Annotated in this window: 40 protein-coding genes and 2 pseudogenes (2 of these 42 only partly in view); 23 read left to right on the top strand and 19 right to left on the bottom strand. The window is 73.2% G+C overall.

What is annotated here, in order from left to right:
* The 6 genes from kdpB to katG all read left to right on the top strand — a co-directional run.
* A protein-coding gene (kdpB, locus tag R4Z62_RS01885) for a potassium-transporting ATPase subunit KdpB (protein WP_491518952.1) crosses the window boundary here: on the top strand, positions 1–1,392 show its 3' portion. The gene continues 711 nt to the left of window position 1, outside the view; only the last 1,392 of its 2,103 coding nucleotides appear in the window; its start codon lies off the left edge, out of view; it ends in the stop codon at positions 1,390–1,392.
* 5 nt (positions 1,393–1,397) lie between these two features.
* Positions 1,398–2,066 (top strand): potassium-transporting ATPase subunit C, encoded by a 669-nt coding sequence (locus R4Z62_RS01880; RefSeq protein WP_064531096.1) that lies wholly within the window; start codon positions 1,398–1,400, stop codon positions 2,064–2,066.
* A 185-nt stretch (positions 2,067–2,251) separates the two neighbouring features.
* Positions 2,252–3,901, top strand: a complete 1,650-nt coding sequence (gene pgm, locus R4Z62_RS01875; RefSeq protein ID WP_491518951.1) for a phosphoglucomutase (alpha-D-glucose-1,6-bisphosphate-dependent) — start codon at positions 2,252–2,254, stop codon at positions 3,899–3,901.
* 146 nt (positions 3,902–4,047) lie between these two features.
* Positions 4,048–4,968, top strand: a complete 921-nt coding sequence (locus tag R4Z62_RS01870; protein WP_491518950.1) for an ion transporter — start codon at positions 4,048–4,050, stop codon at positions 4,966–4,968.
* Positions 4,969–5,001: 33 nt separating this feature from the next.
* The gene (locus R4Z62_RS01865; RefSeq protein WP_064531093.1) at positions 5,002–5,439 is read left to right on the top strand and encodes a Fur family transcriptional regulator; all 438 of its coding nucleotides are present in this window, start codon (positions 5,002–5,004) and stop codon (positions 5,437–5,439) included.
* Between the two features lie 32 nt (positions 5,440–5,471).
* Positions 5,472–7,706 (top strand): catalase/peroxidase HPI, encoded by a 2,235-nt coding sequence (gene katG, locus R4Z62_RS01860; protein ID WP_355480718.1) that lies wholly within the window; start codon positions 5,472–5,474, stop codon positions 7,704–7,706.
* A 125-nt stretch (positions 7,707–7,831) separates the two neighbouring features.
* On the opposite strand, the gene R4Z62_RS01855 is transcribed toward katG, so the two are convergent.
* From R4Z62_RS01855 to R4Z62_RS01825, 7 genes are all read right to left on the bottom strand, one after another.
* A complete protein-coding gene (locus R4Z62_RS01855) occupies positions 7,832–8,059 on the bottom strand; it encodes a hypothetical protein (protein ID WP_064531091.1) in 228 nt (75 codons plus the stop codon).
* A gap of 30 nt (positions 8,060–8,089) precedes the next feature.
* Positions 8,090–8,446 carry a PRC-barrel domain-containing protein gene (locus R4Z62_RS01850; protein WP_064531090.1) on the bottom strand — a complete coding sequence of 119 codons (357 nt, stop codon included), beginning with the start codon at positions 8,444–8,446 and terminating at the stop codon, positions 8,090–8,092.
* Between the two features lie 159 nt (positions 8,447–8,605).
* Positions 8,606–10,834, bottom strand: a complete 2,229-nt coding sequence (locus tag R4Z62_RS01845; RefSeq protein ID WP_491518949.1) for an RICIN domain-containing protein — start codon at positions 10,832–10,834, stop codon at positions 8,606–8,608.
* A gap of 123 nt (positions 10,835–10,957) precedes the next feature.
* Entirely contained in the window at positions 10,958–12,799 is a 1,842-nt protein-coding gene (locus tag R4Z62_RS01840) for a glycoside hydrolase family 35 protein (RefSeq protein WP_491518948.1), read from the bottom strand.
* On the bottom strand, positions 12,796–13,671 hold the full coding sequence (locus R4Z62_RS01835; RefSeq protein WP_064531089.1) for a carbohydrate ABC transporter permease: 876 nt from the start codon (positions 13,669–13,671) through the stop codon (positions 12,796–12,798). The genes R4Z62_RS01840 and R4Z62_RS01835 overlap by 4 nt, the downstream gene beginning before the upstream one ends.
* Positions 13,668–14,660, bottom strand: a complete 993-nt coding sequence (locus tag R4Z62_RS01830) for a carbohydrate ABC transporter permease (protein ID WP_107440568.1) — start codon at positions 14,658–14,660, stop codon at positions 13,668–13,670. The genes R4Z62_RS01835 and R4Z62_RS01830 overlap by 4 nt, the downstream gene beginning before the upstream one ends.
* Positions 14,657–15,955: an ABC transporter substrate-binding protein gene (locus R4Z62_RS01825; RefSeq protein ID WP_491518947.1), complete on the bottom strand. Its 1,299-nt coding sequence runs from the start codon at positions 15,953–15,955 to the stop codon at positions 14,657–14,659. The genes R4Z62_RS01830 and R4Z62_RS01825 overlap by 4 nt, the downstream gene beginning before the upstream one ends.
* A 228-nt stretch (positions 15,956–16,183) precedes the next feature.
* Here R4Z62_RS01825 and R4Z62_RS01820 point away from each other — a divergent pair, with 228 nt between their 5' ends.
* Positions 16,184–17,233 (top strand): LacI family DNA-binding transcriptional regulator, encoded by a 1,050-nt coding sequence (locus tag R4Z62_RS01820; RefSeq protein WP_381744735.1) that lies wholly within the window; start codon positions 16,184–16,186, stop codon positions 17,231–17,233.
* Positions 17,234–17,246: 13 nt separating this feature from the next.
* On the opposite strand, the gene R4Z62_RS01815 is transcribed toward R4Z62_RS01820, so the two are convergent.
* Positions 17,247–20,333, bottom strand: coding sequence for an NPCBM/NEW2 domain-containing protein (locus tag R4Z62_RS01815; protein WP_491518946.1), 3,087 nt, complete (start codon positions 20,331–20,333; stop codon positions 17,247–17,249).
* A gap of 211 nt (positions 20,334–20,544) precedes the next feature.
* Here R4Z62_RS01815 and R4Z62_RS01810 point away from each other — a divergent pair, with 211 nt between their 5' ends.
* Positions 20,545–21,477, top strand: a complete 933-nt coding sequence (locus R4Z62_RS01810; protein ID WP_491518945.1) for an aminoglycoside phosphotransferase family protein — start codon at positions 20,545–20,547, stop codon at positions 21,475–21,477.
* A 100-nt stretch (positions 21,478–21,577) separates the two neighbouring features.
* Here R4Z62_RS01810 and R4Z62_RS01805 read toward each other — a convergent pair.
* Positions 21,578–23,302 (bottom strand): annotated as a pseudogene (locus R4Z62_RS01805) (MFS transporter).
* A 140-nt stretch (positions 23,303–23,442) separates the two neighbouring features.
* Entirely contained in the window at positions 23,443–23,901 is a 459-nt protein-coding gene (locus R4Z62_RS01800) for a MarR family winged helix-turn-helix transcriptional regulator (RefSeq protein WP_491518944.1), read from the bottom strand.
* Positions 23,902–24,012: 111 nt separating this feature from the next.
* Here R4Z62_RS01800 and R4Z62_RS01795 point away from each other — a divergent pair, with 111 nt between their 5' ends.
* The 8 genes and pseudogenes from R4Z62_RS01795 (at position 24,013) to R4Z62_RS01760 (ending at position 32,569) form a co-directional block, all read left to right on the top strand.
* A complete protein-coding gene (locus tag R4Z62_RS01795) occupies positions 24,013–25,347 on the top strand; it encodes an ATP-binding protein (RefSeq protein WP_491518943.1) in 1,335 nt (444 codons plus the stop codon).
* A gap of 28 nt (positions 25,348–25,375) precedes the next feature.
* Positions 25,376–26,488, top strand: coding sequence for a tetratricopeptide repeat protein (locus R4Z62_RS01790; protein ID WP_491518942.1), 1,113 nt, complete (start codon positions 25,376–25,378; stop codon positions 26,486–26,488).
* A 298-nt stretch (positions 26,489–26,786) separates the two neighbouring features.
* The gene (locus tag R4Z62_RS01785; protein WP_491518941.1) at positions 26,787–27,683 is read left to right on the top strand and encodes a polyphosphate polymerase domain-containing protein; all 897 of its coding nucleotides are present in this window, start codon (positions 26,787–26,789) and stop codon (positions 27,681–27,683) included.
* Positions 27,680–28,357: a DUF4956 domain-containing protein gene (locus tag R4Z62_RS01780; RefSeq protein WP_381744743.1), complete on the top strand. Its 678-nt coding sequence runs from the start codon at positions 27,680–27,682 to the stop codon at positions 28,355–28,357. The genes R4Z62_RS01785 and R4Z62_RS01780 overlap by 4 nt, the downstream gene beginning before the upstream one ends.
* A complete protein-coding gene (locus R4Z62_RS01775; protein WP_491518940.1) occupies positions 28,357–30,063 on the top strand; it encodes a CotH kinase family protein in 1,707 nt (568 codons plus the stop codon). The genes R4Z62_RS01780 and R4Z62_RS01775 overlap by 1 nt, the downstream gene beginning before the upstream one ends.
* A 181-nt stretch (positions 30,064–30,244) precedes the next feature.
* Complete coding sequence (locus R4Z62_RS01770; protein ID WP_491518939.1) at positions 30,245–30,997, top strand: response regulator transcription factor; 753 nt, start codon at positions 30,245–30,247, stop codon at positions 30,995–30,997.
* 437 nt (positions 30,998–31,434) lie between these two features.
* Positions 31,435–32,316 (top strand): annotated as a pseudogene (locus tag R4Z62_RS01765) (sensor histidine kinase); the annotation flags it as partial.
* Positions 32,213–32,569, top strand: a complete 357-nt coding sequence (locus R4Z62_RS01760; protein ID WP_491521821.1) for an ATP-binding protein — start codon at positions 32,213–32,215, stop codon at positions 32,567–32,569. The pseudogene R4Z62_RS01765 and the gene R4Z62_RS01760, both read left to right, overlap by 104 nt.
* Positions 32,570–32,644: 75 nt before the next feature.
* Here R4Z62_RS01760 and R4Z62_RS01755 read toward each other — a convergent pair whose 3' ends face one another.
* Complete coding sequence (locus R4Z62_RS01755; protein WP_491518938.1) at positions 32,645–33,652, bottom strand: bile acid:sodium symporter family protein; 1,008 nt, start codon at positions 33,650–33,652, stop codon at positions 32,645–32,647.
* Positions 33,653–34,002: 350 nt separating this feature from the next.
* On the opposite strand from R4Z62_RS01755, the gene R4Z62_RS01750 reads away from it, so the two are divergent.
* Positions 34,003–37,950, top strand: a complete 3,948-nt coding sequence (locus R4Z62_RS01750) for a glycoside hydrolase family 2 TIM barrel-domain containing protein (RefSeq protein ID WP_491518937.1) — start codon at positions 34,003–34,005, stop codon at positions 37,948–37,950.
* On the opposite strand, the gene R4Z62_RS01745 is transcribed toward R4Z62_RS01750, so the two are convergent.
* The 6 genes from R4Z62_RS01745 to R4Z62_RS01720 all read right to left on the bottom strand — a co-directional run bounded on the left by R4Z62_RS01745 (position 37,940) and on the right by R4Z62_RS01720 (position 45,215).
* Positions 37,940–39,262 carry an MFS transporter gene (locus R4Z62_RS01745; RefSeq protein ID WP_491518936.1) on the bottom strand — a complete coding sequence of 441 codons (1,323 nt, stop codon included), beginning with the start codon at positions 39,260–39,262 and terminating at the stop codon, positions 37,940–37,942. The two genes, R4Z62_RS01750 and R4Z62_RS01745, sit on opposite strands and share 11 nt — an antisense overlap.
* Positions 39,259–39,792 (bottom strand): GNAT family N-acetyltransferase, encoded by a 534-nt coding sequence (locus R4Z62_RS01740; protein WP_382847191.1) that lies wholly within the window; start codon positions 39,790–39,792, stop codon positions 39,259–39,261. Before R4Z62_RS01740 ends, R4Z62_RS01745 begins: the two co-directional genes overlap by 4 nt.
* A 1-nt stretch (position 39,793) precedes the next feature.
* A complete protein-coding gene (locus R4Z62_RS01735; RefSeq protein ID WP_491518935.1) occupies positions 39,794–41,059 on the bottom strand; it encodes a type III PLP-dependent enzyme in 1,266 nt (421 codons plus the stop codon).
* Entirely contained in the window at positions 41,056–42,402 is a 1,347-nt protein-coding gene (locus tag R4Z62_RS01730) for a DUF6271 family protein (RefSeq protein WP_491518934.1), read from the bottom strand. Before R4Z62_RS01730 ends, R4Z62_RS01735 begins: the two co-directional genes overlap by 4 nt.
* Positions 42,399–43,430, bottom strand: coding sequence for a phytanoyl-CoA dioxygenase family protein (locus R4Z62_RS01725; RefSeq protein ID WP_355480745.1), 1,032 nt, complete (start codon positions 43,428–43,430; stop codon positions 42,399–42,401). The genes R4Z62_RS01730 and R4Z62_RS01725 overlap by 4 nt, the downstream gene beginning before the upstream one ends.
* Before the next feature lie 294 nt (positions 43,431–43,724).
* Positions 43,725–45,215 carry a glycoside hydrolase family 3 protein gene (locus tag R4Z62_RS01720; protein WP_491518933.1) on the bottom strand — a complete coding sequence of 497 codons (1,491 nt, stop codon included), beginning with the start codon at positions 45,213–45,215 and terminating at the stop codon, positions 43,725–43,727.
* Positions 45,216–46,492: 1,277 nt separating this feature from the next.
* Between R4Z62_RS01720 and R4Z62_RS01715 the strand changes: the two genes are divergently transcribed.
* From R4Z62_RS01715 to R4Z62_RS01700, 4 genes are all read left to right on the top strand, one after another.
* Entirely contained in the window at positions 46,493–47,779 is a 1,287-nt protein-coding gene (locus R4Z62_RS01715) for an AAA family ATPase (RefSeq protein ID WP_382847186.1), read from the top strand.
* A gap of 409 nt (positions 47,780–48,188) precedes the next feature.
* Positions 48,189–48,860 carry a hypothetical protein gene (locus R4Z62_RS01710; protein ID WP_491518932.1) on the top strand — a complete coding sequence of 224 codons (672 nt, stop codon included), beginning with the start codon at positions 48,189–48,191 and terminating at the stop codon, positions 48,858–48,860.
* Between the two features lie 316 nt (positions 48,861–49,176).
* Positions 49,177–50,457: an MFS transporter gene (locus tag R4Z62_RS01705; RefSeq protein ID WP_491518931.1), complete on the top strand. Its 1,281-nt coding sequence runs from the start codon at positions 49,177–49,179 to the stop codon at positions 50,455–50,457.
* A 136-nt stretch (positions 50,458–50,593) separates the two neighbouring features.
* A complete protein-coding gene (locus tag R4Z62_RS01700; protein ID WP_491518930.1) occupies positions 50,594–52,552 on the top strand; it encodes a bifunctional metallophosphatase/5'-nucleotidase in 1,959 nt (652 codons plus the stop codon).
* 84 nt (positions 52,553–52,636) lie between these two features.
* On the opposite strand, the gene R4Z62_RS01695 is transcribed toward R4Z62_RS01700, so the two are convergent.
* Both R4Z62_RS01695 and R4Z62_RS01690 read right to left on the bottom strand, forming a co-directional pair.
* A complete protein-coding gene (locus R4Z62_RS01695) occupies positions 52,637–54,202 on the bottom strand; it encodes an MFS transporter (RefSeq protein WP_107440762.1) in 1,566 nt (521 codons plus the stop codon).
* A gap of 101 nt (positions 54,203–54,303) precedes the next feature.
* The gene (locus R4Z62_RS01690) at positions 54,304–55,011 is read right to left on the bottom strand and encodes a TetR/AcrR family transcriptional regulator (protein WP_491518929.1); all 708 of its coding nucleotides are present in this window, start codon (positions 55,009–55,011) and stop codon (positions 54,304–54,306) included.
* A 228-nt stretch (positions 55,012–55,239) separates the two neighbouring features.
* On the opposite strand from R4Z62_RS01690, the gene R4Z62_RS01685 reads away from it, so the two are divergent.
* Entirely contained in the window at positions 55,240–56,682 is a 1,443-nt protein-coding gene (locus tag R4Z62_RS01685) for an MFS transporter (protein ID WP_064531069.1), read from the top strand.
* A gap of 90 nt (positions 56,683–56,772) precedes the next feature.
* On the top strand, positions 56,773–57,671 hold the 5' portion of the coding sequence (locus R4Z62_RS01680) for an FGGY family carbohydrate kinase (protein WP_491518928.1). 646 nt of this gene lie beyond the right edge of the window; the window shows 899 of its 1,545 coding nt (coding positions 1–899); the start codon lies at positions 56,773–56,775; the stop codon falls past the right edge of the window.

Here is a 57,671-nt window from a genome sequence, read left to right as displayed (position 1 = left end):
GCTTCGCTCACCATCGTGTTCCTGCTGGCCTGTGCCACCCTGCCGCCCTTCGCTCACTACGCGGGCACCCACCTCACGCTCGTGGTGCTGGTGGCGCTCCTGGTCTGCCTGATCCCGACCACGATCGGCGCGCTGCTGTCGGCCATCGGCATCGCGGGCATGGACCGGCTGGTGCAGCGCAATGTGCTGGCCATGTCCGGCCGGGCGGTCGAGGCCGCGGGCGACGTCTCCACGCTGCTGCTGGACAAGACCGGCACCATCACCCTGGGCAACCGGCAGGCGGCCGCGTTCGTGCCGGTGCGCGGCACCACCGAGGCCGAACTCGCCGACGCCGCCCAGCTCTCCTCGCTGGCCGACGAGACGCCCGAGGGCCGCTCCGTCGTCGTCCTGGCCAAGGAGCGGTACGGGCTCAGGGAGCGCCACCAGGGCGAACTGGCCGGCGCCGAGTGGGTCGCGTTCACCGCGCAGACCCGGATGTCCGGGGTGGACGTCGACGGCCGCAGCATCCGCAAGGGCGCGGCCGGCTCGGTCGCCGCCTGGGTCACCGGGCGCGGCGGCACGGTGGCCGAGGACGCCGACACGATCGTCGCGGGCATCTCCGAGGCGGGCGGCACCCCGCTGCTGGTCGCCGTCGAGGACGGGCGCGGAGCCCGGGTGCTGGGCGTCGTCCACCTCAAGGACGTCGTCAAGGACGGCATGCGGGAACGATTCTCCGAGCTGCGCCGCATGGGCATCAGGACCGTCATGATCACCGGCGACAACCCGCTGACCGCCAAGGCGATCGCCGAGGAGGCGGGCGTCGACGACTTCCTCGCCGAGGCCACCCCCGAGGACAAGATGGCCCTCATCAAGCGGGAGCAGGCGGGCGGCAAGCTGGTCGCGATGACCGGCGACGGCACCAACGACGCACCGGCCCTCGCCCAGGCGGACGTCGGCGTGGCGATGAACACCGGCACGTCGGCCGCCAAGGAGGCCGGCAACATGGTCGACCTCGACTCCAACCCGACCAAGCTCATCGAGATCGTGGAGATCGGCAAGCAGCTCCTGATCACCCGGGGCGCGCTCACCACCTTCTCCATCGCCAACGACGTGGCGAAGTACTTCGCGATCATCCCGGCGCTGTTCGCCGCGGTCTACCCGGGCCTGGACAAGCTCAACGTCATGCAGCTGTCCTCGCCCAGCTCGGCGATCCTTTCCGCCGTCGTCTTCAACGCACTGATCATCGTCGCGCTGGTGCCGCTCGCCCTCAAGGGTGTGCGCTACCGGCCGATGAGTGCCGACCGGATGCTCCGCCGCAACCTCGGCCTCTACGGCATCGGCGGGCTGATCGCCCCCTTCGTCGGCATCAAGCTGATCGACCTGCTCCTGTCCCTCATTCCCGGAATCGGCTGACGGCCATGAACAACACCCTCCCGAACACCGCCCGGCTGCTGGGCGCGGGCCTGCGCGCGCTGCTCGTGCTGACGCTGGTCACCGGCGTCCTCTATCCGCTCCTGGTCACCGGCATCGCCCAGGGGCTGTTCCCGGGCAAGGCCAACGGCTCCGAGGTCAGCTCGGGCGGCAGGGTCGTCGGCTCCGCCCTCATCGGCCAGTCCTACGACCTCCCGCTCAAGAAGGGGCAGCGGACACCGGCCGCCGACCTGAAGTGGTTCCAGGGCCGGCCCGCCAACGGGCTGGCCACCAACACCCTGAACACCCGCTACAAGCTGCTGGTGTCCGGCGCCACCAACCTCGCCGCCGACAACAAGACCCTCGTCGACCAGGTACGGGAGGCCCAGGCGGCCGTCGTCAAGGACAACTCGGTGCCCGGCCACCCCGTCTCGCCCGCCGACGTCCCGGCCGACGCGGTCACCTCCTCCGGCTCCGGTCTCGACCCCGACATCTCCCCGCAGTACGCGCGGATCCAGGTGTACCGGGTCGCCGAGCGCAACGGCCTGCCGCCCGCCCGGGTGCAGCGGCTGGTCGCCGACCACACCGAGGGCCGCACCCTGGGCTTCATGGGCGAACCCCGGGTGAACGTCCTCGAACTCAACATCGCCCTGTCCCGGCTGGTGGCACGGCGCTGAACGACCGGCGGGGGCCGGGTGCGCCGCCCCCGCCCCTCCCGCACCCGGGTCCCGCTCCTCGGACTCGGGTGCGTCGGCCGGTCGCGAGCGGGGGAAGATGGAGATCGCGAGTGGACACAGGGCCGTCGACCACCAAAACACCTGGAACCCCAGGCACCGGACACCGAGGACGAGGAGTGGCAGTCATGCAGCAGGAACGAGCGGGCGCACCGGGCGGGCCGGCCGGACCGGACGACCTGATCGACGTGGCCCGCCTGGTGACCGCGTACTACGCGCTGCACCCGGACCCGGCCGAGCCGGGCCAGCGGGTGGCGTTCGGCACCTCGGGACACCGCGGCTCCTCCCTCGCGGCGGCCTTCAACGAGGACCACATCGCCGCGACCAGCCAGGCGATCTGCGAGTACCGCGCGGCCCAGGGCACGGACGGCCCGCTCTTCCTGGGCGCCGACACCCACGCCCTGTCCGAGCCCGCCCGGGTCACCGCCCTGGAGGTGTTCGCGGCGGGCGGCGTCACCGTGCTCATCGACGCGGCCGACGGCTACACGCCCACCCCGGCCGTCTCGCACGCCATCCTCACCCACAACCGCGGCCGCTCCTCGGGCCTCGCGGACGGCGTCGTCGTCACCCCCTCGCACAACCCGCCCGCCGACGGCGGCTTCAAGTACAACCCGCCCAGCGGCGGCCCGGCCGGCTCCGAGGCCACCTCCTGGATCCAGGACCGCGCCAACGAGATCATCGCGGGCGGCCTGAAGGACGTACGGCGCATCCCGTACACCCGGGCGCTCGCCGCGGAGACCACCGGCCGCCACGACTTCCTCGGCGCCTATGTCTCGGACCTGCCGAGCGTGCTGGACCTGGACGCGATCCGCGGCGCGGGGGTGCGGATCGGCGCCGACCCGCTGGGCGGCGCCTCGGTGGCGTACTGGGGGCGGATCGCCGAGCACCACCGGCTCGACCTGACCGTGGTCAATCCGCTCACCGACCCCACCTGGCGGTTCATGACGCTGGACTGGGACGGCAAGATCCGCATGGACTGCTCCTCGCCGTACGCCATGGCCTCGCTCATCGGACAGCGCGACCGGTTCCAGATCGCCACCGGCAACGACGCCGACGCCGACCGGCACGGCATCGTCACCCCGGACGCCGGTCTGATGAACCCCAACCACTACCTGGCCACGGCCATCTCCTACCTGTACGCCCACCGCACCGAGTGGCCGTCGGGGGCGGGCGTGGGCAAGACGCTGGTGTCCTCCGGCATGATCGACCGGGTCGCCGCCGATCTGGGCCGGCCCCTGGTGGAGGTGCCCGTCGGCTTCAAGTGGTTCGTGGACGGACTGGCCGACGGCTCGCTCGGCTTCGGCGGCGAGGAGTCGGCCGGGGCGTCCTTCCTGCGCCGCGACGGCTCGGTGTGGACCACCGACAAGGACGGCATCATCCTGGCCCTGCTCGCCTCCGAGATCACCGCCGTCACCGGCCGGACGCCCTCCCAGCACTACGCCGCCCTCACCGAGCGCTTCGGCGAGCCCGCCTACGCCCGGATCGACGCCCCGGCGAGCCGCGAGGAGAAGGCGCGCCTGGCCAGGCTGTCCCCGGCCCAGGTCGCCGCCGACACCCTCGCGGGCGAGCCGGTCACCGCCGTGCTCACCGAGGCGCCCGGCAACGGCGCCGCCATCGGCGGCATCAAGGTGGCCACCGAGAACGCCTGGTTCGCGGCCCGCCCGTCCGGCACCGAGGACGTGTACAAGATCTACGCGGAGTCCTTCCGGGGCGCCGACCACCTCGGCCGGGTCCAGGACGAGGCCAAGCAGGTCGTCCTGGCGGCGCTCGGCGGCTGAACCGCGCGCCGCGTCCCCGGCCGGTGCCCCGCGGGTGCGGGCGCCGGCCGGGAGCGGACCCGGCCCGCCCGTGATCATCTACAGTGCTGTAGAAGATCATCACGGGTCCCGCAGGCGACCCCTGCGCGAAGGAGCGACGGCGTCAGATGCCGCAGCAGCACCCCCGGGAGACCGTCACCGCACCGGACACCGCCCGCACCCGGCTGGCACACCGCTGCCGCGACCTCACCGAGGCCCGGTGGTTCGCCCTCGCCGTCTTCGCCGTCATCCTCCTCAACGCCGCCCTGCTGGGCGTCGAGACCTACCCCGGACTCGCCGCACGGTGGCACCACGGGTTACGCCTGGCCGAACACGCCTGCCTGGCGGTGTTCACCGCCGAGATCCTGCTGCGCCTGGCCGCCCACGCCGACCGGCCGCGGGACTTCCTCAAGGACGCGTGGAACCTCTTCGACCTCGCCGTGGTGCTCTGCGCCTTCCTGCCCCTGGTCCGCGAGAACGCCACCGTGCTGCGGCTGCTGCGCCTGGCCCGCGTGCTGCGCACCGCCCGCTTCCTGCCCCAACTGCGCGTCGTGCTGGTCGCGGTGGCCCGCAGCCTGCCCGGCACCCTCAGCTTCCTGCTCGTCGGGACCCTCCTGCTGTACGTCTACGCCATGGTCGGCTGGGTCCTCTTCGGCCACGCCGACCCGCAGCACTACGGCTCCCTCGGCCGCGCCGCCCTCACCCTCTTCCTGCTGATGACCCTGGACGGCATCGGCGACGCGGTGCACGCCGGCCTGGAGGTGTCGCGCTGGAGCCTGCTCTACTACGCCTCCTATGTGCTGCTCGCCTCCTTCGTCCTGGTCAACGTCCTCATCGGCGTGGTCCTGACCTCCCTGGACGAGGCCCGGGAGATGGAACGGGACGACCCGCCCGCGCCCCCGCGTGTCCCCGCACCCGCCGAGGACCGGCACGACCTGCTGGAACGGATCGGTGCGGCCCGGCGGGCCCTGGACGACCTGGAGCGCGGTCTCGCCGCCGCCCCGCCGACTCCCGCCGCCCGACCGGATCTTGACCGTTCGTTTTCTTGAACGGTTCGTCTTTGCGGCGGTAGGTTCTGCGCCATGACGGCAGCCCGGCCCCCGACCACCGCCGAAGAGCTGCGCGGTGCCGGCCTGCGTGTGACGGCCGCCCGCGTCGCCCTCCTGGAGACCGTGCGCGCCGGTGACCACCTCGCGGCGGAGGCCGTCGCCGCCGGGGTGCGCGCCCGCGTCGGCCACATCTCCCTCCAGGCCGTGTACGAGGCGCTGCACGCCCTCACCGAGGCCGGACTCGTACGCCGTATCGCCCCCGCCGGAGGCCCGGCCCGCTACGAGGGCCGCGTCGGGGACAACCACCACCACGCCGTGTGCCGCTCGTGCGGTGCCGTCGCCGACGTGGACTGCGCGACGGGGCGCGCGCCCTGCCTCACCGCGTCCGCGGGCCACGGCTTCACCGTCGACGAGGCCGAGGTCGTCTACTGGGGCCGCTGCCCGGCCTGTTCCGGCGCGCCCCGCACCTGAGCACCGTGATCCGCCAGCCCGGAAGGATTCCCATGTCCGAGAACCACGAGGCCATCGTCACCGATCCGAAGACTCAGGACACCGGTGACGGCTGCCCGGTCGCGCACGGGCGCGCCCCGCACCCCACGCAGGGCGGCGGAAACCGCCAGTGGTGGCCGGAGCGGCTCAACCTGAAGATCCTCGCCAAGAACCCCGCCGTGGCCAACCCGCTCGGCGCGGACTTCGACTACGCCGAGGCGTTCGGCAGCCTCGACCTGGCGGCCGTCAAACGCGACCTCGCCGAGGTGCTCACCACCTCCCAGGACTGGTGGCCCGCCGACTTCGGGCACTACGGCCCGCTGATCATCCGCATGGCCTGGCACAGCGCGGGCACCTACCGCATCAGCGACGGCCGCGGCGGCGCGGGCGCCGGGCAGCAGCGCTTCGCCCCGCTCAACAGCTGGCCGGACAACGCCAACCTCGACAAGGCCCGCCGCCTGCTGTGGCCGGTCAAGAAGAAGTACGGCCGCAACCTCTCCTGGGCCGACCTGCTGATCCTCGCGGGGAACGTCGCCCTGGAGACCATGGGCTTCGAGACGTTCGGCTACGCGGGCGGCCGCGCGGACGTCTGGGAGGCCGAGGAGGACGTCTACTGGGGCCCCGAGACCACCTGGCTCGGCGACCGGCGCTACACCGGCGACCGCGAGCTGGAGAACCCGCTCGGCGCCGTGCAGATGGGACTCATCTACGTCAACCCCGAGGGCCCGAACGGCAATCCGGACCCGATCGCCGCGGCCCGCGACATCCGCGAGACCTTCCGCCGGATGGCGATGAACGACGAGGAGACCGTCGCCCTCATCGCGGGCGGCCACACCTTCGGCAAGACGCACGGCGCGGGACCGGCCCACCACGTCGGACCCGACCCGGAGGCCGCCGGCCTGGAGGACCAGGGCCTCGGCTGGAAGAACACCTTCGGCACCGGCAAGGGCGGCGACGCCATCACCAGCGGACTGGAGGTGACCTGGACGGCCACCCCGACGACCTGGGACAACAGCTTCTTCGAGACCCTGTTCGGCTACGAGTGGGAGCTGTTCGAGTCCCCCGCGGGCGCCCAGCAGTGGCGGCCGAAGGACGGCGCGGGCGCCGGTACGGTCCCCGACGCGCACGACCCGTCCAGGCGGCACGCCCCCACGATGCTGACCACCGACCTCTCGCTGCGCTTCGACCCGGTCTACGAGCCGATCTCGCGGCGCTTCCTGGAGCACCCCGACGAGTTCGCCGACGCCTTCGCGCGGGCCTGGTTCAAGCTGACCCACCGCGACATGGGCCCGGTCTCCCGCTACCTCGGCCCCGAGGTCCCCACCGAGGTCCTGCTCTGGCAGGACCCGCTGCCCGAGCGGACGTACGCGCTCCTGGACGCCGAGGACGTCGCCGCCCTCAAGGCGAAGATCACCGAAGCCGGCCTGCCGGTGTCCGAACTGGTCTTCACCGCCTGGGCGTCGGCCTCGTCCTTCCGCGGCAGCGACAAGCGCGGCGGCGCCGACGGCGCCCGCATCCGGCTGGAACCGCAGCGCGGCTGGGAGGCCAACGACCCCGACCGGGTGGCGGCCGTGCTGCGCGTCCTGGAGGGCGTCCAGGAGTCCTTCAACGCCGGGCGGAGCGACGGCAAGGGCGTCTCGCTGGCCGATCTGATCGTCCTGGCCGGCGGAGTGGGCGTCGAACGGGCCGCAGCGCAGGCCGGGTTCGAGATCGAGGTCCCCTTCACCCCCGGCCGGGTGGACGCCGCGCAGGAGCAGACGGACGTCGAGTCGTTCGCCGCGCTGGAACCGGCCGCCGACGGCTTCCGCAACTACCTGGGCAAGGGCAACCGGCTGCCCGCCGAGTACCTGCTGATCGACCGGGCCAACCTGCTGACGCTCAGCGCGCCCGAGATGACCGTCCTGGTCGGCGGGCTGCGTGTGCTGGGCGCCAACCACCAGCAGTCGCCGCTCGGCGTCCTCACCGCCACGCCCGGCGTCCTCACCAACGACTTCTTCGTCAACCTGCTCGACCTCGGCACGCAGTGGCGGGCGGTCTCCGCCGACGCGAGCGCCTTCGAGGGCTACGACCCGGCCACCGGCGAGGTCAGGTGGACCGGCAGCCGTGCCGACCTGGTCTTCGGCTCCAACTCCGAGCTGCGCGCGCTGGCCGAGGTGTACGCGAGCGACGACGCGAAGGAGAAGTTCGTGACCGACTTCGTCGCGGCCTGGACCAAGGTCATGAACCTGGACCGGTTCGACCTGTCCTGACCGCCCGTGCCTCCGGGCCGGCCCGCCGCGGCCGGCCCGGACGTGCGCTCACGCCCTGGCCGGGCGGCGGCGCCCGCCTCCTTCACCAGAGGCGCGGCGGGCGCCGGGCGCCAGGTGCGCGGCCCTCAGTCCCGCGGTCCGTCGAGGACCTTCCGGGCGACCCGCGCCGCCGCCTCGCTCTCGGCCGCGGCGGGCGACAGCTCGCTCAGGGTGTCGAGGTCGGTGTCCTCGCGCAGCTCGTCCTCCCAGGTGGCGGCGAGCCGGTCCCGCTCCTCCCGGGGCAGTTCCCGCACCTGCTCCCGGTGGCGCGGGTCGAGGGCGGTCAGGAACCGTTCGACGGTGTCGATGGCCATCTGCTCCTCCTCGGGGCACGGCCCCACCGGTCAGCGGCGGGCGAGCCGCCGCTCTCCGCCGACGCCGGGGCGGTAGGGCAGGTCGTAGTGCTGGAAGATCGCGGCCTCCTGCTCGGCGGGCAGGACGTCGTCCGTGCCGATGGAGGGGGCCTTCTTGACCAGCCCCTTGGGCTGGGCCACCTTCAGGTAGTCGGGCCCCACGACCGCGTCGTCGACCGGGACGAAGAACAGGCGCTGCCGGGTGGGCAGCCCCGCGCGGACGGTCACCATGGCCGGCTCGTCGGTGCCGGTGTCCACATAGACCGCTTCCAGCGCGCCGATCTTGTGACCCTCCTGGTCGACCACGTCGTGGTTGCGCCATTCGCGGAGGTCCGCTGAACGAATCATGTCTGCTCCCTGCCGTCGTACCGATGAGTGACCCGGCGCTCCGGGCCATAAACGCCCTGGGCCCTAAACACGACTGGCGCGAACAGGGCACGCGTAAACACGGCGGCGCCCGCCCGGCCCCCGGGAGGCCGGGGACCGGGCGGGCGCGGGGCGGGGCGATCAGCCGATCAGCCACCGCTGGAGCGGTGAGTCGGCCGCGGGGCGCTGCGTCACCGCGGCGCCGTCGGCCGTCGAACCGGCGGTCAGCAGCAGCCCGCTGCGCACCGAGGCCACGGTGGAGGTGCCGTCCGCCGCGGCACCGACCCTCCAGCGCTGGTTGGTGCCGCCGGTGCAGGTCCACTGGATCACCCGGGCGCCGGAGGCGGTGGAACCGCTCTCCACGTCGGCGCACAGCCCCGAGGCGAGGTTGACCAGCTCGTAGGAGCCGTCGTCCTGCCGGGTGAACCGCCACTTCTGGTGGTCGCCGCCGTTCGGCGTCCAGATGCCGAGCGCCGTGCCCGCGGTGGTGCTGCGGCCGGGGCTCTCCAGCACCTTCTGGCCGGTGGTGAGGGTGTGTGTGCCCTCCAGCGGCGCCTGGGCCGCCCCGGTCGGCGTGAGCGTCAGCGTCTGCTCGGCCCCGGTACGCGTGCCGCCGACCCCGCCGCCGGCGTTCCAGAAGCGGGCCGGGGTGGTCTCGGCGGGCCGCGCCGACTCGCCCGACAGACCGACCACCAGACCGCTGTAGCGGTTGACCAGCCGGTACGTGCCGTTCGCCCGGCCGTCCGCCGCGGTGCCGGGCACGACCCACCACTGCTGTCCCACGGTGGCGCCGCCCGGTCCCGCCGGGGTGACAGTGGGCCGGGTGCCCCAGGCGCGCTGCGCGGTGGCGGAGGAGTCCACGCCCAGCAGGCCGCCGGTGGACACGTTGGCGACGCGGTACGAGCCGTCGCCGTTGCCGGTGAAGATCCACGACTGGAGGGCGGAACCGTTCGCGCTCGCCTCGGAGGTGGCCGCGGAGCCCCCGGCGACCTGCGCGAGGACCCGGCCGCCGCCGCTGGAGACACGGTAGGCGCGGCTCGTGTCCAGGGGAGCGGCCGGCGCCGAGGAGCCGATGGTGACGTTCACGTACTCGCCGGACGAGCCGCCCGAGCAGCCGAAGGAGCAGTAGGAGCGGAACGACTTGCCGACCACCGCCGAACTGGTCCGGTTCGCCGGGTCCAGGAACCAGCGGTACCAGGAGGCGGTGGTGTGCCCGCCGGTGTCACCGATCAGCCGCCACTTCTGCGAGGCCAGGTCGTCGGTGGCGTAGAACTGCTGTGGCGCGCCGCCGCTCTGGTCGACGGCCTGGGGCTCTCCTATGTACAGGCCCAGATAGGCGTTGTAGGTGATGTCCATGACGAACAGGGGCGAGGTCGGGGGAGTGGTGCCCGCCGCCACCTGCTGGGCGACCGTGCCGGCGCGCGTCGGGTCGTACTCCTTGTCCGCCGGGGTGTAGCCCGTGGGGTGCGCGGAGTCGACCGGCACCATGTTGCTCTCCCGGCCGCCCGTGCCGGGCTGGGACCAGGCGCCGTCGTACCACTTCTGCCATGAGCCCGGCGCCATCTTGGAGGCGATCGGCGCGCGGGCGACATGCGCGTGGAACGCCTTCCAGCTGCCGCCCTTGTCCACGATCCGCGAGCCGTAGAAGACGTAGAAGTAGCCGGAGGCGGTGTCCGCGAACAGGCGCGGGTCGCCGTCGCCGTAGTCGAAGGTCTGCTGCGGGAAGGCCGCCGTGTCACCGCGCTTCGTGCTGTACGGCGAGGTGATCACATGGTCCTCGACGGTCCAGGTCCGCCCCTGGTCCTTGGAGACTGCGTAGTCGATCGCGTCGTAGTGCAGGCCGTCGCGGAAGGGTTGCGGGGTGAACTCGTTGTGGACCAGCCCGTACCAGTCGCCGGTGTCCGGGTCGACCCACACGCCCGCCAGGTCGCAGTAGTTCTTCTGCGCGTAGCTCGAACCGGCGGGCGCGTAGCTCGACTCCCGGCCGGTGGGGCTGTTGTTGCAGCGCCAGGTGGTGTCGTTGTTGCGGTCGCGGGACTCGGCCGGGTCCACCGCGTCGCTCAGGGCGCCGTCGCGGGTGGCGCTGTCCAGGTCCTTGCCGGTGAAGAAGGTCCACGCGCGGCCGTCGTTCGCGCCGTACAGGGAGTGGGCCTGCTGGAAGTGGAACGTGCCGTCCTTGTCGAGGTACGGGGCGGCCGGGGTGTCGTCCGGGTGGGTCCAGGAGCCCTTCGCGCCGACGGTGACGGTGTAGGAGGGGGCGGCCGCCGGTGCCTCGGGGGCGGCGAGGGCCTCGCCGCCGGTGACGGCCGTCGCCGCGGCGAGGACCGCGGCGAGCAGCGCTCCGGCCAGTCTCTTGCGGTGAGTGGACACAGGTTCTCCTTCTCGGGAGGGGGCCGGCGCGCGGTGCGCCGGCCCCTGGGTGTGGTTCCTGTGCGGTGCGGCGGACCGGTGTCGGTGCCGGTCCGGTCGGTGGCCCCCCTCGGCGGTGCGCGGTCAGTCGAAGGTCTCGACGTACTCCTCGGCCGGTCCGAGCTCGGGTCCGTCCAGCAGGGCGAGACGGTCGCCGAAGCGCTCCAGCTCCAGGACGGTGAGGGTGTTCTCCCCGGCCCTCAGCAGCGGAGCGGGCAGATAGAGCGTGGTCTGCGGGCCGGCCTCCCAGTAGCGGCCCAGCAGGGTGTCGCCGACCCAGACGAAGCCCTTGCAGAAGCCCGGCAGGGCCAGGAAGGTGTCGGCCGGCTCGGTCACGGTGAGCCGGGCGGTGGCGAATCCGGCCCGGTCCTCGCCGGACGCCGCCGCGAGCGCCCGGCCGGTCTCCGGCCGCCCCCACTCGTCCAGCGGCAGCCGGCGCATGGTCCAGCCGTGGATCAGACGCCGCTCCACCCGGACCCCGCCCAGGATGCCCTTGCCCTGGCCGAGCAGCGGCCCGTAGTTGATCCGGCCCTGGTTCTCCACCAGCAGTTCGAGACGCACCCGGGCCCCGGCACCGGGCACCGTGAAGGAGGCCGTCTCGCGGTCCAGCACGGCCACGGGGGCGCCGTCGACGAACACCTGGGCGCGGTCGTGCAGCCCGGTGACGGTCAGCTCCTGGGGCCCCGGCGGCAGCAGCGGCTCGGCCGAGTACAGCACCAGACCGGACGCCTGGCCCAGCTCCTCGAAGCTCAGCGGCAGCGGGGCGCGCACCGGCTCGGCCACCGCGCGCAGCGCGCTCAGCAGACCGGGGTGCCGGGTGACCTCCAGGGTGCGCGGCGTGAGCAGCGGGGCGTCGGCGGGCGGCTCGGGAAGCTCCCGGGCCGCACCGGCGCCGGGCGCGGCCAGCTTCTCGCGCAGGGCGTGGAACTTCGGGGTGAGCGCGCCGTGTTCGGCGATGGGCGCGTCCGAGTCGTAGCTCGTGACCGTCGGCTGGAGGCGCTGGCCGTCGTGGTTGGCACCGGCCCAGAGCCCGAAGTTGGTACCGCCGTGCGCCATGTACAGGCTCACCGAACCGCCCGCGTCGAGGATGCGGCCCACGTCCTCGGCCGCGCTGACGGCGGACCGCACATGGTGCTTCTCGCCCCAGTGGTCGAACCAGCCGTTCCAGAACTCGGCGCAGACGAACGGCTCGTCGGCGCGCCGCGAGCGCAGCAGGGCCGCCGCCTCGTCCGGACGCGAACCGAACGTCGCCGCCGCCAGCTCGCCGGGCACGCTGCCACCGTCCTGCATCAGCGCCGTCGGCCCGTCCGCCGTGTACAGCAGCTCGGTGATCCCGCGCGCCACCAGGGCGTCGCGCACCCAGCGCAGATAGTCCTGGTCGTCGCCGTGACTGCCGTACTCGTTCTCGATCTGCACCGCGACGACCGGTCCGCCGCGGCCCGCCTGGAGTGCGGCGACGCGCGGGATCAGCTCGTCGAACCAGCGGGCGACGGCGTCCAGGAAGGGCCCGTGGCAGGTGCGCAGCAGCATGCCCGGGGTACCGGTCAGCCAGGCCGGGAGACCGCCGTTGTCCCATTCGGCGCAGATGTACGGACCCGGGCGCACGATGACGTCGAGTCCCGCCTCCTGCGCCAGGGCCGCGAAGCGCGGCAGGTCCCGCCAGCCGTCGAACCCGGCCTTGCCCGGCACGCGTTCGTGGAAGTTCCAGGGGACGTAGGTGTCCACGGTGTTGAGGCCGAGCGCGGCGAGCCGGTGCAGCCGGTCGGCCCACTGGGCGGGGTGGACGCGGAAGTAGTGCAGCGAGCCGGCCAGGACGCGGTGCGGGCGGCCCGCCCGCAGCAGCGTGCCGTCCGCGTGGGTGAGCAGGGGCGGGGCCGCCTCCGGTGCGGCGGCGGTGTCCGCGGACTGCGGTGCTGAGGTGGTCACTTGACGGCTCCGGCGGTCATGCCCGCGCGCCAGAACCGCTGGAGCGCGAGGAAGGCGATCAGAAGCGGGACGACGGACACCAGCGAGCCGATGACGACCAGCGGGGGCGGCACCGCGACATGGCTGGCGTTCCAGCCGACCAGGCCGACTGTGACCGGTTGCAGCCGGTCGTCGCCGAGCACCATCGCGGGCAGCAGGTAGTTGTTCCAGATCTCCACGAACTGGAACAGGAAGATCGTCACCAGCGCGGGCAGCATCATCCGCACCCCGATGGTACGGAAGATGCGGAACTCGCCCGCGCCGTCCAGCCGTCCGGCCTCCAGCACCTCGTCGGGCACCGTCTGCGCGGCGAACACCCGGGAGAGGTAGACGCCGAACGGGCTGACCACGCTGGGCAGCAGCACGGCCAGCGGGTTGTCGATCAGATGCACCCCGGAGAACATCAGGTACAGCGGCAGCGTGAACAGCACCTTGGGCACCAGCACGGCCGCCAGGACCGCGCCGAACACCGCGCCGCGCCCGGGGAAGTCGTACTTGGCGAGCGCGTACCCGGCCAGCGCCGAGAAGGCGGTGCCGAGCAGGGCGCCGACCCCGCAGTACAGCACGCTGTTGAGCATCCAGCGCCAGAAGATGCCGCCGTCCTGGGAGCTGAGCCGGGAGATGTTGCCGAACAGCCCGAAGCCGTCGAACCACAGGCCGTTGCCGGAGAACTGCTCGCCGAACGGCTTGGTCGCCGAGACCAGCAGCCACCACAGCGGGAAGAGGAAGTAGAAGGCCGACAGGCCCAGCAGCGCCATGACGGTGACGCGGCTCGCCGGGCGGCTCTCCCGGCGCGAGCGGACCAGGGCGGGCCGGGTGCTCAGCGCGCTCATGCCTGCTCCTCCCCGCGGTGGGTCAGCTTGAAGAACACGAAGGACACGACACCCACCAGGAGGGCCAGGAGGACGGACTGCGCGGCGGCGTACGGGTAGTTGCCCGCCGCGACCGCGTTCTGCGCGGACATGATCGGGGTGAACGCCGAGGAGATCGAGCCGTCGGAGACGGGCTGGAGCACGGTCGGCTCGTTGTAGAGCTGCGCCGAGCCGATGATGGAGAACACGGCGGTGAGGACCAGCGCGCCGCGCACCGCCGGGATCTTGATGCTCCAGGCGATCCGCAGGGCCGAGGCGCCGTCCATCCGGGCGGCCTCCAGCACCTCCGCGGGGATCGACTGGAGCGCCGCGTAGATGATGATCATGTTGTACCCGGCCCAGCTCCAGGTGACGATGTTCGCCACCGACCACAGCACCACCTCGCTGTGGAAGAACGGGATCGAGAAGCCGACCGGGTGCAGCAGCCGGTTGATCGGGCTGGACTGCGAGGAGTACATGAACGACCAGACCAGCGCGGCGCTCACGCCGGGGATGGCGTACGGCAGGAAGCTGGAGAGCCGGAAGAAGCCCTTGCCGCGCGCGGAGCGGGAGTCGATCAGCAGGGCGAGGGCCAGGGCCGTGCCGAGCATCACCGGGACCTGGACCAGGCCGAACAGCGCGACCCGGCCGAGCGAGGACAGGAAGGCGCCGTCGCCGAACGCCCTGCTGTAGTTGCCCAGCGGGTCGAAGACCTTGGTCGGGGCGGTCAGGCCGAGGCCGGAGCGGTGCACGGTGAACAGGCTGCTGACCGCCGCGTAGACGATCGGCGCGACGTACATCGCGGCGAACAGGACCAGGAAGGGGGCGCAGAAGAGCAGGGGCCGCAGGCGGCGTGAGCGGGCCGGACGCGCGGGCGCGGCGGCGGGCGCCGGCCGGGCGGCGCCGGCGGTGCGCCGGCCGCCGCTCACGGCCGGCGCCGCGGGAGCCCCGTCGATCACGGACTCGTTCACTCGGCGACCTTCAGGCCCTGCTTCTTCATCTCCGACACGGTCGTGTCCTGCGCGCCGCTGAGCGCGCCGGCGATCGTGCCCTTGCCCGCCCACGCCTTGCCGAGGCCGTCGTCGAGGTCGGCGGCGGTCTTGGTCATCAGCGGGCCCCAGGTCCAGCTGGAGTTGACCTGCGGCGCGGCGGCGGCGAACACGTCGTAGATCTTCTGGCCGCCGAAGTACGGGTCGCCGCCCTTCAGCTGGGGCAGGTCGAGCAGCTTCTTGGCGGCCGGGTAGAGCGCGGCCTTCTCGACCAGGCCGCCGAAGGCGTCGCGGTCGGTGCCGAGCCAGTGCGCGAACTCCCAGGCGCCCTCGGGGTTGTCGCAGCCCTTGAGGACGGCGGTCGCGGAGCCGCCCGCGTTGCCCACCTGGCCGGCGCCCTTGCTCCACTGCGGCAGCGGTGCCACCGCCCACTGGCCCGAGCCGCTCTTCGCGCCGCCCTTGATGACACCGGCCTGCCAGACGGCGCCGACGACGGTGGCGATGTCACCGTTGCCGATGCCCGTGTACCAGGCCTGGTCGTACATCGGGGCGCCGCTGATCAGCTTGTCGTCGGCGAGGCCCTGCCAGTAGTCGGCGACCCGCTTGTTGGCCGCGGACGCCATGGTCACCTGCCAGGCGTCGCCCTGGACGCCGAACCATCCGGCGCCGGTCTGCCAGGCGAGGCCCGCGTAGTCGTAGTCCAGGTAGGGCGAGGAGATGTAGCGGTGCGGGTCCGAGGCGTGGATCCTCTTGGCGTCCTCGCGGTACTCGTCCCAGGTGACGGGCGGCTTCAGACCGAGCGAGTCGAAGACCTTCTTGTTGTAGAAGAGCGCCATGGGGCCGGTGTCCACGGGCGCGCCGTAGACGGCGCCGCCGAGGGAGACCGACTGCCAGGCCGCGCTCTGGTAGTCGCCCTGGTCGGCGGAGGCGTACTTGGTCACGTCCTTCAGGGCGCCCTGGGCCGCGAAGCTGGGCAGCGTCTCGTAGCCGACCTGGGCCAGACAGGGCGCGTTGCCCGCCTTCACCGCGTTGAGCATCTTCTGGTAGCCGCCCTTGGCGCCCGGCTGCACGGCCTGGTAGGTGACCTTGAGGTCCGGGTGGCTCTTGTTGAAGGCGGTGACGGCGTCCTCGTATCCGGGCGCCCAGCCCCAGAATGTGATCGATCCCTTGCCGGAGGCGGAGGACGAGCCGCCGTCGGATCCGCCGCATCCCGTGGCGGTGAGGGCGAGGCCCAACGCTCCCGCTATCCCGGCAATTCGGGCAATGGATCGCTTCACGGCTCCTCCTGAAGGGCTTGGGTGGTGCGGAGGAGGTGCCTCCGCGAGGCCAGGCGCACGGCACGGGGCAGAGGCCCGGCCGTGGGCCGGCGCGCTGAATGCCGAAACTATGGCAGAGAATGTTATCGATGCCAATAGTGGGGTCCAGGGAAAGCCCCGACCCGGTGAAAGAGCTGATGAACGGCCGTGTGGGCGATATCATCGACGTCCGGTACGAGGAAGGAACCCATGGCGAAGCTCAAGGACGGCGGGGGACGGCCGCCGGGGATGGCGGACGTGGCCCGGGTGGCGGGGGTGTCGGCGCAGACCGTGTCCCGGGTGCTGTCGGGCCACCCCAATGTGCAGGAGAAGACGCGCGCCAAGGTCCTGACCGCGGTGGAGCAGCTCGGCTACCGCCGCAACAACGCGGCCCGCATGCTCTCCTCGGGCCGCAGCCGCACCATCGGCGTGGTGACGCTCCAGACGAACTTCTACTCGCGGGCCGCGGTCACCTCGGGCATCGAGCACGCCGCCGAGGCCGCCGGGTACGCGGTCAGCACCGCGACCACCACCTCGCTGGACACCTCCGCCATCGAGGCCGCCCTGTCCCGCCTGGCCGACCAGGACGTGGAGGGCGTCATCCTGTCGGTGCCGCTGATCCACGGCAGCCCGCGCATCGAGCAGCTCACCCGGGCCACGCCCACCATCACCATCGACGGCTCGCGCACCGATGCCACCGAGGTCGTCGCCATCGACCAGGGCCTGGCCGCCCGGCTGGCCACCCGGCATCTGCTCGACCTCGGCCATGACACGGTCTGGCACATCGCGGGCCCCGAGGAGTGGCTGGAGGCCGCGGCGCGGCGCGATGGCTGGCGCAGCACCCTTCAGGAGGCGGGCCGCCCGGTGCCGCCGCCGCTGGAGGGCGACTGGTCCCCGGCCTCCGGCTACCGCAACGGGCTGATCCTGGGCCGGATCCCGGACGCCACGGCGGTGTTCGTCGCCAGCGACGAGATGGCCTTCGGCGCCATCAGGGCCCTGCACGAGCTGGGGCGCCGGGTGCCCGAGGACATCTCCGTGGTCGGGGTCGACGACATCGAGCTGGCCGAGTACTGCTCGCCGTCCCTGACCACCGTCGCCCAGCCGTTCAGCCAGATGGGCACGCTCGCCGTGGCGCATCTGCTGCGGCTGATCGCCGACCCGGGCGCGGTGCCCGAACCGGCCTCGGTGGACCCGCAGTTGATCGTCCGGGCCAGCACCGCACAGGCCGGTGCCCCGGCCCGGGGGGCCGGGGCACCGTAGCGCGGCGGACCGGTCAGCCCGCGCAGTGGAACTTCGCGTCCGCCCAGTCCCCGTGGTCACCGGACTTGGTGCCGTCCGTGTCGGTCACCACCAGGTGGACATGGCGGGCCCCGGCCAGCGGCACGTTCACCGGCAGCGGGTCCGAGGCGCCGCTGACGGTGGGGGAGGACCACACCTTCTTGCCGTCGGCGACGACCGAGAACGACACCCCGCCGTAGCCGTTGATCTCGTCGTCGACACCGGCGGTCGCGGTCAGCGAGGAGCACTGCCCGCCGAGCCAGAACTCGATGTCGGAGTCCGCGTGCACCCCGATGCCCTTGGCGTACGTGGTGCCGTTCAGGGTGAGCGGACGGCCGTCGTCCGCCGCCGACTCGCCGTTGCTCCGGTCGCGTTCGGCCGGTCCGTAGCCGTTGGTCGAGCCCAGCCAGGCCAGGTCACTGGCCCAGCTGTCGCCCTTGGGCGGCGCGGGCATGGTGCGCAGCGCGGTCCGCGCGGTGGCGGTGTGCTCCTCGCCCGCCGCCCGGTAGCGCGCGCCGCCGCTCAGCACGGCCTCGCCCGCCGTGGCACCGGCCGGGGCGGTCACGGTGAACCGCGCGCTCACCCGGCGGCCCGGCGCGACGCGGCCCAGCTCCTTGGCCGGTGACACCGTCCAGCCCTCGGGCGCGGTCAGGGACAGCCGGGTGGCGGTGGCGCCGGTGCGTCCCGCCGTGAAGTCCACGTTCACCTCGGCGGACACTCCGGCGCCCAGCTCCTCGGGCGCGGTGACCGCGACGTCTCCGGTGGCCCCGGGCACCTTGCCACCCAGCGCGCTCGCCCCGGCGAGGTCGATCCGGAAGCCGTGCGCGGTGCTCAGCGCGCGGGTCTTCACCTGCACGACCCCGGCCCGGTCGGAGGGGTCGTACCACCAGCCCTGGCCGGCCGCGTCGAAGGCGGCCTTCGAGGTGAGACGGGGCAGCGTCCGGCCGTCCAGACCCACGTGGGCCGGGGCCGAACCGGTGTGCACGGTGAAGGCGTACGGGCGGCTCTTCTGCTTGCCGGTGAAGTCACCGGACTCGGCGCCGACCGCGATGCGCACGGACCCGGCGCCGCTGCGCGGGGCGGTCACCGTCACCGGCTGCTCGCCGTACTTCCCGGCGCGGTGCTGCCGGGTGACGCCGTCGTCCTCGTACAGGGTGAAGGTGCTGCGGCCCTGCGGGTAGACGTCCCAGGCCAGCGGGGAGCCGGCGGTGCGGTCCTGGTAGGAGTTGACGCCCGGCCACATCGGGATCGCGGCACCCGCCCTGACGAACAGCGGCAGGGTGTCCAGGGGCGCCTGGTAGCCGTTCACGGTGACCGGCCCGTGGTACGTCCTGCCGGTCCAGTAGTCCACCCAGTCGCCCTTGGGCAGATAGATGCCGTCGCGGACCGAGGTGTCGCTGTAGACCGGCGCGACCAGGAAGTCCTTGCCGGTCAGGAACTCGTACTTGACGGCGTCGCCCGCCGCCTTCGGGTCGTCGGGGTACTCCAGCGCCAGCGGACGCACGGCGCCGACGCCGGTGCGGTTGGCCTCGGCCGCGTACGTGTACATGTACGGCAGCAGCGATTCCTTGAGCTTCAGGTACTTGCGGTTGATGCTGGTGTACGGCTCGCCGTACTGGTAGGGCTGCTTGTCCTTGGCGGCCCAGCCGTCCATGGTCATCACGGCCGGCAGGAAGGACTTCCACTGCAGGTCGCGGGTGTACGTCTTGGCGCTGCCGCCGAAGATGCCGTCCACGTCACCGGAGGTGTAGGCCAGCCCCGACATGGTGGCGCCCGCGTACGTCGGGATCTGCCAGCGGATGTAGTCCCAGCTGCCGGACTGGTCGCCGCTCCACTGCACTCCGCAGCGCTGCGCGCCCGACCAGCTCTCCGGGGCCCAGGTGAAGCCGCGCGCGTCGCTGTTGTCCTCGATGCCCTGGTAGGCGGCCTTGCAGCCGTCCAGCGCGAACTTGTAGCCGTCGCCCACCCAGGCCACGTCCAGCTTGGCCACCCGCTGGCCCGCCTTGACCTGGTCGGCCAGCTTGTCCAGGCCGTCCTCGGTCCACAGACCCATCTGCATCTTGCGGGAGTTGAGGCCCTTGGCGGTCTCGGCGAGGTTCTCGTAGCCGCAGCCGTAGCCGTCGTTGACGAGCATCCAGCCCAGCGGCATGTCGTTCTTGGCGTAGTCGTCGGCGACCTTGAGCGCGTCCAGGGTGTGCCGCTCGCCGCGGTTGGCGTTGTGCAGATAGCAGTCCGAGTCGCCCACCTCCAGGCCGTAGACCGGCGGGAGCATCGGGCGGCCGGTCAGCTTTGTGTACTGGCCGATGACGTCCTTGGCGGTGTTCCCGGCGAAGTAGTAGGCGTCGAAGCGGTTCTCCCGCTCGGTGGTGGTGACCGGGTCGGTGAAGGCGTAGGTGCCGGGCGCGTAGGTGTTGCGGTAGACGCCGTAGCCCGCCGAGGAGAGGTAGAACGGCACCGAGTTGGGGTGGCCGCCCTCGTTCCAGTTGTAGTCGACGCCGACCTGGAGCGTCTTGCCGCGGTGCGAGGTGTTGCCGCTGCCGTTCTGCTCGCCCGTGCCGTAGAACTGCTCGTCGGCGCCGCGCGCCAGGGTCTGGGTGGTGGAGGTGCCGTCCCAGCTGATGCCGCGCGACTCCTCCCAGAGCCGGGTGCCGTCGGCGCGGTACAGGCCGAACCGCAGCGCCGACTTGTAGGCGCGCAGGGTCACCTTGTCCGTGGACAGCTCGTAGCGGTCGCCGCGGTCGCGCCAGCGGGTGGCGGGCGCCTTGCCCTGGGGCAGCACGATGTCGGCGCCGACCGGGTCGGTGAACGTGCCGTCGGGGGCGACCTCGATGCGGAAGGTGTCGGCCGTGACGAAGGTGACCCGCGCCTTGGCCGTGCCCGCCGTGAACGTGTAGGCGGCGCCGGAGTGCGCGAAGCCGGTGACCGCGCCGATCACGGAGGAGGCCGTGGCACCGGCCGACTCGGCCGCCAGGGCCGGTGCCGAGGGACCGGCCGTGGTCGCGAGCACCGCGAGCACGGCCGCGGCCGCCAGTGCCGCCCCCGAGGAGCGGCGGGCCTTTCGTCTGCGGGGTGGAGCGGTCATGTCGATCCCTTCGCACACGTCACTGAACCGGACAATGATGATTGAACGTGCTTGGTAGGGTGCTCAAACAAGCAGAATCAATCACGCGAAGAAGGTATAGCGCACCGCCGTCCCGCTGACCAGAGTGCGCACCGACCCGTTCGACGGGCCTTTCCCGGTAAGGGAATTGCCGGTTCCCGGCAGTGCGCGGGGCCGCCGGTAGGGTGCACGGATGATCGTGATTCCGGAGGCCCTGGCCCGGGGCACCGTCGAGCGCGAGGGGGCGCCCGGGGCGGCCTGGATCGCCCGGCTGCCCGCGCTGGCGGAAGAGCTGACGCGGCGCTGGGGGTGCGTGCCCGACGGGGCGGTGCTGCACGGGGGAGTCGGTCTTGTGGTCCCCGTGCTCCGGCCCGGCGGGCGGCCCGCCGTGCTCAAGGTGTCCTTTCCGCACCCCGGCAACGTCCATGAGCCGGACGCGTTCGCCGCCTGGCGCGGGCGTGGCGCCGTCCTGCTGCACGCGCGCGACGACGCGCGCTACGCGCTGCTGCTGGAGCGGGCCGGGACCACGCCCCTGGGCCGGCTCGCGGACGGTGACGAACTGGTGGCGGTCGCGGGCCGGCTCAGCCGACGGCTGGCCGTCCCGGCACCGCCGGGGCTGCCCCGGCTCGCTGACCGTGTCCCCGAGTGGGAGGCACAACTGGAAGCAGACGCCCGGGAGTTGCCGCACCGCCTCGCGCCGAGGACGCTGGGCGCGGCGCTCGCCACCGTCCGTGAACAGGGCCGCGCCCAGCCGGAGCTGCTCGTCCACGGGGACCTGCACGCCGGGAACATCCTGCCCGGCGAGCGGGAACCGTGGCTCGCCGTCGACCCCAAGGGATACGCGGGGGATCCCGCCTACGACGGCGGGACACTGCTCAAGTCCCGGGCGCTGTCCCTCATCGGTGCCGACGACCTCGGCAGGGCCGCGCGGCGGATCGTGGACGTCTTCTCCGAGGCCGCGGGACTCGACCGCGCACGCGTCCTGCGGTGGGCCCAGCTCCACGCCGTCCAGGCGGCGTTCTGGGGGCGCCGCCATGGGTTCCGGATGGCCCGCCGGGGAGCGGAGCTCGACCGGATCACGGCGTTCGCCGAGGTGCTGGCGGAACTGCTCGCCGGGGGAGCGTAGAGCCCGCGGAGTCCGCAGGGCGCGCGGGGAGGGTCCGGGGACACCGGCGGGCCGCGGCGCCCGGGTGCGCCGCGGCCCGTGCGGTACCGGACCGGCCGGGTCAGACCACGCTGTCGCGCAGCTCGCTCAGCGCGTCCTCGGTCAGCTCCCGGGGAGCGCTGTCGGCGTCGACGAGGACGACCGTGCACTCGGCGGCGCGGGTGAGGGCGGCGGTGAAGCTGCCGTCGGCGAACTGCGCGAGCGGCCCGCGCGGCGAGCGGCCCACGGCGACCGCGCGCGCCCCGACTCCGGCGGCGTGCCGGGCCAGGGCGCGGCCCGCGGCGGCGTGGTCGCCGACGCCGGTCAGGATCTGGCCGGAGGCGGCGACCCCCTGGGCGGCGAGCCGGTCGAGGTGGGCGGTGACCGTGGCCCGCGCCCGCTCGTCGGACTCGGTGTCGACGGCCTGCTCCTCCACCACGGCCGTCTCCTCGACGTGCACGACCTCCAGCGGGCTGCCGGTGTGTCACGGGCGATGCGGGCGGCGGCGTCGACGACGGCGGCGGCCCCGTCATGGGCGCCGACGGCGACGACGACCGGCCGGGCACCGGCCGCGGCCGGGGTGCCCACGGGGGTGAGCGCCGACGTCACGGGCTCGCCCTCACCGGTGTGCGCCTCGGCCCGGCGCAGCAGTCCGTGTCCCGCTGGCGAGGACCGGGATGGCGAGCAGGAAGGTGGCGGCGCCCAGGTAGAAGGGGACGCTGAGGTCGGTGGCGTCGGCCAGCTTCCCGGCGACGTAGGGCGCCAGGCCGCCGCCGATGAAGCGCAGGAAGCCGTACGCGGAGGAGGCCACGGGGCGCTCGACCGGCGAGACGAGCATGACCGCCTGGGTGGTGAGGGTGTTGTTGATGCCGATGAACGCGCCGCTGACGATGACCGCGACGATGACGACGGTGGGGGTGGACACCCCGGCCGCGATGACCGCCATCACGATGCCGAGGCCCAGCAGGTTGGCGTACAGGACCGGTGCGGTGCCGTAACGCGCCTGGAGGCGGGGCGCGAAGAAGACGCTGAACGCGGCGACCAGCAGGCCCCAGCCGGTGAAGACGAGCCCGAGTTCATGGGCGTTCAGCTTCATCGGGTACGGCGCGTAGCCGAGCATCGTGAAGAAGCCCCAGTTGTACAGCAGCGCCATGATGCCCATGGTCAGCAGCCCGCGGTGGCGCAGCGCCTTGAGCGGGGCGAGCGGCGAGGTGGGCCGCTTCGGCTTGGGCAGCGAGGGCACGAAGACGAGGGTGGCGACCAGCGCGATGGCCATGAGGACGGCCACGCCGAAGAACGGGCCGCGCCAGCTGACGGCGCCCAGTTCGCCGCCGAGCAGCGGGCCGACCGCGATGCCGAGGCCGAGCGCGGTCTCGTACAGGATGATCGCGCCCGCGAAGCCGCCGCTGGCGGAGGCGACGATCACGGCCAGCGAGGTCGCGATGAACAGGGCGTTGCCGAGGCCCCAGCCGGCCCGGAAGCCGACGATGCCGTCGATGGAGCCGGTGCAGCCGGCCAGCGCCGCGAAGACGACGATGACGGCCAGACCTATGACGAGGGTGCGCTTGGCGCCGAAGCGGCTGGAGAACCAGCCGACGAACAGCATCGCCACGGCGGTGACGATCAGATAGCTGCTGAACAGCAGCGAGACCTGGCTCGGCGTGGCGTGCAGGCTCTCCGCCAGGGCGGGCAGGATCGGGTCGACCAGGCCGATCCCCATGAACGAGATCACGCAGGCGAACGCCACGGCCCAGACGGCCTTCGGCTGCCGGAACGGGCTGGCCGTCTTTCCGTGCGGTGCACTCATTACCGCTTCTCTCCACTCGGGTGTGTCGATGGAACGCTCTCGGGGCCCGGCGGGGCGGGCCGCCGCTCTGGCGGAACGGGGGCGGGTGCGCCGCGCCCGTACGGCACGGGCCGGTCCGGCGCACGCCGGGGAGGTGCGTGTCAGGAAGGCGCGGGCCGGTCCTGGACGGCGCGGGCCAGCGCGGGCAGGGCGACGCGCACCGCGTGCCGCTCGGGCCCGGTCAGTTCGCCGACGAGCCGTTCCAGGGCCCGCATCCGCTCGGCCCGCCGCTGCCGGTAGACCTCCAGGCCGGTCTCGGTGGCCTCCACCAGGACGCCCCGGCCGTCGGTCCGGTCGGCGGTGCGCCGCACCAGGCCCGCACGCTCCAGACGGGTGACGAGCTGGGTCATGTTGGGCTGCGAGGCGTTCTCCGCGCGGGCGAGTTCGGTGAGCCGCTGCGGCCCCTCGCGGCCCAGCCGCCCGAGCGCCATGGAGGCCGCGGTGCTCAGACCGCCGGCCGTGGCGCTCTGGCGCACGTACCGGACCATCTGCTCCACGGCGGTCATCAGGTCCTCGGCGGTCGCGTCCGCCTCCGGCTGGTCCATAACCCGCTTATGCATAAGCACATTATGCATCTACGTGTACGGTGAAGCAAAATTCGCGGGGCGGGCCGGGAGCGGACCCGGGGGCGGGGCGCGGGCGGTGATCACGGCCTCCGTAGGCTGGACGCCATGGCGGAAGACTCTCCCTTGATCCAGAGCCTGCGATCGGCCGTCGCGGCGGCACCCGCGGACGTACCCCTGCGCCTGCACCTGGCCGAACTGCTCCTCGGCGCGGGCCGGGGCGACGCGGCGGTCGCCGAGGTCGCCGTGGCCCTCCAGCACGCGCCCGGCGACGCCCAGGCCCGGGAGCTGATGGCGCGCGCCATGGGCATGCCGCAGCAGCCCGCGTCCGCGCCCGCGCCCACCTCCGAGCCGCCGGCCGCCTCCGAGCCGCCGACCCCGGCCGGGCTCCCGTCCGCGCCCGCGCAGGAGTCCGCCGCGCCGCAGGATCCCCGGCCGCCCGCCCCGGAGGGCTTCGACTGGCGGGCGGCCGAGGAGCAGGTCGGCGACATCGTGCCGCCGCGCTTCGCCGAGACCCCGTCGGCCGCCGACGGGCAGGACGACCCGGGCGGCGCCGGCGCCTGGGACGTGGACGCGCCCGGCACCGTGCGCCTCGCCGACGTCGGCGGGATGCGGGAGGTCAAGGACCGGCTGGAGGCAGCCTTCCTCGCGCCCATGCGCAACCCCGGACTGCGCAGGCTCTACGGCAAGAGCCTGCGCGGCGGACTGCTGCTGTACGGGCCGCCCGGCTGCGGCAAGACGTTCATCGCCCGCGCGGTCGCCGGTGAACTCGGCGCGGGCTTCCTGTCCGTGTCCGTCAACGACGTCCTGGACATGTGGGTCGGCAACTCCGAGCGCAACATGCACGAGATCTTCGAGACGGCCCGCCGCCAGGCGCCCTGCGTGGTCTTCCTCGACGAACTGGACGCGCTCGGCGCCAAGCGCAGCCGCACCGCGCACAGCGGCATGCGCAACACCGTCAACCAGTTGCTCACCGAGCTGGACGGCATCGACTCGGCGGCCAACGAAGGGGTGTTCGTGCTCGCCGCGACCAACGTCCCCTGGGACGTGGACCTCGCCCTGCGCCGCCCCGGACGCCTGGACCGCACCCTGCTCGTCCTGCCGCCCGACGCCCCGGCGCGCGAGGCGGTCCTCCGCTACCACCTGCGCGAACGACCCGTCGAGAACATCGACCTGGTCCGCCTGGCCAAGGCCACCGACGGCTTCTCCGGGGCCGACCTCGCCCATGTGTGCGAGGCCGCCGCCGAGCGCGCCCTGCTCGACTCCGCGCGCACCGGCACCGTCCGGATGATCGGCACGAAGGACCTGCTGGCCGCGGCCCAGGACGTGGTGCCCTCCACCGGCCCCTGGTTCGCCTCGGCCCGCAACGTGGCGATGTTCGCCAACGAGGGCGGCATGTACGACGACCTGGTCGCCTATCTGAAGAAGAAGCGGAAGCTGTGACCGCCGTCCGGAGGGGAGCGGACCGGCCGTGACCACCGCGCACCCGGCGGTCGGCCGGGCCGACGGGCTCCTGGGCCTCGGGCGGTACGAGGAGGCCGCGGCCCTGCTGGGCGGCCATCTCGCCGAGTACCCCGACGACGCCCGCGCCTGGCTGCTGCTCGGCCGCGCCCGGCACGCCCTCCAGCGGCACCGCGAAGCCCTCGACGCCTGCGACGAGGCGCTCGGCGCCGACCCGCACTACGTCGACGCGCTGATCCTGCGCGGCACCGTGCTGCGGCACGTCGACGGCCGCTTCGAGGAGGCCGAGGAGGCGCTGCGCGCGGCGGTGCGCCTCGCCCCGCACCACTGGTACCCGTACGCCCGGCTCGCCGACCTCGTCTTCCGGGCCCGGCTGGTCCGCCGCGGCCAGGCCAGGGGCGGACAGCTGGAGGCGCGGGACCTGACCGAACTGGCCGCGGAGCCGGCCGCCCTCGCGCGCGAGGCGCTGCGGCTGGGTCCGGAGGAGGTGTACGCCCATGAGGTCGCCCAGCTGATCGCCCGGCTGTCGGGCGACGCGGCCGCCGCCGACGCGCTGGACCGGGCGATCCTGCGGCTCGACCCGCAGCACCCGGAGGCGCTGGCCAGGCGCACCCGCAAGGTGGCGAGCGCGGCCGGTGTCAGGGCCGCCGAGGCGGCCGCCCTGTACGCGGACGCGCTCGCCGTCACCCCCGGCTCCGCCGCCCTGCGGCAGGGCCTGGACCACGCCTCCTACCGCCTGCTGCGCGGGACCCGCTGGCTCGCCCTGCTCTGTGTGGCGCTCGCCGGCGCCGGTGTCGGGCTGTTCTCCTCGGACACCTCCCGCGCGCTGCCCCTCTCGCCGGGGCAGCGGCTGTGGGACCTCGTTCCGATGGCGGTGATCTGGGGCGTGGGCGCGCTGCTGCGCTACCGCGGGCTGCGCGCGGGCGTGCGGATCAATCTGGTCTCGCTGGTCCGCCGTCGTCTGTGGCCGCGGATCGTCCTGGGCCAGGCCGCCTGGGCGATGGTCTGCGCCCTGCTGCTCACCCAGGTGCCGTGGACGGAGCGCACCGGGCCCGAGTTCCTGTTCTGGACCGGCCTGCTGCCCACCTTCGTGACGCTCTGGTTCGACCGGAAGATGGGCTGACCCCCGCTTCCCCGACGGCTCCTTCTGCTCTTCCGTCGCCTTTTCAGCACTTCCTGGCACTTCCCTTTCTTCCGTGCTTTTCGCTTCTTTTCCTTCTTTTTCTTCTTTTTCTTGCGGTCCTTCTTTCTTGTGTTCCTGCTGCTTTCCGGTCGGCCGCGGAGCGTGCTTCACCTCTCGTTCATCTTTCGGCCATTTACAGGACTCCTGGAATCGACCCGCGATTCTCATCGGCTCCTCATGTGCCCTTGGTTGCGTATGGCCGGGGCGGGCGGTCGGCGACGTATGAGCGAGGAGGCGCATGGTGTCCGTGTCTGAGGTGGCCGCGAGCGGTGACGAGGGGAGCGAGGAGCCGCTGCATGTGGCCAGCCGGTTGCACGCGTTCAACCGGTTCGAGCTGAAATACCTGGTCCCGGTGGAGCAGGCCGCGGAGATCCGGGACGAACTGGCCGAGCGGATGGACCGGGATCTGCACAGTCCGGTCGGCGGTTACGGCGTGTGGAGCCTGTACTACGACAGCCCCCGGCTCCGTTTCTACTGGGAGAAGATCGAGGGCCTGAAGTTCCGCCGCAAGCTGCGCATCCGGCATTACGGCGACCTCGACGGGGTCACCGAGGAATCCCCGGTCTGCGTGGAGATCAAGCAGCGGGTGAACCGGGTCACGCAAAAGCGCCGTATCACCCTTCCCTACGCCGTGGCACGGCAGTTGTGCGACGACCGCGAACTGGTGGAGCACTCCGCGAAGGAGCGTGCCTTCGTCCAGGAGGTCCTCGAACTGGTCGTGCGGCTCGATCTGCGGCCCACCGCGATCACCGGCTACCAGCGCGAGGCACTGGTCGGCCGGGCCGCCGACACCGGGCTGCGGGTCACCTTCGACCGGCGGATCCGGGGCCGGGACCGCAACTTCCACTTCGGCACGCGGACGCCGGAGAACCGGTTCACGGTCCCGCCGCACCTGTCGGTCATGGAGATCAAGGTGAACGAGCGCACCCCGCACTGGATCACCGACCTGGCCGCCCGCCGCAATCTCAACCTCGTCCGCGTCTCGAAGTACGTGCAGTCCATCGAGGCGTTCGGCCTGGCACCCCGCTCGGTCTTCCACATCGGCGAGACGGACGTCCCGCCGCACCCCACCACCGAAGGTCTGCCGCAGCAGCGGCCGGCGCGGAACGCGTCGTTGAAGGTAGGAGCACAGTGAACTTCGACTTGCAGGAACTCAGTGGCACGTTCAGCGTGGCCGACGTCGTGGTGGCGATGGTGCTGTCCTTCGTCCTGTCCACCCTGATCGGCTACGTGTACCGGTACACGCACCGCAATGTCTCCTACAGCCAGTCCTACGTGCAGACACTCGTGATCGTCGGCATGATCGTCGCGCTGATCATGCTGGTCGTCGGCTCGAACCTGGCGCGGGCCTTCTCCCTGGTCGGCGCCTTGTCCGTGGTCCGCTTCCGCAACGCCGTCAAGGAGACCAGGGACGTCGGGTTCATCTTCCTGGCGATGGCGATCGGCATGGCCTGCGGCGCCCGGTTCTACACGCTGGCCGCCGTCGGCGCGGTGGTCGTCTGCGCCGTCGTCGTCGTGATGTTCAAGTTCGACTGGTTCGCGCTGAACGTGCAGCGGCAGGTCGTCAAGGTCCAGGTGCCGGCCGGTGAGGACCACACGCCGCAGATCAGGGACGTACTGATCAAGTACACCAGCGAGTTCGAGCTGGTGAGCACCGAGACCATCCGCGGCGGCGCGCTGACCGAGGTCTTCTACACGGTGCGGCTGAAGAAGGGCGCCGAACCCGGCGACCTGGTCAGCGCGCTCCAGGAGCGGACGTCCGGCCAGCGGGTCACGGTCCTGACCGGTTACGACACCACGGATCTGTGATGGCCGAAGACACCCCCGTGCGGCGCGGGCGGAGGCTGCGCGACCGGCTCCCCGTACGGCTGCGCCACCACTGGAGACCCGCCGCGAGCCTGGGCGTGGGACTGGCCGCGATGGTGGTCTTCCTGGGCGACGCGCGGATCTCCCCGTACGTCACGTCGTCCTCCCGGGCCGAGGGCGACCCCATCACCGACGACGTCCGAGGCTCGGTGGACCTGTACGACACATCGGTCCCGCACTCGATCCAGCTCACCTACCGGCAGACCGAGTTCGACAAGATGATGAAGGAGTTCAAGAAGGACGGCACCAAGGACTACATCGAGGCCGACCTCGTCGTCGACGGCGTCTACCTCAACGACGTCGGGATCCGCCTCAAGGGCAATTCCACGCTGTCCTCCCTGCGGGGCGGCCGGGGTCTGCCGGGCGGCGGCCGCGAGCTGCCCGGTGCCCCCCAGGGCGCCGCGGCGGGCGGCCGGGCGGCCGGCGCTCCCACGGCCGGCGCCCCCGGGGCGGGCGCGGGGGCGCAGCGCGGCCAGGGGCGGCCCGCGGGCGACGGGCCCGGCGGCATGGGCGGGATGGTGCAGTATGACCTCTCGCCGAGCAGACCGGAGGAGCTGCCCTGGCTGGTCAAGATCGACGAGTATGTGGAGGGCCGCGCCTACCAGGGCGAGCGGGAGATCTCGCTGCGTCCCGGCAGCAACGGCCAAGTCCCCCTCAACGAGGCGCTGTCCCTCACCCTGACCGGGAAGAGCGGGCAGAAGGCCGAGCGGTACGGCTTCACCGAGCTGAAGGTGAACAACCGGCCCGCCGCCACCCGGCTCATGGTCGAGGCGCCCGACACCGACTACGCGGCCGACGTCGGCGACGGCAACGGCGTGCTGTACAAGGCGAAGGCGGGCGGCAGCTTCGAGTACCGCGGCGAGGACCCGACCGAGTACGAGACCTCCTTCGCCCAGCTCAACAAGAAGGGCAGCCAGGACCTCGAACCGGTGATGCGGCTCATCAAATGGGTCAACGGCGCCTCGGACGAGGAGTTCGCCCGGGACCTCGGCAGGTATGTCGACGTCGATTCGCTGGCCGCCTACCTGGCGGCACAGAACCTGCTGCTGAACTTCGACGACATGGCCGGTCCCGGCAAGAACTACTTGCTGTGGTACGACCTGGACACCAGGAAGTTCTCCGTCCTGGGCTGGGACTACAACCTCACCTTCAGCGGTGACGCGAAGGCGGGCCCGGACGACTCCGTCGGCATGCCGGGCGGAGGGCCCGGGGGAGCGGCGGGCGGCACGCCCGGAGGGACACCCGGCAAGGCGCCGGAGGGGATGCCGGACCAGCCACCGGAAGGGATGCCGGACCAGGCGCCGCAGGGTATGCCCGAGAAGGCGCCGGAAGGCATGCCCGGCGGGGCGGCCGGCGGCGGCGGGGGCGCGGACGCACCGGCGGGCCGAGGGGGCTTCATGCAGCACGTCCTGAAGACCAGGTTCCTCGGGTCGGACGCCTTCGACGCCGTCTACAAGAAGGCGTACCAGCGGCTCTACCGGGAGTTCTACGGCTCGGGCGAGGCGGACCGGCAGCTGAAGTCCCTCGCGGAACAGGTGCGCGCCACCGGCGCCGCGTCCAAGGAGCTGGACACCGCGCTGACCAAGCTCACCAAGACCGTCACCGACCGCACCCGGGCCCTGGCCGGGGACAAGGAGGTGACCGGCTGACCGGCCCGGCGCCCCGGGCCGCCCGCCACGGCGGAGCCGCCCGGGGCGCCGGACCCCTTGCCGCACCGCACCCAGGGCGGCTCACAAGAACCGCACAGCCGCGCCGCCTACCCTTGCGCGGGCCGAGGCCGCGACCGCCCGGCCCCGCTCCCGCCCCGTCCGTATCCCGAGGTGCCAGCACGTGACCGACCCGCACAGCTCACCGCGCACGTCCGCCGCCGGGCACACGGTCCTGGTGGTGGAGGACGACGCCAGCATCCGCGCCCTGCTCACCTCCGCGCTCGGCGTGGCCGGATACGCCGTGGCGAGCGCGGCCAGCGGACAGGAGGCCATGGCCGAGGCCGCGGGCCGCCGTCCCCATCTGATCGTCCTGGACGTCGTGCTGCCCGACACCGACGGCTTCCGGCTCACCCGCGAGCTGCGCGCACAGGGCGTGTACACCCCGGTGCTGTTCCTCACCGCACGGACCGGGGTCGAGGACCGGATCATCGGCCTCAGCTCGGGCGGCGACGACTACGTCACCAAGCCCTTCCACGTCCAGGAGGTGCTGCTGCGCATCCGCGCCATCCTGCGCCGCAGCAACGCCCCCGCCTCCACCACCGGCAGCAGCCCGCCCCTGCGCTACGCCGACCTCACCCTGGACGCGGCCACCCGCGACGTACGGCGCGCCGGCCATCCGCTGAAGCTCTCGCCCACCGAGTTCCGGCTGCTGGCCTGTCTGCTGGCCCACCCCGAACGGGTGCTGGAGAAGGCCGAGATCCTCCAGCAGGTCTGGCGCTACGACTTCTCCGGCGACACCCGTATCGTCGACACCTACATCAAGAACCTGCGCCGCAAGGTGGACCGCTTTCCTCCCGCGCTGATCCACACCGTGCGCGGGGTCGGCTACTGCCTGCGGCTGCCGCGCGACGACACGCGCGCGGCCGGCCGGTGAGAGGGCTGCGCCGGCTGCGCCCGCGGTCCCTGCGCAGCCGCCTGGTGCTGCTCTCCTGCCTGCTGGCCACCGGCGCCGTCCTGCTGTGCCAGCTCGCCGGGCTGACGGTCCTGCGCGGCTGGCTCACCGACCAGGTGGACCACCGGCTCTCCCACTTCCGCCCCCCGGACGGGGTCTACGAGGACCTGGCCGCGGGTACGGCGCCACGGCCGCCCCGCCCGGACGACGCGCTGCCCTCGGACTACCGCGTCTACTTCTACGACACCGGCGGCAACCTGCTGCCCGCGTCGCTGGGCAGCGACGACGGCCCCGGACCCAGGCTGCCGCGGCACGCGGCGGAACTGGATCTGCCGGCCGGGCGCCCGAGCACCGTCGCGGCCGAGGACGGGTCCCCGGGCTCCGGCTGGCGCGTGATCGCCTACCCCGGGCCCGACCGGATGCGCACCGTCGTGGCCCTGCCGCTGGACACCGTGGACGGCGCCACCGCGAAACTCCTCTGGCTGAGCCTCGGTCTCGGCGCCGCCGTCGCCGTCACGGTCGGCGCCCTCGGCAGCAGCGCCGTCCGGCTCGGGCTGCGGCCGCTGACCCGCGTCGAGCACACCGCCCAGCGCATCACCGAGGGCGCCCTGGAACTCAACGTCCCGGTGGCCGAACCGGACACCGAGGTCGGCCGGCTCGGCCGGGCCCTGAACACCATGCTCGACCGTCTGCGCACCGCCCTGCACCGCACGGAGACCTCCGAGGCGCGGCTGCGCCACTTCATGGCGGACGCCGGGCACGAGCTGCGCACCCCGCTCACCGCCATCCAGGGGTTTGCCGAACTCCTCCTCGACGAACCCGGCATGTCCGACCGGAGGCGCCAGGAGGCGCACGCTCTGATCGCGCACAACGCCGACCGCATGAGCCGGCTCGTCGACGACCTGTTCCTGCTCGCCAAGCTCGGTGACGCCCCGGTGGCGCACCGGGAACCGGTCGACCTGCTCTCCCTCGCGGCCGACGCCATTGCCACCACCGCGGTACGCCACCCCCACCGGGCCATCGCCCTGGAACCGCTCGTGACCCGCCCCGCTGAGGCCGAACACGCCCTGGACGTCATCGAGGCGCCCGGCGACCCGCACCAGCTGGCACAGGTCGTGGGCAATCTGCTCTCCAACGCCTGTGTCCACACACCCGCGGGCAGCGGCGTCCGGGTCCGGGTCGGCGCCACTCGCGCCGATGCCGCCGGGGGGACCCTCGGCAGCGGCTGGAGGCTGCCGCCCGGCAGCCCCGTCTGTGTCGTCGAGGTCGCGGACGACGGCCCCGGCATCCGCCCCGACGAGGCCCCGCACGTCTTCGAACGCTTCTTCCGCGACCCCGCCCGGCCCCTGCGGGGGAGCGGCCACCGGGCCCGGCGCCGAACCGGGGTCCGGCCTCGGGCTCGCCATCGCCGCCGCCATCGCGGCGGCGCACGGCGGACGCCTCGAACTGGACAACCGGCCCGGCCGCGGCTGCACCTTCCGGTTGCTGCTGCCGGACGCCACGGCCCCGGCGGGCCGCGCCGACGAGCAGGCCGACGAGCCGTGGCACGGCTGACCCGTCCCTCCTGGCGTCCGCTCCGGCGGCGGACGCCAGGACGGAGGCCAGGAGGGACGGGTCAGCCGCGGAGCATCATCCCTCGGCGGCCTCTGCCGCGCGGGGGGTGCGCCGGGCCATCCACGCGGCGACCAGCGCGCCGGAGATGTTGTGCCAGACGGAGAAGACGGCGGCGGGCAGGGCGGCCAGCGGGCTGAAGTGGGCGGTGGCGAGCGAGGCGGCGAGGCCGGAGTTCTGCATGCCGACCTCGAAGGCCATCGCGCGGGAGGCGGGCCGGCCGAGCCGGGTGAGCCTGCCGCAGCCGTAGCCGAGGGCGAGCCCGCAGCCGTTGTGCAGCACGACCGCCAGCAGGACGGTGAGGGCGGCGGACTTCAGTGCGTGCGCGCTGCCCGCGACGACCACCGCGACGATCGCGGCGATGGCCAGCGAGGACAGCCACGGCATGGCGCCGAGCACCCGGCCGATGTACCGCCCGGCGACCAGGCGCACCACCACACCGCCGAGCACGGGCAGCAGCACCGTCTTGAGGATGTCGGTCACCATCGAGCCCGCGTCGACGGGCAGGTACTGGCCCGCGAGCAGCAGGGTGAGCGGCGGGGTCAGCAACGGGGCCAGCACGGTGGAGACGGTCGCCACGGAGACCGACAGGGCCACGTCGCCGCGGGCCAGGTAGGTGACCACGTTGGAGGCGGTGCCGCTGGGCGCGCAGCCGACGAGGATGACACCGGCGGCGAGCGCGGGCGACAGGTGCAGCAGGTGCGCGATCAGCCAGCCGAGTCCCGGCATGATCACGTAGTGGGCGGCCAGACCGAGCAGGACCACCCAGGGCCGTCGCGCCACGCCCTTGAAGTCCTCCAGGGACATGGTGAGCCCCATGCAGAACATGATCACGCCGAGCAGATAGGGCACGTCGGTGCCGTATCCGGCGAAGGTGCCGGGGAAGGCGAGACCGGCGGCGCCCGCGGCGATGACGAGGACGGGGAAGACGGTGACGGCCCGGCGGGCGGCGCGGTCGGCAGGGGAGGTCCCGGCCGGGGGCGTGGGGGTACCGGTGGGGGCGGTCGGGGTGTCTGGGCTGCGCATAAGACGCATGTAAATACCATGTATCAATATGCGGCAACGCTGTCTCATTATCCGGACGCTGTGGTGGGGTGGGCCGATACGCTTCCGGCCGTTCACCAAGAACGAACACAGTCCGACAGCATCATTGCCTCGGTTGCGTCCGGGTCCTAGGGTGTGCCTGGTTCCACAGCCCCCTCTGCCACCAGCGTCAGCGATCTGTACCGGCGTCAACTTCCGTTCGACATACCGACATCGCTCCTGTCGCCGACCCGGCGACCGACGAAAGCTCGTGTTCGGTTTACCAACAGCATCGGACAGTTGCCGGCGCTCCGCTCCCCACGGCGGCGCACTGTCCAGCATCGAGGAAGGCCATGGTCATGCAGCACCCGCACCCGTCCGCCGCGCACGGTCCCGCCCGGCCGGTCGTCAGCCGCCGCCGTCTGATCGGAGCGGGAGCCGCGGTCCTCGGAGCCTTCGCCGTGCCCGCGCTCCCGGGCCCGGCGTCCGCGGCCGCCGGCGACGGGCCGACGGCCACCGGCACGGAGTGGAACGGCCACATCGACGTCTTCCGGCTCGGGACCGAGCCCCCGCACACCACGCTCATGCCCTACGCCGGCACGGACCAGGCGCTCAGGGCCGACCGCACCCGCTCGCCCTACCGGCAGAGCCTCGACGGGACCTGGCGTTTCGCCTGGTCGGCCCGCCCCGACCAGGGCGACGACACCTTCTACCGCACCGACCTGGACGACTCCTCCTGGGACACCCTCCCCGTCCCCTCGGTGTGGCAGACGCACGGCCACGACGTCCCGATCTACGTCAACATCACCTACCCCTACTGGGGAGCCAACGGCCTGGGCGAGGAGCCGCAGCCGCCCGCCGCGCCCACCCGCCACAACCCCGTGGGCCGCTACCGGCGCACCTTCACCGTGCCGCGCGACTGGGCGGGGCGGCGGACGTTCCTGCACTTCGAAGGGGTCAAGTCCGCGCACTACGTGTGGATCAACGGCAAACCGGCGGGCTACCACGAGGACTCGTACACCCCCGCCGAGTACGACATCACGCCGTACCTGGAGCCGGGCACCAACCAGATCGCCGTCGAGGTGTACCGCTACTCGGACGGCGACTGGCTGGAGGACCAGGACATGATCCGGGTGAGCGGCATCTTCCGCTCGGTCTATCTGTACTCCACGCCCGACGTGCATCTGCGCGACTTCAGGCTGGAGACCCCGCTGCGCGACGGGTACACCGCCGCCGACCTGGCGGTGACCGCGAGCGTACGGGCCTACGGCGGCGCGCGCGAGGGCCGGTACACCGTGGAGACCCAGCTGTACGACCCGCGCGGACACGCCGTCTGGCCGCGCCCGCTGGAGCAGAGCGCGGACCTCGGCTCCGTGCCCGCCGGGCAGGACGTGACGGTGCACGGCTCCCGGGCCGTCCCCGCGCCCCGGCTGTGGTCGGCCGAGCACCCCGAGCTGTACACCGCCGTGCTGCGGCTGCGCGACCCGGCGGGCAAGGTGACCGAGACCCTCTCGCACCGGGTGGGCCTGCGCGAGTTCGCCCTGCGGGACGGGCTGATGCGCATCAACGGCAAGCCCGTCTCGCTGCGCGGCACCAACCGCCACGAGATGCACCCCGACCGGGGCACGGCACTGACCCGCGCGGACATGGCCGAGGACATCCGGACCATCAAGCGGCTGAACATGAACAGCGTCCGCACCTCGCACTACCCCAACAACCCGCACTGGCTCGAACTGGCCGACGAGTACGGGCTGTACCTGGTGGACGAGACCAACCTGGAGACACACGGCATCCGCGACCGCTTCCCCGGCGACCACCCCGACTGGACCCGCGCCTGCGTCGCCCGCGCGCAGAACATGGTGCACCGCGACAAGAACCACGCCTGCGTCGTCATCTGGTCCCTGGGCAACGAGGCGGGCGGCGGCAGCACCTTCGTCGCCATGCACGACTGGATCCGCTCCTACGACACCACCCGGGTCATCCAGTACGAGGGCGACGACCGGCCGGGGATCAGCGACATCCGCTCCGCCATGTACGAGAGCCCCGCCCGGATCGAGGAACGCGCCAGGGACACGGGCGACACCCGGCCGTACGTCATGATCGAGTACTGCCACGCGATGGGGAACTCGAACGGCAACTTCAAGAAGTACTGGGACATCGTCCGCCGCCACGACGTGCTCCAGGGCGGCTGGATCTGGGACTTCGTCGACCAGGGCCTGAACTGGCCCACCCCCGAACGCACTTCGCTCACCGAGACGGGACCGGCCGCGCTCACCGGCGAGGTGTTGCCGGCCCACGCGGGCTTCACCCGGGGCGAGGGCGTCTCCGGCACCACCGTCTTCGCCCGCGACGACCGCCTCGACCTCACCGGCTCCCTCACCCTGGAGGCGTGGATCACCCCGCGGGCGACCGGCTACCACCAGCCGCTGGTGGCCAAGGGCGACACCCAGTACGCCCTGAAGCAGACCGACTCCCGGCTGGAGTTCTTCATCCACGCCGCCGGGCAGTGGATCACCGCGAGCTGGGAGCTGCCGGACGGCTGGACCGGAACCGAGCACCATGTCGCCGGTGTCTTCGACGACCGGTCCGGCACCCTCACCCTGTACGTCGACGGCGCGGCCCGCGCCACCCGGGCCACCACCGTGCGGCCCGGCTCCAACACGGCGCCGCTCGCGCTCGGCGGCGACGTGGACAACCCGACCCGCGCGTTCAGCGGCACCATCCGCCGGGCCCGGGTGTACGCCCGCGCCCTGAGCGCGGCCGAACTCGCCTCCGACGCGCGCACACCGGGCGACGAGGGCGTACGGTTCTGGTTCGACGCCGCCACCGCCGGGGTGCGACGCGAGCGGTCCGGGGAGCGGACGTTCCTCGCCTACGGCGGCGACTGGGGCGACAACCCGAACGACGGCAACTTCCAGGCCGACGGGATCGTCACCGCCGACCGCGGCCACACCGGCAAGGCGGCCGAGGTCAAACGGATCTACCAGGCGATCGGCGTGAGCCCGGCCGCGGGCGCCGGGGCGCGCGCCTCTGGGGCCCTTTCCTCCGGGGCGCTCACCCTCACCAACGAGTACCTGTTCACCAACCTCCGCGAATTCGACGCGGGTTGGACGCTGGTGGCGGACGGGAAGGCGGTGCGCCGCGGCAGGCTGACCCGCGCGCAGCTCGACGTGGCCCCGCTGTCCCGCAAGGACATCACCGTGCCCCTCGTCCTGCCCGCCGCACCCGCCCCGGGCACCGAGTACTTCCTCGAACTCTCCTTCACCACAAGGGAGTCCACCCCATGGGCGGAGGCCGAGTTCGAGGTGGCCAAGGCACAGCTCCCCGTCGACGCGGGCAGCCCGGCCGTCACCCCGCGGCCGCTGGAGAGCGTCCCGGCCCTGCGCCACCGGGACGACGGACGCACGATCACCGTCACCGGCCGGGACTTCTCCGTGACCGTCGACCGGAGCACCGGCGTCATCACCTCCTACGAGGCCCGCGGCCGCCGCCTGATCACCTCGGGACCCGTACCGAACTTCTGGCGGGCCCCCACCGACAACGACCGCGGCAACGGCCAGCACACCCGCAACCAGACTTGGCGCGACGCGGGCGCCCGCCGCACGGTGACCGGTGTCGCCGTACGGGCCCTGGGCGAGCGGGCCGTGGAGATCGCGGTCACCGGCACCCTGCCCACCACCGTCGCCTCGGCCTACACCACCACGTACACCGTGTTCGGCAACGCCGAGATCAAGGTGGACAACACCCTGCACCCGGGGGCGGCGAGCCTGCCCTACCTGCCGGAGGTCGGCACACTGCTGCTTCTGCCGGGCCGCCTGGAGCACCTCCACTACTACGGGCGCGGCCCGGAGGAGAACCACTGGGACCGCAACGACGGCACCGACGTCGGACTGTACTCCGGGACCGTGTCCGGCCAGTGGACCCCGTACATCCGCCCGCAGGAGAACGGCAACAAGACCGATGTGCGCTGGGTCGCGCTGACCGACGGCGACGGCAACGGCCTGCTCGCCTCCGGCGAACCGCTGCTGGAGTTCAATGCCTCGCACTTCACCCCGGAGGACCTGTCGCTCGGCGCGCGCCACGACTACCAGCTCACCGCGCGCGAGGAGGTCGTCCTGCGGCTGAACCACCGCCAGATGGGCGTGGGCGGCGACAACAGCTGGGGCGCGCACACCCACGACGAGTACAAGCTCCTCGCCGACCGCGACTACCGCTACACCTACCGGCTGCGTCCGCTGAGCGGTGTCCGCGGTGCGACCGGCGCGTCCCGCCGGCCGACCGCGACGACACTCAGGGAGTGAGGCCCTCGGCGACCGGCCGGTCCTCGGCCGCCCGCGGCTCCCCGGCCACCGGGTGGTTCCCGGCCGCCCGGTCGTCCGGAGCAGCCGCCGGGGCGGCCGGGGCGTGGGTGCTCCAGCTGATCCGGGTGCCCGCGAGGGAGACGATCAGCGCCGAGACCGCCACGGCGGACATGCCGACCACCAGGCCGCCCCAGCCCGCGATGAAGCCGATCAGGGCGGGCCCGATCAGCAGACCGGTGGTGCCCATGGCCGCCACCAGCGCGAGCGCGTCCGAACCGCCCGCGGCGGCGGCCACGTACACGCACGGGGTGACGGCGGCGGCGCCCAGGCCCACGCAGGCGAACCCGAGCAGGGTCGGCACGACACCGCCGGCCAGCAGCGCCAGGGCCAGTCCGACTCCCGCGACGGCGCTCCCGCAGACGACCACGCGGCCGTCGCCCCAGCGGGTGCGCCAGCGGTCGGCGAAGACACGGGCCAGCAGCATCATGACCGAGACGACGGCGATGCCCAACGGCGCCACGGTCGCCGACGCCTTGGCGATGTCCTTCATGTAGAGCGCGGACCAGTCGTTCATGGCGCCCTCGGTGATGGTGCCGAACACCATCGCGCAGCCCATCCACAGGGTCGCGCGTCCGGGCAGGCTCAGCCTCTTGCGGCGCCGCCCGGCGGGAGCGTCCGCCGCCGCGTCCGCGCCCTCGGCCGCACCGGCCTCCTGGGGCGCCGTCCCCGCGGCCGGTTCGGGCTCGTCGAGCAGGCCGCGCCGCGCGCAGGCCAGCAGCACCAGCAGCAGGACGAACGCCACGGCGAAGTGCGCCGTGACGGCCGAGGTCAGCAGGTTCACCCCGGAGGCCAGCAGCGCGGCGCCCAGCAGACCCGCGCTGAAGGTCGCGTGCAACTGGGACATCACCGTGCGCCGGAACCGCTTCTCCAGCGCGGCGCCCTGGGCGTTCATGGCCACGTTCAGGGCGCCGACGGCCACCCCGTCGGCGCAGATGATCACCAGTGCCACCGGGTAGTCCGGCGCCTTCGACAGGGCCGCGAGCAGTACCGCCAGGCACAGCCCGGACACCAGCGACAGCCGCCGCGAGCCGAGCCGCCGCATGAGGTACGAGACCAGCGGGAAGGACACCACCGCGCCCACCCCGCAGGCCATCAGCAGCAGGCCCAGCTCCTGTTCGGACAGGTCGAGCCGGCTCTTGAGGGCGGGCAGCCGGCTCGTCCAGGTGGCGTACTGGAAGCCGAGGAAACAGAACAGTGCCGCGACGGCCCACTTGGCGCGGGCCGACTCGTCACGGACGCGGAGCACCGTCATCGGCCCGCTTCTTTCCTGTAGGAGGGGCCGCGCACAGGCACCCTGGTGGACATGTACAGCGCGTGGGGGCCGTAGCCGGACGGGACCTCGATGTCGCGGTGCGCCCGGTAGCCGAGCCCGCGCCAGAAGCCTTCGAGCCCGGCGACGGCGACCAGCGACATCCGCTCGAAGCCCCGGTCCGCCGCGACGGCGGTGAGATGCCCGGCCAGCCGGGCGCCCAGGCCTCGGCCGCGCAGGCGCTCGTCCACGACCAGGTCGTGCAGATGCAGGTTGGCGGTGCGGTGGGCGGCCCGCTCCGGCGCGGTCAGGTCGGGGAAGGCTGCCTCCGGGTAGGGCAGGGCCAGGACGTACCCGCCGAGCCGGTCGCCCAGGTCGAGCACGAAGCAGGTGCCGGGCGAGACGCGGCCCCGGGACTCCAGCGCGGCCTGCCCCTCGGTGAGGCCGCTGCCGGCGTAGGCCGCCGCCTCCAGGGCGGCGACCTGCGGCCAGTCGGCGTCGGCGAGGGCGCGGACGCGCGGTGCGTGGTCCACGTCAGTGCGTCCCCTCCGGCCCGGCCGCCACCCAGGTGCCCGGCACGGCGTACGGCAGCGCGTCCGCCGCCGTGCCCGCCGGGGCGTCCGGCGCGGTGTCCGTGGTGGCGCAGTCCAGCGGGCTGAACCCGTTGAAGCCCTGGGTCATGTAGCTGGTGGCGTAGGCACCGGCGGACAGGATCCAGACCGGGTCGCCGGAGGCGAGGTCCTCCGGCACCGGCGTCCGGTGGCCGTCCGCGCCGTAGGTGTCGTCGCTGTCGCACGTCGGGCCCGCGACCACCGCGGGCACCAGCGGAGCGCCGACGTGGCCGGGGAAGACCAGCCGGTGGCAGAGCTGGTCCATCTCGTAGAGGCCGTTGAACTTGCCGCAACTGAGGTAGAGCCAGCGGGCGGTGGCGCCGCCGGGCTGCTGCCGGGCGGTCAGCCGGTACACGTGCGCGCGGACCGCGCCGTGGTCGGCGACCAGGTGCCGGCCGGGCTCCATGACGAAGTCCAGGGGCACGGGACTGGCCTCGCGCAGCCGCTCCATGCCCTCCCGGACGACGGCGAACATCTTGTCCAGGGGCGGATCGAGCCGCTGGCCGTGCCGGTCGAGATAGCCGAGCGCGGGCAGCCCGCCGCCCAGGTTGACGAGATCGGGCACGATGCCCCGCTCGGCGAGTGCCGTCAGCACGTCGGCGAGGGTGTCGAACGCGTCCCGCCACGCCTCCGCCGTCATCTGCTGCGAGCCGACGTGCACGGACAGCCCCGCCGGGACCAGGCCCGCCGCGCGGGCCGTCTCCAGCACCCGCACCGCGTCCTCGGCCGAGCAGCCGAACTTGCGGCTCAGCCCCCACAGCGCGCCCTGGCCGGTGGTGGCCAGCCGGCAGAAGACACGGGAGCCGGGGGCGTGCGCGGCGAGGGCCGCCACGTCCTGGACGCTGTCGGTGGCGAAGGTGCGCACACCCAGGCGGTACGCCTCGGCGATCGCCGCGTCGGACTTCACGGTGTTGCCGTAGTGGATCCGCTCCGGGGGCACGCCCCTGGCGAGGCCCTGCCCGATCTCGGCGGGGCTCGCCGCGTCGAAGCCGGCGCCCTCCCGGGCGAGGCAGTCCAGCACCTCGTCGACCGGGCACGCCTTCACCGCGAAGCGCACGCGCACACCGGGGAGTTCGGCCAGCAGACGCCGGTACTGGCCCCTGATCCCGGCGAGGTCGTAGACGAGGCGGTCCGAGTCCGCGGCGGCCAGGGCGCGGGCCAGCCGCGCCGGTACGTCGTCCGTGCTCACCCGCTGGTGCTCCCGGTCCCGTCGGGCCCAGCCGCGTCCTCGCGGGCCGCGCGCGTGAGCGCCGCCCAGGAGTCGGTCAGCAGGGCGAACTCCTCGATGTCGCGCACGGCCTCGTCGAGCAGCAGCTCGCGCTGTGTGCTCAGCGACTCGGCGAACTGCGCGTACCGGCCGCCGAGTTTGCGGTAGGCGGTGTCGACGCGGTCCAGGCGCCACAAATTCTCGTCCCGGTCCAGACGCGTGCTCTCGCGCAGCAGCGCGGCGACGGCCTCGGGCCGGACCCGCTGCTCGCCGTCGAGCAGGGCGGGGCCCGCCGCCGCCATCCGGTCGTAGACGAAGTGGAAGTAGAGCATGGACAGCAGGAACTTCACGAACCGCGTCTGGTAGGCGTGGAACCCGGTGTCCGTGCGCCGCTCCGGGGTGTAGAAGTTCTCGATGTGCCGGTTGTGCAGCACCCCGGGCAGGGTGGCGTCGTGCACCAGGTGGATGAGGAAGTAGTCGCTGCCGATGGTGCGGGTGGCCGGGGGCAGCGGCACCCGTTCGTACACGGCGCGGCTGAAGGCGATGTTGCACATGTCGACCCGCATGGGGTCGACGAGCGTCAGCGTCGAGCGGTCGCCGGTGAACGGATCGGTCCCGGCGCCCCGGAAGGACTCCTCGACCAGCTCCCGCCGGCTCTCCTCGGACCAGTGGCCGGGCGCCCACAGGCTCACCACGTCGTGGTGGACGGCCGCGTCCAGCTCGGCCATCTCACCGATGTCCACTGAGAGTTCACCGATGAACGAGGCACCGGCCATGGAGACGGGACGCCGGGCGAGGGCCGGGTCGAGCACCGTCTCGGACACCAGGTCCGCCACCTGCGCGGCGGGCCGGCCCAGCGCGGCCGCCTCGTGGTGGACGGGGAAGACGGGTGCGCCCTCGAAGGTCTGGTAGGCGCTGTCGGAGTCCCTGCGGTGCACCGAGCGGCAGCCGAGGGCGGCGGCGATCAGGAACACCCGGTCGGTGCAGGCGCCGTAGGAGACGTCGTCCGGCAGCAGCAGCGACAGCAGCCGGCCGGCGTCGGCACGTCCGGAGCGCTCGATCACGCGCCGCAGGAAGACCCGCTGCCGGTCCTCGTCGAGGTGGTGGGTGACCACACCCGGCGCGGCGGGCAGCCCGGCCAGGACACGGGCGTGCTCGGCGCGGGTCGGCTCGTCGCACGAGTCGAGCACGAGCAGGTGGACCTCGACGCCGAAGTGCGCCGCCGCGTAGGCGGCTTCGGCGGCGACGGCCGCGAGGGTGGGGGAGCACGCCCTGTTGGTGGGCAGGGCCAGGCAGATCCGCTCGGGTGCGGTCGGCCCGGTCACTCGGCGTCCTCGCGTCCGCTCCAGGAGTCGAGCCCGAGCAGCTTGCGGCCCAGGCCGTTCAGGGTGGCCGGGCCGTACCGGTCGGCCTCGGGCCGGACGGCGTCCCCGAGCAGCGTCGGGTTCCAGTCCGGGGTGCTGAGCGTGCGCCACGACTCCACGCGCGAGCGCCGCAGCTGCTCGTGCTCCTCCAGCGCGGGCATCATGGAGAGGTACTGCGCGGCGCGCACGCCCCGCTCGGAGACGTTGGGCGCGACCCCGTGCGCCAGCAGGCCGTTGAAGATGAGCAGGTCACCGGCGCGCAGCTCGGGCCGTACCACCGGGAACTCGGCGCGGTCGACGGCCGGCCGGATCGGGTCGCGGTCCTGCGGCTGCTCGATGCGCCACTGCTCGAACCGCCGGAACAGCTCGGGCGCGCACTGGAAGCCGCCGAGCGCCGCGTCGGTGTCGTTGAGGGCGAGGATGCCCTGCACCCGCTGCGGCAGCACACCGAGCGTGGTGTCGACGTCCCAGTGCAGCTCGATGTCGAAACCCTCGTCGGTGGGGGCGATCAGCGAGCGCGAACGGTTGCCCCGGTTGGGCGGGTTGAGGTTGAGCCGGTCGAGGGTGACCCACAGCTCCTCGCAGTCCCACACGTCCACGAAGGCGTCGTAGACCCGCTGGTCCTGCCGGTTGTCCCACAGGAGCTGGTGGTGGTACGCCTCGACGAAGCCGTACACATGCAGGTCGCGGTCCAGGTCCGAGCGGAACTCGCGTTCCTCGTACCAGGTCTCGGGGCGGTCCGGGTCCAGGCCCTGGAACTCCCAGGCGAACTCCAGCAGGCTCTTGGCCGCGCCCGGCGAGACGGCGTCGCGGACGACGACGTAGCCGTAGGTCTGCCAGAAGGCGAAGTCCTCCTCGGACAGCACGCGCAGCGGCCGGGACTTCTCGATGTCGCGCAGCGGTGTCTGGGCGAGGTAGGTCTCGCCGTCCGAGCTGAAGTAGGGGCGGGCCGAGGGAGCGCGATGCAGATACGGGGCGGATTCCGGCATGGGATCACTCCAGGGCGTGTGGTGCGTGCGGGGCCGAACGGCCGGAACTCGGCTCTGCGCGGTGGTCGCTGTGCGCGCTGGTCGAACCGAGGCCCTCCCAAGGTGGACTAGACCATTTGTGGTGTCAACGCGGGTCTGCCGAAGCTGCCCCCAAGTGCCTGTGAAGTGCCGGTCGTCGGCCGCACCCAGGCGGAACCGCCGGTACGCCGAAGGGCGGCGCGGAGGTACCGCGCCGCCCTGGTGAGGTGTTCCGCCGCCGGGTGTGCCGGGCGGCGGTGGACCGGCCGGTGCCGGTCAGCCCGCGACGATGCGCTCGGCGGCGGCCACCCCGCACACGCGGGCCGCACCGTGCGTGGCGATGTGCACGGCGCCGCGCGCGGGGGACTGCGGGACGCCCATCTCCACCACGATCGTGTCCGGGCGTGCGGCCAGCACCGTGTCCAGGGCCGACCGCATCCACGGGTGCCGGTGCTCGTCGCGCACCACGGCCACGATCCGGTGCTCGCCCGCCGCCTTCAGGGCCGCGGCCCCGGCGTCCGGGCCGGCCTCCGCGTCGGTGAAGGTGCCGGTCGTGGTGCCCGGCAGCAGCCGCTCCAGCTCGGCGTCGACCCCCCAGGGCGTCTCGTGTCCGACGGCGATGTTCGGGGCCGGGTTGAACGTGGCGACGTAGACCGGCGCGTCCACGCGGGCCGCTTCGCCGGTGACGGCCAGCGCGCGGCGGGCGGCGACGAGCCCCACCTCCTCGTCGGCCGCGACATCGGCCTCCGCACGGACCCGCGCCGTCCAGCCGGCCAGCTCGCGCACCCGCCGCGCGGCGTCCGCCAGCCGCTCCTCGGACAGTTCGCCCCCGCGCACGGCGGCGACCAGCGCGTCACGCATGTTCAGCACGGTGGCCTCGTCGTGCAGTCCGCCGCCGACGCAGATCGCGTCCGCGCCCGCCTCGATGGCCAGCACGACGCCGCGCTCCAGGCCGTAGGCGCGCGAGATGGCCTGCATCTCGATGCCGTCGGTCACGATCAGCCCGTCGTAGCCGAGTTCACCGCGCAGCAGCTCGACGAGGATCCGGTGCGAGAGGGTGCCGGGGCGCTCCGGGTCGAGGGCGGGCACCAGGATGTGCGCGCTCATGACGGCCCGGGTGCCGGCCTCGATGGCGGCGCGGAACGGCACCAGTTCGCGCTTGTACAGCGTCTCGGCGTCGACGTCGATGCGCGGTATCGCGTGGTGCGAGTCGACGTTGGTGTCGCCGTGGCCGGGGAAGTGCTTGGTGCAGGCGGCGACGCCGCTGGACTGCATGCCGCGCACATAGGCGGCGGTGTGCCGGGCCACCAGGTCGGTGTCGGCGCCGAAGGCCCGTACGCCGATGACCGGGTTGCCCGGGTCGGCGTTGACGTCGGCGGACGGCGCCCAGTTGAGGTTGACGCCGCACTCGGCGAGGCGGCGGCCCAGCTCGCGCGCGACGCGCCGGGTGAGGTCCGTGTCGTCGACCGCGCCGAGCGCGTGGTTGCCCGGGAAGGCGGATCCCGTCCGCACGTCCAGCCGGGTGACGTCACCGCTCTCCTCGTCGATCGCGACCAGGAGATCGTCCTTCTGCGCCCGCAACCGCGCGGTCAGCTCGGCCACTTGGCCGGCGGTGGCGACATTGCGTCCGAACAGGGCGACGGCGGCCAGGCCCTCGTCGATACGGCGGTGCACCCAGTCGGGCGCCGTGGTGCCGGCGAAACCCGGCTGAAGCACCGCGAGGGCGTCGCGGGACAGGGACTCGTTGCCGGTGGCACTCATGGTCATCGGGGGCGTCATCCTTTCGCGGCGCCGTCGCTCGGACCGCGCTCACAGCCTTGCCTTGCGGGGTGGGGCGACCGGCCGGAACGACGCCCCGAACGGGCGGCCGCCCGTTCGTCGGCACCGTCCCGCTCGTCGCCGGGGACGGCGCCGGCACGGTCTCCTCGCGAACGTGCGGCAGGGCCCCCTCCTACAGGTCGTGCGCCGGTGTACGCCTGTTCGGCAGGGCCCGTTGCGCATCACCGTCGGGTCGGTGAACGGGGCCCGGCACCGATTGGTGTAGACCTTCACCGGCGAGCTTGGCCTAGACTTTTACTCGGCGTCAAGGAGGTCCGACCACCGGGAACCCGCTGTCGGGGCCGGTCGTGCACCGGTGTGCCCGAAGGGGCACAGCCGACCCGTGGTTCACTCAACTGGACTGGACCAATGGCTGGTTGAGGGCTATAACGGGAGGCCGTTGAGGCGGCCGGGAAGGCGGGCCGCGGCCAACGATGTCATCGGCGCCCGGTGCGCGGCCTGCCACGGCCGTGCCGTTCGGGTGCCCGAACGCAACCGCAAGAGCAGCACGTTCCGAACGACGGAGGCGCTGGTGCCCCGCTTACGCAGGCCCGCCGAACCATGGCTCGCCCTCCGGCCCGCCCCCTCGCGCACCGCCGCACGGCGGACGCCGGGCGACCGCGCGGGCGGACGCCGGCCACCGCCCGGCCGCGCCCCCGGGACCCCTGGCGCGGACGAGGCTCCCGGCACCCCCGGGGCCCGCGTCACGCGCACGGTCCCCGGGCCGTCGGGGACTGTGCCGCACCGGTCGGCGCGCCGCCCCGGCCCGCACCGCAGGCCCCCCGTCCATGGATCGCCGCACACCCCGCCCGCCGAGGACCACGGCGCCCGCCCGGCCGCGACCGGACCGGCCGACGCGCCCGTCCTCGCGGCACCGGCCGCGCCCCGGCGCCGCGCCGACGGCGGCCCGGCGCCGTCACGCCCACACCGTCCTGACCCGCGCCGTTCCCGCCCACGCTGTCCCTGCCCACGCCGTTCCGATCCACGCCGTTCCCGTCCCGCGCGCGACGGCGGCACCCCGCAGGTGCGGACCCGCCGCGCCCGGCCTCGCCCCCGCCACCGCGCCCGCGCGACGCCCTGACGAACCGCCCGCCGCCGAACCACCACCGCGCCGCCCCCCCACGCCCCTGCCCGCGCGCCCTCCCCCCTCCCGGCCCACCGACTTCCGCACCCCACGACACACCGATCCAGAGATGTCATGACAAGCACGACGAGATGGGCATGACGTGACCGACACCATCACCCTGGACGCGCTCGCGGCGACCCTGGTCGACGCACGGGAGGCGGCCTGCCTCACCCAGGAGGACCTGGCCCGCCGGTCCGGGCTGAGCGTCCGGGCCATCCGCAATCTGGAGACCGGCCACACCGCACGCCCCCGCAAGCAGTCCCTGCGCCTGCTCGCCCAGGCCCTCGGCCTGCCGCCCGGCCAGGTAGGGCACCTGCTGCGCACCCCCCGCCCCGAGCAGCGCCCCGCACCACGGCCCGCGGCCCTGTCCGCCGAACTTCCCGCGGCCCCCCGTCCCCGGCTGGCCGGCCGGCAGCCGCTCGTCGACTCCCTGCACGCCCATCTCTCGGCCCGTGAACGCCCCGACCACCAGCGGCTCGCCGTCGTGGTCGGACCGCCCGGCGCCGGCAAGACCTCCCTGATCCTGCGCGCCGCCCACGCCCTGCGCGCCCGGTTCCCGGACGGGCAGATCTTCGTCGACCTGCACCCGCCGGCCTCCGCCCCGCTCACCCCCGACCGGCTCGTCCGCCGCGTGCTGCGGTCGCTGGGCGGCACCCCCGACCCGGACGGCCCCGAGGAGGCGGGCGCACGGCTGCGGGACATGCTCAGCAGGCGCCGGGTGCTCGTCGTCCTCGACAACGCCGACACCGAGGCCCAGGTGCGCCCCCTGCTCGTGGACGACGTGCGCAGCGCGGTCCTGGTGGCCGCCCGCCGCGAACTGCCCGCGCTGCCGGGGCAGTTCGCGCACCACGTCGGGGCACTCGGCCGCGCCGACGCCCACCAGATGCTGGAGGACCTCGTCGGAGCCGCCCGCACCCGGGCCGAACGCCCGGCCGCCACCGCCGTCGTCGAGTTCTGCGCCCGGCTGCCGCTGGCCCTGCACATCGCCGGCCTGTGGCTCTCCACCCGTCCCCACCGCTCGCTGCGCGACCTCGCCCACCGCCTGGCCGACGAGGAGCAGCGGATCCGCTTCCTGCGCGTCGGCGACCTGTCGCTCCAGGACAGTGTCGCCGCCTACCACCGGGCACTGCCCGCGCACATCGCCGCCCCGCTGCACCGACTCGTCGACCTGCGCGGCGACTTCGGCGCCGCGGAGGTGATGGCCCGCGTCACCCCGTCCAGGGAGCACGCGGTGGACCTCCTCGACGAACTGCTCTACCGCCAGGTCACCCACGTCAGCGGCACCGGCGACGGGGGAGGGACCCGCTACCGGCTGCACGACGCCGTCCGCCTCTACACCGCCCACTGCGTCCCCGGACCACCGGGCCTGCACGCCCCGGCGGCCTAGACAGCCGGATCACCGGCGCCGGGGACATCCGGTCCCCGGCGACTTCCGCACCGCTCCGGGGCAGGCCGGCGGCGGCTGGTGCACGATGGGCCGCGGAGGCGGGGCCCGCGATGGAGCCCGAGCTGCGGTTGCGACTGGACGGGACGAGGCGGCGGCTCGCCGAACTCAAGCTGGAGGAAGGCGGGTTGCAGGTGGCGGCGGGCCGGTGGGAGAGCGCCGCGGCGACCGCCCTCCATGCCTGGCGCGAGGCGGCCCGCCCGACCGTGCCGCTGCGCCTGCTGCGGGACCCCCTGGGCGAGGGCACTCTGGTGACTGCACGGCACGGCTCGCCCAGCGGGAGTGGACCAAGGCCGAGACCGCCGCGCGTGGCACCGTCGACCTGTTCGGGGCGGACGACGAGACCGCCCTCATGCTCGAACTGGCCCAGCAGGGTCGCGGCCCGCTGGTGCACCGCATGGCCCGGCCGGTCGTGAGCGGTCCGGACGGGCGACCGGCCGCGCTCGACCCGGCCGCGCGGGCACGCGAAGCCTTCGCCCGCCGGGCCGCGACGGCCGGGACGGTGCCCGTGGTGGAGCCCGAGACGGCCCTGCCGCAGGCCGAGCCGTTCCACCTGCGCGGCCGGGCCCCGCTGGTGCCGGCCGAGTCCTCGCTGCGCGCCGAACCGGCCGCCGTCACCGACGAGTCGGCCGCGCGTGCCTGGCTGCCGCACCTGCACCGCACCTGGCTGCTGATCGCCCTGCGGCGGTACGCGGAAGCCCTGGACGCGGTGGAGGCGGCCCGCTGTGGATACTTCGGCGCGCCGGGGCGTCTGCGCCGAACGGCGCTGCGCGGAGCCGCTCTTCGAGGACGGCTGCGAGGCCGAACGCGTCGCCGACATCACCCTGGACCGCTGGGAGGCCGCAGCCGACGCGGGCCTGCGCGGACCCGCCGACCACCTCGGCGAACAGCGCAACCTCCCCTGGTCGGAATCGTCCGGACGGCCCGCTCGACCCCGCACCTGCTATTCTTCGTCCGATTCCCCGGGACACCTCGACGTCCCGGGCTCGGCACGACCGAGCGGTCGCGGATCTCACCGCCCTGAAACCGATGATCCGGCGCCCTTCTGAGCGCGCACACGGACCTGCGGGCGTACGCGACGGCGACCGGCCTTCCGGCAGCGGACCGGCGGCCACGGCCGACCACCCGCACAGCACACCCGCACGACACACCCCGCTGGCTCCCGCCAGTGGGGTTTCGCTGTTTTCCCCTCCCCGGTGACGCCGCCACGGCGACGCCGGACGACCACCTGTCCGCCGCGGCCCGGCCGCGGCCCACCGACCCTCTCGGGAGCCCCTGTGACGTCCTCGCCCCAGCGCCCGCCGGAACCGCCAAGTACCTTGCTCAGCAAAGAAGTCGGCGTGAAGAAGAGCGTGCCCCTGCGCCGTGTTCCCGGCTTCCGCCACTTCTGGATGTCGCGCGCGACCTCCGGGCTCGGCTCCGCCGTCACCGCGGTGGCGCTGCCCGTGCTGACCTTCCAGCAGACGCACTCGCCCCTGATGGTGTCCCTGGTCGCGGCCTGCGGGACCCTGCCCTATGTGGTCTTCGGACTGATCGCGGGCGCGGTGGCGGACCGGACGGACCGGCGCCGTCTGATGATCGTCAGCGACTGGCTCAACGCGGCCTGCCTCGCCTCCGTACCCCTCGCCTCGGCCCTCGGCATGCTGACGGGCGGGCATCTGCTCGTCGTCGCGTTCGCGTCGGCCGGGCTCGGCCTCTTCTTCGACGCCGGCGTCTACGGAGTCGTCCCGGACCTCGTCGGCAAGGAGAGACTGGCGGCCGCCAACAGCTCCCTCCAGGGGACGGAGACCGTCGTACGGATCGCCGGGAACGCGCTGGCGGGCGGCCTGATCCTGGTGCTCCGGCCGGCCGGGACACTGGCGCTGGACGCCCTGTCGTTCGCCGTGTCCGCGCTGCTCGTCCGGGCCGTCTCTCGTGGCACCCACGGCACCCACGGCACCCACGGCACTCACAGCACCCAAGGCACCGCAGCGGCGCACGGCACCACCGCGCCACCACCGCCGCGCCCGGCGTTCACCGAGTCCGTCCGGGAGGGGCTGCGCTTCCTGCGCCGGCACCCCACCCTGCGCGTCATGACCGTGGTCGGCGCCCTCCAGTCGTTCTCCGGCGGGGCGATCGTCGGCCAGCTCGTCGTCTTCGCCGACCGGGGCCTGGGCATCCACGGGTCCGACGGGCGGATCGGCCTGCTGTACATGGCGTGGAGCGCCGGAGGCATCGGCGGGTCCCTGCTGCTGCCCCGGCTGCGCCGCCGCTTCGCGGCCTTCCCGCTGCTGCTCGGGGTGCTCCCGGCGGGGGCGCTGCTCGGCCTCGCCGTCGTCCGCGCCCCGGACTGGCGGCTCGCCGCGCTCGCGCTGGCCGCGTGGGGCTCGGCCTACCTCGTCGTCCTCGTCAACACCATGACGTACTCGCAGGAAGTGACCCCGGACGCACTCCAGGGCCGCGTCAACACCACCCGGCGCATGCTCTCCTCCGGCCTGGGCGTGCCGCTGGGCGCGCTGGTGGCCAGCGCGCTCACCGTGCGTCTCGGCGTCCGGGCCGGTATGTCCGTCGCGGTCGTGGCCGTCGCCCTGGCCGCCGCCGTCGTCTGGAGCGTCCAACTGCGCCGGTGGGTAAGGAAGTAGCACCAGCACGCTTCGTCCGACCGCGGTTCACCCGTCCCGTCCGCCCACTGTTCATCTGCGGTCCGCCCGACGGTGGCCGCGGGGCCCCGGAGGGCCGGTTGACTCCCGTGGTCGCTCCCATGACCCGGAGGGCCAGATGGCACGAGAGCCAGGACGACGCACCTTCCTGACCGCGGCGGGCGGCGCCGTCGCCGCCGCCGCGGTCGGCACACCCGCCTACGCCACCGACGACGCCCGGGACGCGGGCACCGCGCACGACCTGGTGGACGTACAACTGCTCAACATCACCGATCTGCACGGCTACTTGCAGGCGGCGCCGGGCAGTACCGCCGTCGTCACCGGCGCCGCCGGGAAGCAGTACACCGTGGGCGGCGTCGGCTATCTGGCCGCGCATCTGGAGAGATTGCGCGACGGCCGCCGCAACTCGCTCTTCTTCGCGCCCGGAGACCTCTTCTCCGGCTGGGAGTTCGACGCCGAGAGCCTCGCCGACGAGCCCACCATCGAGGCGCTGAACCGGCTCGGACTGGACTTCGCGACCGCCGGGAACCACGAGTTCGACAAGTCGCCGGCCTTCCTGAACGCGCACATGCAGGGCGGCGTCCCCTTCCCGAGGACAGGCGTGGACGACGCGTTCCCCGACTCCACCGGGCGGCGCTTCCGCGGCGCGGACTTCCGCTACTACAGCGCCAACATGGTCTGGACGCGCACCGGCCGCACCGTGCTGCCGCCGTACAACATCGAATGGGTGGACGCCGGACGGGGACGCAGACTGCCCATCGGGTTCATCCATCTGACGGCCGTGGGCACCGACACCGGACCCACCTCCTACCAGCCCGCGCTGTCCTCGCTGGACGAGATCACCACCGTCGACCGCCGCGCCGCCGAGCTGAAGGCGCGCGGCGTCAACGCGATCGTGCTGAGCATGCACGACGGCGCGGTCGCCGGGAGCGACTTCACCACCGGGAGCAACCCCTCGGGCCCCGCCTACGACCTGGCGCTCAAGGTCTCCCCGGACATCGACGCCATCGTCACCGGCCACTGGCACTGCCGTTTCACCATGATGGTCCCGGACCCGGACGGCGTCCCCCGGCCCTTCGTCGAGGCGGGCTGCCACGGCCAGCTGATCAACGAGATCAGCCTGCGCCTCGACCCGCGCACCGGCAAGGTCGTCCGCGCCCTGACCACCTCGGTCAACCACCCCAACACCCGTGACATCGCCCCGGACCGCGAGGTCCAGCAGATCGCCGACTACTGGGAGGGCTACGCCGCCCGGCGCGCCCGTACGCCCATCGGCCGGCAGACCGCCTCCTTCACCCGGGCACGTGACGACAGCGGCGAGAGCATCATGGGCGATCTGGCCGCCGACTGGGCGCTGTGGGCCGGGCGGCAGCCGCTCGGCCCGATGAACGACGGCAACACCCACCCGAACACCCCGGCCGAACTCGCCCTGATCGTGGCCGCGCCGCGGACCGGGCAGAGCATCATAGCCAGGGACCTCGTGCGGGACACCGCGTCCGGCGGGACCGTCACCCTCGGCCAGGCCTGGCAGAGCCTCGGCTACGGCGACCCGATTCTGACCGTCACCGTCACCGGCGCCCAGCTCCACGACGCGCTGGAGCAGCAGTGGACCGAGGCGCCCGACGGCACCCTGCGCTTCGCGCCGCTGGCCGTATCGCACAACGTGCGCTGTGCCTTCGACGCGGCCGGCCCGGCCGGTGACCGCGTCGACCCGGCCGATGTCCTAGTCGACGGGCGCCCGCTGGACCTCGCCCGTCACTACCGGCTGGCGGCGACCGCCTACACCCTGCTGGGCGCCGACGGGTTCACCGCCTTCGCCGGCTTCACCGAACCGGTGCGCCACACAAGGGACTTCGAGAGCTTCGTGGCGTACGTCCGCAGCCGCAAGGTGCTCGCCCCGGCCGCCCTGGACCGGGTGAGCGCCAAGAACGCGTCCGCCGCCGCTGCCCGGGTCGGACAGGTCGCCCCGCCCCGCGCCGCACTGCGCGCCGACGGCACCGCGGCCGCTTCGCGCGCCGAGGCGGCGCAGCTCGCCCGCGCCGACGGCACGGAGCACGGGTTCCGCGTCCCCTGCTGAGGACCGTGCGCGGCACGGCGGCGTACGCCGAAGGGAGCGGTGCGCACCGGCACCGCTCCCTTCGGCGTACGGGCGTCGGCGGGGTCAGACGACCGGCGCCTGCGCGGCCTCGCCCGGCTCGGCGGCGGACTCCTCGGCCAGGCGCTCCATGCCGCTGGTGGTCTTCAGCGGCTTCTCCTTGATGAACACCACGGTGATCAGCGCCAGTAGCGCGCAGGGCGCGGCGACGAGGAACAGGTCGGCGGTGGCCACCCCGTAGGCGTGCTCGACGAGGGAACGCATGGGAGCGGGCAGGGACTTCATGTCCGGGACGCCGCCCCCGCCGCCCTCGCCCTGCCCGCCGGGGGCCGTGACACCGGCCGCCTTCAGGCCCTTGGCCAGCTCGGTGGTGACGCGGTGCGCGAGGATCGCGCCGAGGACGCTGGTGCCGACGGTGCCGCCCATGCTGCGGAAGAAGGACAGCACGGAGGTGGCCGCGCCGAGTTCGGTGGCGGGGACGTCGTTCTGCGCCGCCAGCACCAGGTTCTGCATCAGCAGGCCGACGCCGATGCCGAGGACCGCCATGTAGAGGCTGAGCAGCGCGAAGGGCGTGTCGGCGTCGATGGTGGACAGCAGGGCGAGACCCACGGTCATCGTGACGCCGCCCGCCACCAGGTACCGCTTCCACCTGCCCGTCCTGCTGATCACCTGGCCCGCCACGGTGGACGACACCAGCAGGCCGAGGATCAGGGGCAGGCTCATCAGACCGGCGACCGTGGGCGACTTGCCCAGCGACACCTGGAAGTACTGCGAGAGGAAGACCGTGCCGCCGAACATGGCGACACCGACGAAGAGGCTCGCGACCGTCGTGAGCGTCACCGTCCGGTTGCGGAAGATGTTGAGCGGGATGACGGGCTCGGCCGTGCGCGCCTCCACGAAGACCGCGGCGACCAGCAGCAGCACGCCCCCGCCGGTGAGCGCGGCCGTCTGCCAGGACGCCCAGTCGAACCGGTTGCCGGCCAGGGACACCCAGATGAGCAGCGCGCAGACGCCGCCGACGATGAGGAAGGCGCCGAGGAAGTCGATGCGGACCTCGCGGCGGACCGTGGGCAGGGTCAGCGTGCGCTGGAGCAGCACGATGGCGAGCAGCGCGAACGGCACCCCGATGAAGAAGCACCAGCGCCAGCCCAGCCACGAGGTGTCGACGAGGACACCGCCGACCAGCGGTCCGGCCACCGTGCCCACGGCGAACACGGCGCCGAACATGCCGGCGTACTTGCCGAGCCTGCGCGGCGGGATGACCGAGGCCATGACGACCTGGGCCAGCGCGGTCAGGCCGCCGGCGCCGATGCCCTGCACCACCCGGCTGAAGATCAGCAGGCCCACGCCGTGCGAGAAGCCCGCCAGCAGCGACCCGACGACGAACATGCCGAGCGAGAGCTGGAGCAGCAGCTTCTTGTTGTACAGGTCCGACAGCTTGCCCCACAGCGGCACCGTCGCGGTCATGGACAGCAGTTCCGCGGTGACGACCCAGGTGTAGGCGGACTGGCTGGCGCCGAGGTCGGCGATGATCGTGGGCAGCGCGTTGGACACCACGGTGCCCGCGAGGATCGCCACGAACATGCCGGCCATCAGGCCCGACATGGCCTGGAGTATCTGCCGGTTGGTCATGGCGGTGGGAGGCGCCTGCTCGGACGCCTGGGGTGTGGTCACGTCAGCTCTTTCGGCATAGTCGAACGGGTGATGCGGGTACGGAGGGGGAGGCGCGGGCGCTACGGGCGGGGCGGTGTGGGCAGCCCGGCGCCGAGCAGTTCGAAGACCTCGCGGAAGACGTCGGCGAAGGCGGCCTCCTGCCGGCGGGAGCGCCAGTGCTCCACACTGACCCGTACGGCGGTGCTCGCGATCGCCGCCACCAGCCGCGGGTACAGGCCGAGCGGCCGGGCCGCGTCCGGCTGTCCTGCGGCGTCCGGGCCGGGGGAGTCAGCGCCGGGTCCGGCGCCGGTTCCGGCGGCGGGGGCCAGGCGTTCGGCGATGGCCTCGGCCAGCCGGGTCTCGTCGGCCATGTGGGCGCCCAGGCTGCGCACCAGCAGATGCGGCGCGGCGTGCAGGACGTCGGCGTGCAGGGTCCACAGCTCGTGGCTCTGCTCGACCCCGACCAGCTCGGCCGCCACCGCGTCGCGCACGGCCTCCAGCGGGGAGAGCGCGGCGTCCGCGTCGAGCACGGCCTGCCGGACCCGGGCGCCGGCGTCCGCGTCCAGAACCAGGAAGGCGTCGTCCCGAGACTCGAAGTAGTTGAAGAACGTACGCACCGAGACACCGGCGGCGGCGCTGATGGCCTCCACGGTGACCCGGTCGACGCCCTGCTCGGCGGCCAGCCGCAGCGCTGCCTCGGCGAGAGCGGTGCGCGTCGCCCGCTTCTTCCGCTCCCGCAGCCCGCCCCGGGCCCCTGCCGCTGCTTCCTTCTCCGCCACGACGTGCATGGTATGCAAAAATGCACGCCGTGCAAATTCGGGCCCGGGTCGGTGCCGATCCCGCTGCCCGCGGACTCTTGACGGCACCGGTTACTTGTCCTTAACGTCATCCCAGCTTCCGCCGGATTTTCCGCGGAGCTTGGGCAGGCACAGACAAAGACCACCTGTCGGTGGCGTCGTCGTGCCTGTTTTTTCGTGCCCGCGTGCCGCCGGCAGGTCTTCCCCTAAGGCGGACTCATGGCACAGCGTCCAGGCGTCAACGGCGTCGCCGACGTCGTGGCCCTCATCGACGGGCTGGGAAGAATTTCCGGGCGGGCGAGGGTCATCTGGTACCTGGTCTTCGGCGGACTGTTCCTCGACGCCTACTCCAACGCGGCGTTGAGCGCGGGCCTCGGACCGATGACCGCGCAGATGGAGCTGAGCAGCACCCAGGTCTCGGTGCTCACCGCCACCGCGCCCGCGCTGGCGATCGTCTTCAACCCGCTCGGCGGCTGGCTCGCCACCCGCATCGGCCGGGTCCCCCCGCTGCTGCTGGCGAAGGTGTTCGCGCTGGCCGGAGCCCTGCTGGCCGCCTTCGCCGGCGGCTTCACCACCGTCTGGCTCGGCCGGGTCCTGGTCGGCGTCGCCTACGGCATCGACTTCGCCGTCGCCATGGCCCTGCTCGCCGAGTACACCCCGAAGAAGCTCAGCGGCCGGCTCAACCTGTGGCAGGCCGTCTGGTACGTCGCCAGCACCAGCAACCTCGCGCTCGCCCTGGTCTTCTTCCACCTCGACGTCGGCTCCGACATCTGGCGCTGGTCCGTCGGCTCGGCCGGCGCGGTCGCCCTCGCGCTGCTCGCCGCCCAGGCCGTCATGCTCTCCGAGAGCCCCGCCTGGCTCGCCGGGAAGGGGCGCCTCGCGGACGCCGTGCGCAGCCTCGACCGCATCTACGGCATCAAGGCCGAGGCCGGCACCCCCGCCGCCTCCGCGCGCGCCGCCGAACGCCACGGCGACGTCGGCATGCGCCAGGCGGGCGTGCTCTTCAAGGGCGCCTATCTGCCGCGCACCGTGCTCTCCTCGGTGATCTCCCTCGGCCAGTCCATGCAGTACTTCGCCGTCGGCTGGTACCTGCCCCTGATCAGCCTGGCGATCTTCGGCGAGAGCTTCGAGAAGGCCACGGTGGGATCGATGGTCTTCAACGCCTTCGGCATCATCGGCGGCCTGGCCTCCGCCTACTGCGGGCGCAGGCTCGGGCTGCGGCTCAGCTCGGCCGCCGGTTTCGCCGGAGTCTTCGTGGCGCTGGTGCTGATGGGGCTGACCTTCAACAAGGTGCCCACCGCCGTGGCGTTCCTGCTGCCGGTGCTGTTCATCCTGACCCACTCCGCGGGTCCCGGCGCCAACGGCAAGTCGATCGCCGCCCTCTCCTACAGCAGTGACGTACGGGCCCTGGGCACCGGTGTCACCGGCATGGTCGGCAGCTTCGGCAGCGTCGTCGGACTGTATGTCTTCCCGCAGATCAAGGATGCCCTGGGCCTCGGACACACCTTCCTCGTGCTGTCCGCGGTGCCGTTGCTCGGTCTGATCACCTGCCTGATGATCAAGTGGGACCCGATCAAGTCCGCCGGAGCCGCCCCGGACCCGGACGCGGACCAGGGTGCCCCCGCCTCCGCGACCCCCGAGGCCACCGCCGCCACCGGCTGACCGGCGGGTCCGGCAGGACGGCCGGACCGCCACCGCCGCCGCAGCAGGCCCGTACGCAGCCGTACGCAGCACGAGGAAAGAGCCGCACAGATGCAGACGTCACCGCACCGCGCCCGCACGGGCCGCGCCGTGCTGGCCCTCGACGAGGGCACCACCGGCACCCGGGCCGGACTCGTCCTGGAGGACGGCTCCGCCCACGAGGTCCGCTACCGGGCGATCGAGGTCGGCCACCCCGACGACCTCTGCGTCGAGCAGGACCCGGTGGAGATCTGGACCGCCACCCTCGACGTGGCGCGCGAAGCGGTCGCCCTCGCCCGCCGCGACGGCATCACCGTCACCGCCGTCGCGCTCAGCACCCAGCGCGCCACGGCGATGCTGTGGGACAGCGCCACCGGACTGCCGCTGCTGCCCGCCGTCGTCTGGCAGGACCGCCGCCACGCCACCGAGCTGGCCGGTCTCGAAGCCCGCTGGGACAGCGTGCTGACGGCACGCCAGGGGCGCCCGGTGGGCTCCCGCTCCCCGTTCCTGTGGGCCGCCCGGCAGCTCGCCCGCCACCCGGAGGTGGCCGCCGCCCACCGCGCCGGGCGCCTGCGGTTCGGCACCGTGGACACCTGGCTGATGTGGCACCTCACCGGCGGCGCCGTGCACGCCACCACCCCGACCAACGCCGCCTCCACCGGCGGTTATCTGCTCACCGCGCACGCCTGGGACGAGGAGTGGATCGACGCGCTCGGCTTCCCCCTCGACCTGCTGCCCGGCCTGCTCGCCGACGACGCCGTGTTCGGCGAGACCGATACCTCGGTGCTCGGCGTGCGGGTGCCGGTGGCCGCCTCCATGGGCGACCAGCACGCCGCGCTCGTCGCCCTGGGCGGCCTGGCCACCGGACAGGCCATGGGGATGTTCGGCACCGGCGCCTTCGTCGACGCCGCCACCGGCACCGCGCCCGCCCTGCCCCGCCCCGGCATCGCCGGGGTCGTCGCCCAGCCCGG

The organism is Streptomyces sp. PL-25 (genome assembly GCF_058344915.1).
This window is presented reverse-complemented; position numbering and strand designations above follow the sequence as displayed.

Excerpts from the sequence above, each read along its gene's own strand:
- R4Z62_RS01880 (WP_064531096.1), top strand. The coding sequence starts at position 1,398 with ATGAACAACACCCTCCCGAACACCGCCCGGCTGCTGGGCGCGGGCCTG.
- pgm (WP_491518951.1), top strand. The coding sequence starts at position 2,252 with ATGCAGCAGGAACGAGCGGGCGCACCGGGCGGGCCGGCCGGACCGGAC.
- R4Z62_RS01870 (WP_491518950.1), top strand. The coding sequence starts at position 4,048 with ATGCCGCAGCAGCACCCCCGGGAGACCGTCACCGCACCGGACACCGCC.
- R4Z62_RS01865 (WP_064531093.1), top strand. The coding sequence starts at position 5,002 with ATGACGGCAGCCCGGCCCCCGACCACCGCCGAAGAGCTGCGCGGTGCC.
- katG (WP_355480718.1), top strand. The coding sequence starts at position 5,472 with ATGTCCGAGAACCACGAGGCCATCGTCACCGATCCGAAGACTCAGGAC.
- R4Z62_RS01855 (WP_064531091.1), bottom strand. The coding sequence starts at position 8,059 with ATGGCCATCGACACCGTCGAACGGTTCCTGACCGCCCTCGACCCGCGC.
- R4Z62_RS01850 (WP_064531090.1), bottom strand. The coding sequence starts at position 8,446 with ATGATTCGTTCAGCGGACCTCCGCGAATGGCGCAACCACGACGTGGTC.
- R4Z62_RS01835 (WP_064531089.1), bottom strand. The coding sequence starts at position 13,671 with ATGAGCGCGCTGAGCACCCGGCCCGCCCTGGTCCGCTCGCGCCGGGAG.
- R4Z62_RS01820 (WP_381744735.1), top strand. The coding sequence starts at position 16,184 with ATGGCGAAGCTCAAGGACGGCGGGGGACGGCCGCCGGGGATGGCGGAC.
- R4Z62_RS01815 (WP_491518946.1), bottom strand. The coding sequence starts at position 20,333 with ATGACCGCTCCACCCCGCAGACGAAAGGCCCGCCGCTCCTCGGGGGCG.
- R4Z62_RS01810 (WP_491518945.1), top strand. The coding sequence starts at position 20,545 with ATGATCGTGATTCCGGAGGCCCTGGCCCGGGGCACCGTCGAGCGCGAG.
- R4Z62_RS01800 (WP_491518944.1), bottom strand. The coding sequence starts at position 23,901 with ATGCATAAGCGGGTTATGGACCAGCCGGAGGCGGACGCGACCGCCGAG.
- R4Z62_RS01795 (WP_491518943.1), top strand. The coding sequence starts at position 24,013 with ATGGCGGAAGACTCTCCCTTGATCCAGAGCCTGCGATCGGCCGTCGCG.
- R4Z62_RS01785 (WP_491518941.1), top strand. The coding sequence starts at position 26,787 with ATGGTGTCCGTGTCTGAGGTGGCCGCGAGCGGTGACGAGGGGAGCGAG.
- R4Z62_RS01775 (WP_491518940.1), top strand. The coding sequence starts at position 28,357 with ATGGCCGAAGACACCCCCGTGCGGCGCGGGCGGAGGCTGCGCGACCGG.
- R4Z62_RS01760 (WP_491521821.1), top strand. The coding sequence starts at position 32,213 with ATGCCGCCGGGGGGACCCTCGGCAGCGGCTGGAGGCTGCCGCCCGGCA.
- R4Z62_RS01755 (WP_491518938.1), bottom strand. The coding sequence starts at position 33,652 with ATGCGCAGCCCAGACACCCCGACCGCCCCCACCGGTACCCCCACGCCC.
- R4Z62_RS01750 (WP_491518937.1), top strand. The coding sequence starts at position 34,003 with ATGGTCATGCAGCACCCGCACCCGTCCGCCGCGCACGGTCCCGCCCGG.
- R4Z62_RS01745 (WP_491518936.1), bottom strand. The coding sequence starts at position 39,262 with ATGACGGTGCTCCGCGTCCGTGACGAGTCGGCCCGCGCCAAGTGGGCC.
- R4Z62_RS01725 (WP_355480745.1), bottom strand. The coding sequence starts at position 43,430 with ATGCCGGAATCCGCCCCGTATCTGCATCGCGCTCCCTCGGCCCGCCCC.
- R4Z62_RS01720 (WP_491518933.1), bottom strand. The coding sequence starts at position 45,215 with ATGACCATGAGTGCCACCGGCAACGAGTCCCTGTCCCGCGACGCCCTC.
- R4Z62_RS01710 (WP_491518932.1), top strand. The coding sequence starts at position 48,189 with ATGCTCGAACTGGCCCAGCAGGGTCGCGGCCCGCTGGTGCACCGCATG.
- R4Z62_RS01700 (WP_491518930.1), top strand. The coding sequence starts at position 50,594 with ATGGCACGAGAGCCAGGACGACGCACCTTCCTGACCGCGGCGGGCGGC.
- R4Z62_RS01695 (WP_107440762.1), bottom strand. The coding sequence starts at position 54,202 with ATGACCAACCGGCAGATACTCCAGGCCATGTCGGGCCTGATGGCCGGC.
- R4Z62_RS01690 (WP_491518929.1), bottom strand. The coding sequence starts at position 55,011 with ATGCACGTCGTGGCGGAGAAGGAAGCAGCGGCAGGGGCCCGGGGCGGG.
- R4Z62_RS01685 (WP_064531069.1), top strand. The coding sequence starts at position 55,240 with ATGGCACAGCGTCCAGGCGTCAACGGCGTCGCCGACGTCGTGGCCCTC.